This is a genomic window from Bacillus sp. UNCCL81 (genome assembly GCF_900112535.1).
GTDB lineage: Bacteria > Bacillota > Bacilli > Bacillales > Bacillaceae_G > Gottfriedia > Gottfriedia luciferensis_B.
The window spans coordinates 166,452-224,122 of sequence record NZ_FOMF01000005.1 but is presented as its reverse complement, the minus strand read 5'-3'; the positions used below and the strand labels follow the sequence as shown (position 1 = coordinate 224,122).

Annotated in this window: 44 protein-coding genes and 1 pseudogene (2 of these 45 cut by a window edge); 9 read left to right on the top strand and 36 right to left on the bottom strand. The window is 31.6% G+C overall.

The window, feature by feature from the left end; translation table 11 throughout:
* From BM319_RS13010 to BM319_RS13000, 3 genes are all read right to left on the bottom strand, one after another.
* Positions 1-223: the beginning of a spore germination protein gene (locus BM319_RS13010; protein ID WP_091023034.1), read on the bottom strand. Its footprint begins 1,373 nt before the window's first position; 223 of the gene's 1,596 nt are visible here — the first part of the coding sequence; its start codon is at positions 221-223; its stop codon lies off the left edge, out of view.
* A 664-nt stretch (positions 224-887) separates the two neighbouring features.
* On the bottom strand, positions 888-2,270 hold the full coding sequence (rlmD, locus tag BM319_RS13005) for a 23S rRNA (uracil(1939)-C(5))-methyltransferase RlmD (RefSeq protein ID WP_069035387.1): 1,383 nt from the start codon (positions 2,268-2,270) through the stop codon (positions 888-890).
* Positions 2,271-2,283: 13 nt separating this feature from the next.
* Positions 2,284-3,144 carry a DNA-3-methyladenine glycosylase family protein gene (locus BM319_RS13000; RefSeq protein ID WP_069035388.1) on the bottom strand — a complete coding sequence of 287 codons (861 nt, stop codon included), beginning with the start codon at positions 3,142-3,144 and terminating at the stop codon, positions 2,284-2,286.
* 637 nt (positions 3,145-3,781) lie between these two features.
* On the opposite strand from BM319_RS13000, the gene BM319_RS12995 reads away from it, so the two are divergent.
* On the top strand, positions 3,782-6,511 hold the full coding sequence (locus BM319_RS12995) for a bifunctional glycosyltransferase/CDP-glycerol:glycerophosphate glycerophosphotransferase (RefSeq protein WP_091023032.1): 2,730 nt from the start codon (positions 3,782-3,784) through the stop codon (positions 6,509-6,511).
* 73 nt (positions 6,512-6,584) lie between these two features.
* Here the strand turns inward: BM319_RS12995 and pdaA are convergent, their stop codons facing one another.
* From pdaA to BM319_RS24725, 3 genes are all read right to left on the bottom strand, one after another.
* The gene (gene pdaA / locus BM319_RS12990; protein WP_091023030.1) at positions 6,585-7,385 is read right to left on the bottom strand and encodes a delta-lactam-biosynthetic de-N-acetylase; all 801 of its coding nucleotides are present in this window, start codon (positions 7,383-7,385) and stop codon (positions 6,585-6,587) included.
* A gap of 610 nt (positions 7,386-7,995) precedes the next feature.
* A complete protein-coding gene (locus tag BM319_RS12980) occupies positions 7,996-9,519 on the bottom strand; it encodes a fumarate hydratase (protein WP_091023026.1) in 1,524 nt (507 codons plus the stop codon).
* A 191-nt stretch (positions 9,520-9,710) separates the two neighbouring features.
* The gene (locus BM319_RS24725; RefSeq protein WP_097973332.1) at positions 9,711-9,878 is read right to left on the bottom strand and encodes an SE1561 family protein; all 168 of its coding nucleotides are present in this window, start codon (positions 9,876-9,878) and stop codon (positions 9,711-9,713) included.
* Between the two features lie 198 nt (positions 9,879-10,076).
* Here BM319_RS24725 and yfkAB point away from each other — a divergent pair, with 198 nt between their 5' ends.
* Complete coding sequence (gene yfkAB / locus BM319_RS12975; RefSeq protein WP_091023024.1) at positions 10,077-11,204, top strand: radical SAM/CxCxxxxC motif protein YfkAB; 1,128 nt, start codon at positions 10,077-10,079, stop codon at positions 11,202-11,204.
* A gap of 116 nt (positions 11,205-11,320) precedes the next feature.
* On the opposite strand, the gene BM319_RS12970 is transcribed toward yfkAB, so the two are convergent.
* From BM319_RS12970 to cax, 3 genes are all read right to left on the bottom strand, one after another.
* Positions 11,321-12,124, bottom strand: a complete 804-nt coding sequence (locus tag BM319_RS12970; RefSeq protein ID WP_069035394.1) for a YfkD famly protein — start codon at positions 12,122-12,124, stop codon at positions 11,321-11,323.
* 90 nt (positions 12,125-12,214) lie between these two features.
* Complete coding sequence (locus BM319_RS12965; protein WP_353615545.1) at positions 12,215-12,823, bottom strand: YczE/YyaS/YitT family protein; 609 nt, start codon at positions 12,821-12,823, stop codon at positions 12,215-12,217.
* A 27-nt stretch (positions 12,824-12,850) separates the two neighbouring features.
* Positions 12,851-13,909, bottom strand: a complete 1,059-nt coding sequence (gene cax / locus BM319_RS12960; protein ID WP_091023022.1) for a calcium/proton exchanger — start codon at positions 13,907-13,909, stop codon at positions 12,851-12,853.
* A 249-nt stretch (positions 13,910-14,158) separates the two neighbouring features.
* Between cax and BM319_RS12955 the strand changes: the two genes are divergently transcribed.
* A complete protein-coding gene (locus BM319_RS12955) occupies positions 14,159-14,569 on the top strand; it encodes a pyridoxamine 5'-phosphate oxidase family protein (RefSeq protein ID WP_069035396.1) in 411 nt (136 codons plus the stop codon).
* 525 nt (positions 14,570-15,094) lie between these two features.
* Here BM319_RS12955 and BM319_RS12950 read toward each other — a convergent pair.
* The 7 genes and pseudogenes from BM319_RS12950 to BM319_RS12920 form a co-directional block, all read right to left on the bottom strand.
* Positions 15,095-15,610: a VanZ family protein gene (locus BM319_RS12950; protein WP_091023020.1), complete on the bottom strand. Its 516-nt coding sequence runs from the start codon at positions 15,608-15,610 to the stop codon at positions 15,095-15,097.
* Positions 15,611-15,721: 111 nt separating this feature from the next.
* A pseudogene (gene tagH / locus BM319_RS12945) lies at positions 15,722-16,492 on the bottom strand (teichoic acids export ABC transporter ATP-binding subunit TagH); the annotation flags it as partial.
* 12 nt (positions 16,493-16,504) lie between these two features.
* The gene (locus tag BM319_RS12940; protein WP_069035400.1) at positions 16,505-17,305 is read right to left on the bottom strand and encodes an ABC transporter permease; all 801 of its coding nucleotides are present in this window, start codon (positions 17,303-17,305) and stop codon (positions 16,505-16,507) included.
* Entirely contained in the window at positions 17,302-18,585 is a 1,284-nt protein-coding gene (locus tag BM319_RS12935; RefSeq protein ID WP_069035401.1) for a nucleotide sugar dehydrogenase, read from the bottom strand. The genes BM319_RS12940 and BM319_RS12935 overlap by 4 nt, the downstream gene beginning before the upstream one ends.
* 290 nt (positions 18,586-18,875) lie before the next feature.
* On the bottom strand, positions 18,876-19,946 hold the full coding sequence (locus BM319_RS12930; RefSeq protein ID WP_175495610.1) for a glycosyltransferase family 2 protein: 1,071 nt from the start codon (positions 19,944-19,946) through the stop codon (positions 18,876-18,878).
* 100 nt (positions 19,947-20,046) lie between these two features.
* Positions 20,047-21,372 carry a glycosyltransferase gene (locus tag BM319_RS12925; protein ID WP_091023015.1) on the bottom strand — a complete coding sequence of 442 codons (1,326 nt, stop codon included), beginning with the start codon at positions 21,370-21,372 and terminating at the stop codon, positions 20,047-20,049.
* Positions 21,365-22,579, bottom strand: coding sequence for a glycosyltransferase family 4 protein (locus BM319_RS12920; protein WP_286143756.1), 1,215 nt, complete (start codon positions 22,577-22,579; stop codon positions 21,365-21,367). The genes BM319_RS12925 and BM319_RS12920 overlap by 8 nt, the downstream gene beginning before the upstream one ends.
* Before the next feature lie 302 nt (positions 22,580-22,881).
* On the opposite strand from BM319_RS12920, the gene BM319_RS12915 reads away from it, so the two are divergent.
* The 5 genes from BM319_RS12915 to BM319_RS12895 all read left to right on the top strand — a co-directional run bounded on the left by BM319_RS12915 (position 22,882) and on the right by BM319_RS12895 (position 30,586).
* On the top strand, positions 22,882-23,598 hold the full coding sequence (locus BM319_RS12915) for an IspD/TarI family cytidylyltransferase (RefSeq protein WP_091023013.1): 717 nt from the start codon (positions 22,882-22,884) through the stop codon (positions 23,596-23,598).
* Positions 23,595-24,620 (top strand): ribitol-5-phosphate dehydrogenase, encoded by a 1,026-nt coding sequence (locus BM319_RS12910; protein WP_069035406.1) that lies wholly within the window; start codon positions 23,595-23,597, stop codon positions 24,618-24,620. The genes BM319_RS12915 and BM319_RS12910 overlap by 4 nt, the downstream gene beginning before the upstream one ends.
* A gap of 90 nt (positions 24,621-24,710) precedes the next feature.
* Positions 24,711-27,023, top strand: coding sequence for a bifunctional glycosyltransferase/CDP-glycerol:glycerophosphate glycerophosphotransferase (locus BM319_RS12905; protein ID WP_091023010.1), 2,313 nt, complete (start codon positions 24,711-24,713; stop codon positions 27,021-27,023).
* A 175-nt stretch (positions 27,024-27,198) separates the two neighbouring features.
* Entirely contained in the window at positions 27,199-29,511 is a 2,313-nt protein-coding gene (locus tag BM319_RS12900; protein WP_091023008.1) for a bifunctional glycosyltransferase/CDP-glycerol:glycerophosphate glycerophosphotransferase, read from the top strand.
* A 130-nt stretch (positions 29,512-29,641) separates the two neighbouring features.
* Entirely contained in the window at positions 29,642-30,586 is a 945-nt protein-coding gene (locus tag BM319_RS12895; protein WP_069035409.1) for a GDP-mannose 4,6-dehydratase, read from the top strand.
* An 84-nt stretch (positions 30,587-30,670) separates the two neighbouring features.
* Here the strand turns inward: BM319_RS12895 and galU are convergent, their stop codons facing one another.
* The 7 genes from galU to BM319_RS12860 form a co-directional block, all read right to left on the bottom strand.
* Positions 30,671-31,549: a UTP--glucose-1-phosphate uridylyltransferase GalU gene (gene galU, locus BM319_RS12890; RefSeq protein ID WP_069035410.1), complete on the bottom strand. Its 879-nt coding sequence runs from the start codon at positions 31,547-31,549 to the stop codon at positions 30,671-30,673.
* 288 nt (positions 31,550-31,837) lie between these two features.
* Complete coding sequence (locus BM319_RS12885; protein WP_069035411.1) at positions 31,838-33,037, bottom strand: DHHW family protein; 1,200 nt, start codon at positions 33,035-33,037, stop codon at positions 31,838-31,840.
* Between the two features lie 17 nt (positions 33,038-33,054).
* Positions 33,055-34,482 (bottom strand): MBOAT family O-acyltransferase, encoded by a 1,428-nt coding sequence (locus tag BM319_RS12880; protein ID WP_069035412.1) that lies wholly within the window; start codon positions 34,480-34,482, stop codon positions 33,055-33,057.
* A gap of 329 nt (positions 34,483-34,811) precedes the next feature.
* Positions 34,812-35,915, bottom strand: coding sequence for a non-hydrolyzing UDP-N-acetylglucosamine 2-epimerase (gene wecB / locus BM319_RS12875; protein WP_502686147.1), 1,104 nt, complete (start codon positions 35,913-35,915; stop codon positions 34,812-34,814).
* A 312-nt stretch (positions 35,916-36,227) separates the two neighbouring features.
* A complete protein-coding gene (locus tag BM319_RS12870) occupies positions 36,228-37,211 on the bottom strand; it encodes a glycosyltransferase (RefSeq protein WP_091023004.1) in 984 nt (327 codons plus the stop codon).
* Positions 37,212-37,223: 12 nt separating this feature from the next.
* Positions 37,224-39,338 carry a CgeB family protein gene (locus tag BM319_RS12865; protein ID WP_091023002.1) on the bottom strand — a complete coding sequence of 705 codons (2,115 nt, stop codon included), beginning with the start codon at positions 39,336-39,338 and terminating at the stop codon, positions 37,224-37,226.
* A 10-nt stretch (positions 39,339-39,348) separates the two neighbouring features.
* Positions 39,349-39,765: a hypothetical protein gene (locus BM319_RS12860; protein WP_069035416.1), complete on the bottom strand. Its 417-nt coding sequence runs from the start codon at positions 39,763-39,765 to the stop codon at positions 39,349-39,351.
* Positions 39,766-40,202: 437 nt separating this feature from the next.
* On the opposite strand from BM319_RS12860, the gene BM319_RS12855 reads away from it, so the two are divergent.
* Positions 40,203-41,690: a DUF6270 domain-containing protein gene (locus tag BM319_RS12855; protein WP_091023000.1), complete on the top strand. Its 1,488-nt coding sequence runs from the start codon at positions 40,203-40,205 to the stop codon at positions 41,688-41,690.
* Positions 41,691-41,726: 36 nt separating this feature from the next.
* Here the strand turns inward: BM319_RS12855 and BM319_RS12850 are convergent, their stop codons facing one another.
* The 13 genes from BM319_RS12850 to BM319_RS12790 all read right to left on the bottom strand — a co-directional run.
* Positions 41,727-43,907 carry a CDP-glycerol glycerophosphotransferase family protein gene (locus tag BM319_RS12850; RefSeq protein WP_091022997.1) on the bottom strand — a complete coding sequence of 727 codons (2,181 nt, stop codon included), beginning with the start codon at positions 43,905-43,907 and terminating at the stop codon, positions 41,727-41,729.
* Between the two features lies 1 nt (position 43,908).
* Positions 43,909-45,045: a glycosyltransferase family 2 protein gene (locus tag BM319_RS12845; RefSeq protein WP_091022995.1), complete on the bottom strand. Its 1,137-nt coding sequence runs from the start codon at positions 45,043-45,045 to the stop codon at positions 43,909-43,911.
* A gap of 492 nt (positions 45,046-45,537) precedes the next feature.
* Positions 45,538-46,548: a dTDP-glucose 4,6-dehydratase gene (gene rfbB, locus BM319_RS12840; protein WP_091022992.1), complete on the bottom strand. Its 1,011-nt coding sequence runs from the start codon at positions 46,546-46,548 to the stop codon at positions 45,538-45,540.
* A gap of 3 nt (positions 46,549-46,551) precedes the next feature.
* The gene (gene rfbD, locus BM319_RS12835; protein WP_091022990.1) at positions 46,552-47,412 is read right to left on the bottom strand and encodes a dTDP-4-dehydrorhamnose reductase; all 861 of its coding nucleotides are present in this window, start codon (positions 47,410-47,412) and stop codon (positions 46,552-46,554) included.
* A gap of 5 nt (positions 47,413-47,417) precedes the next feature.
* Positions 47,418-47,978, bottom strand: coding sequence for a dTDP-4-dehydrorhamnose 3,5-epimerase (gene rfbC, locus BM319_RS12830; RefSeq protein ID WP_091022988.1), 561 nt, complete (start codon positions 47,976-47,978; stop codon positions 47,418-47,420).
* An 18-nt stretch (positions 47,979-47,996) separates the two neighbouring features.
* The gene (rfbA, locus tag BM319_RS12825) at positions 47,997-48,875 is read right to left on the bottom strand and encodes a glucose-1-phosphate thymidylyltransferase RfbA (protein WP_091022986.1); all 879 of its coding nucleotides are present in this window, start codon (positions 48,873-48,875) and stop codon (positions 47,997-47,999) included.
* A gap of 217 nt (positions 48,876-49,092) precedes the next feature.
* Positions 49,093-50,013 (bottom strand): polyisoprenyl-teichoic acid--peptidoglycan teichoic acid transferase TagU, encoded by a 921-nt coding sequence (gene tagU / locus BM319_RS12820; RefSeq protein ID WP_091023231.1) that lies wholly within the window; start codon positions 50,011-50,013, stop codon positions 49,093-49,095.
* Positions 50,014-50,262: 249 nt separating this feature from the next.
* Positions 50,263-51,693, bottom strand: a complete 1,431-nt coding sequence (locus tag BM319_RS12815) for a lipopolysaccharide biosynthesis protein (protein WP_091022984.1) — start codon at positions 51,691-51,693, stop codon at positions 50,263-50,265.
* A gap of 459 nt (positions 51,694-52,152) precedes the next feature.
* Positions 52,153-53,883 (bottom strand): phospho-sugar mutase, encoded by a 1,731-nt coding sequence (locus tag BM319_RS12810; RefSeq protein ID WP_091022982.1) that lies wholly within the window; start codon positions 53,881-53,883, stop codon positions 52,153-52,155.
* Between the two features lie 63 nt (positions 53,884-53,946).
* Complete coding sequence (gene manA, locus BM319_RS12805; protein ID WP_091022979.1) at positions 53,947-54,912, bottom strand: mannose-6-phosphate isomerase, class I; 966 nt, start codon at positions 54,910-54,912, stop codon at positions 53,947-53,949.
* A gap of 53 nt (positions 54,913-54,965) precedes the next feature.
* Entirely contained in the window at positions 54,966-56,042 is a 1,077-nt protein-coding gene (locus BM319_RS12800; RefSeq protein WP_091022977.1) for a glycosyltransferase, read from the bottom strand.
* Between the two features lie 11 nt (positions 56,043-56,053).
* Positions 56,054-57,016, bottom strand: a complete 963-nt coding sequence (galE, locus tag BM319_RS12795; RefSeq protein ID WP_091022974.1) for a UDP-glucose 4-epimerase GalE — start codon at positions 57,014-57,016, stop codon at positions 56,054-56,056.
* Between the two features lie 78 nt (positions 57,017-57,094).
* Positions 57,095-57,671 carry the 3' portion of a sugar phosphate nucleotidyltransferase gene (locus BM319_RS12790; protein ID WP_091022972.1) on the bottom strand. 797 nt of this gene lie beyond the right edge of the window, so 577 of the gene's 1,374 nt are visible here — the last part of the coding sequence; its start codon lies off the right edge, out of view; its stop codon occupies positions 57,095-57,097.

The window sequence follows — 57,671 nt, the reverse complement described above, 5'->3', positions numbered from 1 at the left end:
ATCCATCTATATAAATTAGAAGCATTTTGGTTTGCCCATTTACGAGGATTGGACGAAAAACAATATCGGAACAATTCTCAAAAACTTGTTTCAAAAGCTCTTCATTCACGTATATATTCTGTTCGAGTTCACAATCTTGACCATTTTGGAGCAGTATGTCGGAGGACTCAAGTTCTTGAATATCCTTTTTTAAACGCTTTATATTACGATTTTTTTTCATCATACCACCTCAAGACATATGTTTTATAAAGGATGTCTTCTTATTTTGCTATTTTGAATATGTTAGTTGATTACAACTCCAGGTGGCTCTTTAAAGGTAAAATTATTTATTTAAAAAATTTCAACAAGAAAATACACCCTAGACATCCTTCTTATTGTCCCCACCTACACAAGAAAATTATTCAAGTATTTCTGTAAGTTAGTTACCTACAAATTGGGAACCTAACCTTGCTGTTTCTTTAATTTAAGTAACTTTGAAATAGTGTTTGGTCAACTTTTTATAATGTCCTAAACAACAAATAAACCACCTTTCCTTAGGTGGCTAAAACATATCTTTCGATTAGTATTCTTCTCTTCATAACTAAACAAAACATCATTACTCTCACTCTGCTACCCAAAATGAACAGCATTACCTTTTCAACATACTTTATTTAGGGCCTGCTGCCTTTTTTTTGTTCAGAAATAATAAACTCTTGCTATTTATCCACCCTCTCACCTTTTTAGCAAAACATCATAATTTTCAGAGTAAAGGATTGTTAAAAAATAGGGAAAAGGATTGAGGTGACTACGTACGCCCCTTTTTCCTTTTCCCAACTCTTTCCTTTTATCAGATGTTTATTCTGATTTTAGCAAAGAATTATTTAATCTATCAAAAATTTTTTTGTTGGTTATAACTTTAAAGTGAGTTGTGCCACGCACTCAACGTGCGCAGTATGCGGAAACATATCAACAGGCTGTAAATACTTCACATCATAATTCTTACTCAATACCTTTAAATCCCTAGCTAAAGTAGAAGGATTACAAGAAACATATACTAATTTCTTCGGTTTAATTTTTAATACAGTATTCAAAAATTCCTCATCACAACCAGTTCTCGGTGGATCGGTTATAATAACATCAGGTTTCCAGCCTTCGTTTAACCATTTCGGTAATACTTGTTCAGCTTTACCTGCTTCGTAATGAGTATTTGTAAATCCATGGCTTAGGGCATTTGTTTTCGCATCGATGATTGCTTCTTTCGTTACGTCCATGCCTCGAACTTCTTTTGCGTCTTTTGCTAGCCATAGTCCGATTGTCCCTACTCCACAATAAGCATCTACGACTTTTTCTGTTCCAGTAAGTGCCGCTGCTTTTTTGACTTCATCATATAGCTTAACTGTTTGTTCAGGATTTAATTGGAAAAACGCTCTTGCTGAAAGTTCGAATGATAAATCTCCAAGCTTTTCTTCAATTACTTCTTCACCTGATAAATAGACAGTTTCACGGCCAAAGATTACTGAAGTCATTTGATTATTAATGTTTTGCATTAAGCTTGTTACTTCAGGAATTCGCTTTTTAATTTCACTGATTAGTTCATTTTTCTGAGGAAAATCTTTCGTTCCAGTTACTAGTACTAATTGGATTTGACCTGTACGTAAACCAACTCGCGCAACGATTGTTCGGATTACCCCTTTATTTTTTCGTTCATTATAAACAGGGATATTTAAACGAGTTAAAATTTTCTTCACTTTACCTGTGATTTTATTTAAATCCTCATGTTGGATTGGGCAATGGCCAATATCAACAACATTATGAGAGTTTTGTGTATATAATCCAGCGATGATTTTATTTTTTTCAAGCCCAGCTTGTAGCTGACTTTTGTTACGATAGTTCCATGGATTTTCCATACCGATCGTTTCTTTAATTGGTGTTTTTTCTAGTAAATCTTTTGCATACTTTTCCATTGCTTGGATGACAATGTCGCGTTTATATCGAAGTTGTCCTTCATAAGAAGCATGCTGAATTTGACAGCCACCACATTTTTCGTAGATTTTACAAGTCGGCTCTACACGATCAGGTGATGCTTTTCGAATACGTTGAATTTTCCCTTCAGCAAAGCCGTTGCGAACATTTGTTACCTCTGCAACTACTTCCTCTCCAGGTAATGCACCTTTAATAAATACTACTTGTCTTTTGAAGTAACCAACACCTTCACCATTAATCCCAATACGTTTAATTGTTATAGGAAAGGATTGGCCTACTTCTAATTTATTTTCTAACTGATTGCTCATATATACAACTCCATTATTCTATGCTCTTCCAAAGATAAAGGGCAGCGTAGCTTCCAAACGGAGAAACTTGCTCTTTTACATAATCCATTATTTCTTTCGAAGGCTTTTCATCTAAATTTAAAAGCTTTTGAAGTGCGATTTGAATGCCAACATCACCAACTGGGAAAATATCTTTTCGACCTAGACCAAATAATAAGAAGTTTTCAACTGTCCAAGGACCGACTCCCTTAAGCTTGATTAACTCCTTTGAAATGTCCTCCGAAGATAATGTCCGATAATCTTGATGACTTAAAACTCCTTCACTCCAAGCTTTAGCAATTCCAATCATATATTCAGCTTTTCTCGTACTAAGCTGCAAATCTCTTAACTCATCTATAGTTAAATTAGCAATTATTTCAGGAGATGGAAAAAACCATGAATTACCAATTCTTTCACCATACATTCGAACAAATCGTTTTGTTACTTGGATTGCAAATGTACGCTGTATTTGTTGATGAATAATACATGTAATTAAACAGGCAAAAGGATCATTTGAAACGGTAATTGGTGTATGTCCAAAAAGGTCAATAAGAGGAGAAATTGTAGTTTGTCTTAAATGATGATGTAGTTCTTCAAATTCTGTTTGCCATTGCAAAATAGTAGCAACTTCTTCGAGAATTTTCTCTTTATTTTCATGTTCACTAATGACTTCAAACTGCACTGGAACATCATTTATTTTCTTAACCTTTACAACTACTTGATCCCCATCAATATACAGTGGAATGCTTAATCGCTTTTCAGCAGAATGCACTGTAAATGTTGGCTCATGCTCTAATCTCTTTAAAACTTCTTCCCATTGATATGGTGTTTCTAAAGCAACCTCTTCCTTCCACATTCACCCGTTCCTCCTTAATTACTCTGAAGTGTATTATAGCATAACAAGTACCGCTTAATAAAATTTGTGACAAATGCAAAAAAACTAGAGAATGATCTCTAGTTAAGGTCTGAAACAAAAATTTTAAAATTTGATTTTCAGACTGATTGCAAGCGCATGTCAAAGGTCCGAAAAACGCAAAAAAAGCTTGGGGACTAGTCAAGCTTTCTTTGACACATTAAATTTTAAGGGAATGGGGAAACTTTCAAGTCCAATCAGGTTTCAAAACTTATCAAATATCGCAACAGCTGTGTTGATATTTGCCATACTTAAATGATAACGATTATCATTATCAAAGTCAAGGTGTTGAATAAAAATAATTTTAATCTTTTTCTATCATTAATTTATATACTCTCTTCTCCCTTAAAATCTCTATAAATAATTAGAGATAGCAGTATAAAGACCAATAACTAAAAACTTGATGATCAGACTGATTGCGGGCGATTGGCGGGCAGTCTGATATCTCCATAAATAATTGGAGATAATACAAGTACGATACCTACTTACCATTCGTAAATTATGTTCAAGAAGACGCATTGGGTTATAATTTATGATAAACTATTTAATTGAAAGTAGAGACTAGTGAGGTAAGACTATAATGGAAAAAGCCAAAGTTAGTGTAGTCGTTGTTGCACATAATCATGAAGATGTCTTAAAAGATTGCCTAAACAGTTTACAAGGTCAATCATTAACTGATATTGAAACGATTATTATAGACAACGGTTCATCTGATAATAGTAAAAAAATAATAGAAGAATACTCGAATTCACATAAAAATATTCGCTTTATATCATTAGAGCTAATGTCAAAAAACAAAGCACGAAACATAGGTTTACATGAAGCTACTGGAGAATTTGTGGCGTTTATCGATGCGGATGATATTGTAAATCCATCAACCTATGAACATTTATATAACAGTGCAATAAAGGATCATACTGATATTGCTTTAGGAAATATACAATTATTCAATGGTACAAGAAAATGGGAGCACCATGAATTAAAATCAATCATAAAAAAAGATTTACCAACATTACGTGAGTTTCATAAACATCCAGAACTTCTGTTAAATCCTTCTATTAAAAATATGATGATTAAAAGAAGTTTAATAATCGACAATCAATTGCAATTCAATGAGCTTTTAACAGAACAACAAGATTTATTATTTACTCAACAATGTTTTATTTGTTCAAATAAAGTTTACGTAACAACAGATATCGTCATAAAAGTGAGAGATTTAACAAACAGTGATGTTATTAAACAAACTAGTACTTTAGAATTTTTTGATAATCTTCTCGTTACTCAAACTGAATTAATAAACTATTATAATCTGAAAGATATCACATCTCATTACTCGCATGTTGAGAAAAAATTATGGGATTATTATTTAACGTCTTTACTGACAAAGGCATATTATTTCCCTTCTGAAAAATACAATGATCTTCTAAGGATTTCATCTGATTTTGCTAAAAACTTATCTGAAAATCTAATGGAAAATAATACTTCTAAAATTAGTAAAGTATTTTATACTATTTTTCTTAATCAAAATCCAGAAGAATTTCATTTATTGATGAATCTATTATCAGATCGTTCCTTACAAAAAGGAGCAGTGATGATAGAGGGAAAATATTATCATTATTTTGCAAAGTATTTTCCGAAATATAAAGAATACCTAGAAATTAAGGAATTTAATTTGCATCAAAAAATCGAAATCCTTTCGTTACGAGGTGACCGCTTACAAGTTGGTGGCTTCGCATTTATCGAGGAAATTGATAATTTAGCTTCTGTTAAGGAATTGCAGTTTAAAAACAAATCAAATGGGCAACTAATATCAGTTACACTCGAAACGCTTGAGCGTTCTGATTTATCTTATCTTTTCTCAAAAAATAGTATTAATTATAGCGATGGGGGCTATAAAACAACTACATTTGAGCTAAGTAAAATATTACCTGATGGCGATTATGAAGTGTTTATTTCAGTAAAAGTTGGAGATATTTCATTAAAAAAACCACTTCATATTTTCTATTTTTCAACAAAGGCAAATTCAAAACCAGCAACAACTAAAACACATAGTATCGTACCCTATTTTCCAAAGAAAAATTTACACATTCGAATCAAAAAAACAGGCCTACTTGGAAAATTAAAAACAAAGATCCAAAAATCATTCCGTGATATCGTTTATGAATTTGGGTTACTTGTACTAAGAAGAGAATGGAAGTCATTCCTTATTTTTTACCTTTACCGTTTAACCCAAAGATACTATCGAAATAAACATATTTGGTTAATTGGAGAACGAAAAGATACGGCACAAGATAATTCATACCATTTATTCAAGTACATTCAAAAAAATAAAATAAGAGATAACTGTTATTACTTGATTGATAAAAAGGCCAAGGATTATGAATATATAAAAGAATACGGAAACATTGTACAATATGGAAGTTTAAAGCATACACTCTACTTATTAACTTGTGATAAAACAATTAATGCCTATTCAGAGCGTGCTAACATGTACACACACGAGTACTTACAAGTTTTAAAATGTCATCCTGAGTGGCAGCAAAATCAAAAAATCCTTATTCAACATGGCGTTATTGGAGTTAGTCGTGTAAATCATGTACTGAATAAAAATCGAATGGGCTATTCATTGTTTATCGTTTCATCTGATTTTGAAAAAGATCATATTGTTAACGAATTCGGTTATGCTGAAAACGAAGTGGCCGTGACTGGATTAGCTAGATGGGATGCGCTTGAAAATACAGGAAATGGCAAAACCATTTTAATCATGCCTACATGGAGAAACTGGAATAAAAGTACTCAGCAATTAATGAACTCTGAATACTTTAACCGTTATTTTTCTTTACTTAGTAATCCTGAGTTACATCAAATCTTAGAAAAAAATGACTTAAATATCATTTTCTATCCGCACTACCAGACTCAAATTTATATGAAGGATGTTCCTGATTTCCATAAAAGAATAAAAACGATCCGTCAAGGTGAAGAGACTGTCCAATCTCTATTAAAAAGATCAGATTTATTAATCACTGATTACTCAACAGTTTCATTTGATTTTTCATATATGGAAAAACCAGTTATTTTCTATCAGTTTGACTATAAGCGATTTTATTATGAGCATTACAACCAAGGACCAATTACACAAGACTTACTTTTTGGAGAAGTTGTAACGGAAGAAGAGCAAGTTCTAAACGGAATAAAAAAATTCGCTAATAAAGATAAACAATTCTTAGAAAATACAGTCGAGAACCCATTTGTTATCAAAACACCTAAGCAACATGCTAAACTAAATTACGAAGCAATCGCAAACCGATAAAGAAATTCGTCCTTTAAAGTGTAAAAAAGCTAATGATTTAAGCAGTTAATAAAACTACTTAATCATTAGCTTTTTATTTTTTAGGTAGATAAAAGCTCGGATCAAATCCGCTTCTCTCCATCATTAAGTCATCTAAACTTTTAAATTGATACCCTCGTTTATGTAGGCCAGTAATAATCGCATCCATCGCTTCTGCATTATCCTTCGATACTGTATGCATTAATATAACTGCCCCAGGATGAATCATTTTCATCACATTATCATAAGCATATTTCCAACCTCTTTGTTGATCAACCTTCCAATCAACATATGCCAATGACCAGAAAATATTTTCATATCCTTGTTTATTAACTAGTTGCAAAGTACGTTCGCTAAAAACACCTCTTGCAGGTCTGAAATATTTCATTTCTGTTTTCCCAGTCAATTCCTGGTATGCCATTTTAACTTGTTCCAATTCCTCAACAATCTTTTGATCACCTATCGTTGTCATATCAGGATGACTCCATGAATGGTTTCCGACTATATGCCCCTCATTAACCATTCGTTTCACTAATTCAGGATTTTCCTTAATGTAATGCCCGGTTATAAAAAAAGTCCCGTGAACACCATGCTTCTTTAAAACATCCAAAAACTTTGGTGTAAAGCCATTTTCATACCCATTGTCAAAAGTTAAATAAACATCTTTTTTTGTAGTATCCCCTAAATAAACTGACCCCGTATTTGATAATAATTTATTAAGTTGCTCACCTGCATCAGGTGGAGTCTCATTTTTCGCAGGAACAATCCCCCAGCCATGTGGCGCATTACTATAAGCAAATGTTGTACTAGGAAATACTAAGAAGAAAGTAAGAATATATACAATAATTTTTTTCAATTCATTCACCTCACTTTAAAAATAGTATCTGTAAATAAATTAGAAATATGAAAAGAATTGGTGTAATTTTGATATAAAACTAAATTTTTCTAAAAGGATTTTTGATGAAAAAAAGATGCGGATTCGCTTCTCGATTTGATTTGAATTTTTTTGACCTTAGGACCATTAATTTACCCTAAAATGAAACTTTTTCTTCATGATTTAACTACTTATTTGCGCACTTGGCGGGGTTTATTTGCAGTTTTCATTTATTTAATTGCAGATATGAATTTTTTATTTGCTGTTTTCGTATTTTTAATTGCAGATATGTCTTTTTAATTGCAGTTTTCCTATTTTTATTTGCAGCTCTTCTTTTATTTGCAGGGTTGGAACGTTTATTTGCACTAAACACATGTTTATTTGCGGGTCTGATTCTTTAATTGCAGAATTGGGACACTTATTTGCAGCTGTGTTCTTATTTTCAGAATCAGGACACTTATTTGCACTAACCACATGTTTATTTGCAGATTTCATTGCTTTATTTGCAGATCTGTTCTCATAGCTGCATTTCCCTTCTCAAACAAAAAAAAAGCAATGCCAAAAAAATGACATTGCCCTTAAAACCCAATAATTAAAATACCTTCTCAGCCATAGTAGCCAATTTCTCAAGTGAACTCTTATCTACATCTTTATGCAATGAATTACCATGAGAATCCATTGTTACTACTGCTTTGAAGTCTTCAACTTGTAAGTGCCACATAGCTTCAGGAATACCAAACTCTAGGTAGTTTACGTCTTTTACTTCTTTAATACATTGTGAGTAGTATTGTGCTGCTCCACCGATTGCATTTAAATAAACACCGCCGTGTTCTTCTAGAGCTTTTAATGTTTTTGCACCCATTCCGCCTTTTCCAATTACAGCGCGAATGCCGAATTTTTTCATGATATCGCCTTGGTATGGCTCCTCACGTATACTTGTTGTTGGACCAGCTGCTTTAATGTGATATTTGCCTTCTTCATCTTTTAATACTACAGGTCCACAGTGGTAAATAATTTGTCCATTTAAATCAACTGGACAATCGTGGTCTTTTAAATGATGGTGGATTGCGTCGCGTCCTGTGTACATCATGCCACTAATTGAAACTACATCTCCAACTTTTAAATCACGAATTTGTTCTTCTGTAATTGGAGCTACTAATTTCACTTCGCGAGGTGCTTCAGTTGTTTCATCAGTTTCATTTGTAAAGCTAATTTCTTCGCCTTCCTTATATAACCATTCTGAAATATCACCAGTTTCAGGATTGATTTTCATTCCTAAACGGCGGAATGCCCAGCAGTTATACGCTACTGAAACGAAGAAGCTCGCAGGTAGACGGTTCATTACACCGATTTTACAGCCAAGTAGAGTTGTTTCTCCACCAAAGCCCATTGTTCCTACGCCAAGCTTGTTAGCATTTTCCATAATATAATCTTCCATTGCTTTAAGCTCTGGAATTGAATTTTCATCATCAGATAAACGGAATAATTGATCCTTTGCAAGTTCATAACCGCTAGTACGGTCTCCACCAATACCAACACCGATGAAACCTGCGCTGCAGCCTTGTCCTTGTGCCTGGTATACGCTGTGTAAAATACATTTACGGATACCATCTAAATCACGACCTGCTTTTCCAAGTCCTTCAAGTTCGCATGGTAGACTGTATTGGATGTTTTTATTTTCACATCCGCCACCTTTTAAAATTAGGCGAATATCGATATAGTCACCCTCGTGTTGCTCAAATTTAACAACAGGAGTACCTGGGCCTAAGTTATTTCCGCTGTTTTTACCAAATAAAGAATCTACAGAGTTAGAACGAAGCTTACCATCTTTTGTAGCTTGTTCAATTGCTGCATAAATTGCTTCTTTTATCACAAGTTGGTTTACCCCAACTGGCGTTTTCACTTTAAAAGTTGGCATACCAGTATCTTGGCAAATAGGTGAAACATCGCCTTCAGCCATCATGATATTGTTTGTAATCGTTTCCAATGCGATGGCACTTCTTGTACCTGCTGTTTCACTTGCTTTAGCTTTTCTGATTGCTTTACGTACGTCTTTTGGTAGATTTGTTGAAGTTTCTACAATTAATTGATAAATACTTTCCTGTATGTGTTGCATTCTTGCTCCCCCTTAAAACCCTTTATAAAAATACTGAATGTTCCCCTCTTCATTATAATACAATTTTTAATAAACGGAATAAAAAAAGCCCTTCAGAATTAGTTTCTGATTTGGGCAAATATTTAGCTACTTCTATTGTTAACAATTAAACAATGTGCACTTTCCAATAAAAAAAGCCCATTACAATGGACTCAATCTAGGCGATTAACTTCACGACATTTACTTTCTAAGTCATCTAGAACTGATAATAATTGATCTAGCTCTTCTAAGCTTACTTCTTCAGCTTCTAATGATTCGATTGTTTCCATTACTGAATTAAAACGTTCTTTAATATAGGATAATTGTTCTGTGTTTGACATGAAATGATCGTCCTTTCTAATACAATTGCTAATTATATTATACCCTTATTCTCCTATATATCGTAAACTTTCGACATTTTTTTAAATTTTAGGAAGTTATTCCTATACAAGGTTTCACTTTCTTTCTTATAATAGTTGAGGAAAATTAAATTAGTCTAATACTTATGGGTACAGTTGTGTGCCTAAAGGAGTAATCAAATGAAAAAATTATTACAACAAATAACACCTACATATGATCCTTGGGAAGCATATTTAGATGTTGAAGAGTATGGTAAGAACATGCTGACAAATGTAGAGTTTACGACTACAACGATTTGTAATATGCGCTGTGAGCATTGTGCTGTCGGATATACTTTGCAACCTAAGGATCCAAATCCACTACCGATTGATCTAGTTTTAAATCGTTTAGAAGAGATTGAAAAGCTTCGTTGTATTAGTATCACTGGTGGAGAACCGATGCTTTCAAATAAAATGTTGAACGGTTATGTTGTGCCTTTATTGAAATATGCACATGAACGTGGCGTACGTACTCAAATTAATTCAAATCTAACATTAGATTTTGAAAGATACGAAAAAATAATTCCTTATTTAGACGTGTTACATATCTCTCATAACTGGGGAACCGTTGATGAATTTGTAGAAGCAGGTTTTGCGATGATGGAACGTAAACCGACATATGCACAGCGCGCGAAATTATTCGAAAACATGATTGAAAATAGCCGACGCCTTGCTGATGCTGGTGTTATGGTATCCGCTGAAACAATGTTAAACAAACGTACTCTTCCATACTTAGAAAAAATCCATCGACAAATTATAGAAGAAATGAAATGTCAGAGGCACGAAGTTCACCCGATGTATGCCAGTGATTTCGCTAGTACATTAGAAGTCCTAACTAAATCAGAGCTTCGCGAAGCAATTTCAACTTTACTTGATGTACGTGATGAAAATATTTGGATGTTATTTGGTACTCTACCATTTTATCCATGTAGCGATGATCAAAACGATTTAGACATCATTCAGAGATTATATAATAGTAAAAATGTAACATTACGAAATGACCCTGATGGTCGTTCTCGCTTAAATGTAAATGTATTTGATGGTAGCATCATCGTTACTGACTTTGGTGATGTCCCTCATCTAGGAAATATTCAAACCCATACATTACAAGAAGCATATGATACTTGGACATTATCAAAAACTGCAAATGAACTTAGCTGTCATTGTCCAGCAGTTAAATGCTTAGGACCTAATATTCTTGTAAAAAACAGCTATTATCCTGAAACTGATTTTTCGAATAGAAGTACTAAGATTTTAAAGGGAAATTAAATACTTAATAAAGAGCATGTCATATTTATGGCATGTTTTTTTTGTATATACAACGCTTAGTATTTGCCCAAAACAAAAACCACAAGGAAAATGATTTACCCTTGTGGATTTCTCTATTATCTAGGGTGTGGCGAAGCGAAATAACCAAATGAAACATAATCCTGAACAGGGATCCATGCACCTACACCTTGTGATACTACATTTTTAACTTGTAGAGTTCTTTTATTACCTTTTAAGATGAGGTACACTTCTCCAAATGTAACTTTTCCTTTTTCGTTAACTGCAGGAGCATAAGCATATAGATAGCCGAGTTGCTTTGGTGGTACATTATATACTCTTTCGTTTTTAGTTCCAGCTCCGACTACTGTTTGGAATGCTAGTGGGAGAGTTGTTTTTTCTGATGCATCATGCATCATTAAATTAATCACGTCATCCGCATTTCTTACTTTAGCAGTTAAACCACCTTTAACGATCTGTTGCGAATTTTGGTAGTATTTTATTCGTCTGTACGCTTTTTCTCCTCTATTATCTAGAAAGTTTGTATTTATTTTTTTATATTGCCAATTAATTGTTGTCTCATTTGATTCGTAATTTAAAGGCCAAACTCCTAAGAAAATTTTCGCATTATAGCCTACTGCAAACGGTGCTTTGCTGACATAGGATTCATTAAACATACGAATTAGATTTGGATTCTCAATTTTTACATTTGATGAATTTAATAACTGCTTTGCTAATCCCCCTGGTTGAAGTTCTGGCAGGTCCTGAGTTGGATTAGGGTAAGTATTCTCTTTTGTCACATTTGCAGCCGAACGTGGGACTTTAATATCTGTATTAGCTGCAAAAGTTGTTTGTCCATTATTTAAAGAAATAATTAAAATAGCTATATTAACAAGAACGAATGGCTTAAACCATTTAGACATATTCATGCCCCTTTCACAAATAAGGAAATTATTACTCTTAGCATGAACATTTTATGTAAATATATGTATTCCTTAAAATGAAAAATTTTGCTATGAACTCAGCTTAATATATAGTTTCTCAATTGGCCCTCTTAGCTTCTGCAAAATAGGTCCAATACTGAATGTAATTAAGACGGTTCCGATTCCAATTGGACCTTTTAGAAGAAAGGCCAATACTAACGCAAACACTTCACCAATCGTTTTTGCGACGCCTAAACTTACTCCGAACCGCTTATTTAAAGAGATCATTAAATCATCTATTGGACTTAACGGAAACTTAGCTTGCAAATAAATCGCAATGCCTATAGTCATACTTAAAATAGCTAGTACTAATTGAATATATCTAGTGACCATATTTGAATCAAATAAATGCTCCGACTCAACAGTTAACCAAAAATCAAGAAATCGTCCAATTAAAATAAACGTAATCGCAGCGAGCCAATCCGGTCTTTTCTTTTGTAAAAAAGCATTAACAAACAACAGTATTGACGAGTTAATGATAATCCAATTTCCAACAGATAAGCCAAAGGTTTTCGACTCACCAACAGCTAATGCATCCCAAGCACTAGCTCCTAGTCCAGCTTTAATCGCTAAACTAATTCCTAAAGTTAAAAATAGTAATCCAATTAAATAAAATAGAATCCTTATTATTATTTTCAAGTATTACCACCTTCAATTTTTTTGTTTTTATAATAAGTAGAAACCGATCCCCATAATTAAATATGCAGCTAATAAGGTTAACCCTTCAAACCAGTTTGTATCTCCGTCATTCATAATCGCAATTGTTAAAAATACAGAAGTGATCATCGAAATTAATTCCGGCATGGAAAATATTAATGGCATTCTTTCTCCAATAAACAATGAACAAATCACTAAAACTGGCGCTACGAACATGGCAATTTGTAATGATGAACCAACAGCAATTTCGACGGAAACCCCTACTTTATTTTTATATGCCATCACAATTGCAGACGCATGTTCAGCAGCGTTACCAACGATTGCTACAACGATAATACCGATAAATAATTCAGTCCATCCGAACTTATCTCCCACAGTCGTAAACGTATGAACTAGCTTCTCTGAAACATATCCAACCGCTACAGTCGCTAACGCTAAAATAATCATGGCTTTCCCTGTTTTCCACTCAGCTTCTTCATGCTCTTCTACGATCTCTTGATTTTTAGCTACGTAAACCCCTCGATGTGTAACTAATTTAAAGTAAAGTGCAGCTAAGTATAAAACCATTAAAACAATCGAAACACCTACACTAAGTGTCATCTTATCATTTGCAGTCATTTTAACTGAAAAAATTTCGGGAATGACAAAGGCTAGTACCACCGCAAAAATCAACAATCCTGAATTATGTCTCGCATCGTAAACATTAAAGCTTTGACGTTTATATTTTAATCCACCAATAAAAAAGGATAGTCCACCTACAAGTAGTAAGTTTCCTATTACAGAACCTGTTAGTGATGCTAACACTACTTCCGATAAGCCATTTTGCAATGCAAAAATCGCGATAATTAACTCTACCGCATTCCCGAATGTTGCATTTAAAAGTCCCCCAATTCTCGGGCCAGCTGCAATCGCTAAACTTTCAGTAGCTCTTCCCATAATGCCAGCTAATGCAATAATCGTTAAACAGTAAATGATAAATAATAAAATCTCGCTCCAATGCATCAAGCTCCCAATTACCGATAATGGTACACCGATAAATGTAACAATAAAAAATAAACGATGAGCCATAATAACCTCCTAATTAAATATCCTTATAAATATCATATGCAAAAGACTTAAAAAAATAGGTTTAAATGTAAAACAATTAACAAACACTTAAAGTGTTGATGGCAAAATCATCGTTCCATTGGATAAAAGTTTGCTTATATTGCTCAAAGGATTATGACCTTGAGAACTAGAATAACTTATGTTGGAGATTCAGTTGGTAGAAAAGTTTTCTACCTTCTCTTCTTCTGAACTAGGAGGGAGTTAATAAAAATGATTCAACAAAATATTATGAAAGTGCTTAAAGCGAAACAATTAGGTCTATTTACAACCATTCGTGAAGACTTTCCACATAGCTGTTATATGGTATTTTTCTTTAAAGGCCTAACACCTTATATCGCTACAAATAAGAATTCTCAAAAAGTAGAAGATATAAAAAAGAATCCAAACGTACATATACTACTTGGTCATGATGGTGACCGATTAGATGATAACTTTGTTGAGATGTTTGCAAGAGCTGAAGTAATTGAAAATGCAGGTCCTGAAGAGAAAGTTTGGACTGAGGAATTGTCTAGATGGCTTGAAGGTCCCGAGGATCCTAACTATGTATTGATTCAAATGACTCCAGTTAAAATTGGTTATGTTGAGAAAGCAGGTACAGAACCTACTTTTATAAAGCTTTGAAATATGAAATCTTATCTAATTGAATTTAGGTAAGATTTTTTTTTGGTGAAAAAATAATCAAATTTTCGTAAAAGGAGTATAGTGATGTTGATTTCCACTGCGGGATGCTCGCTTTCCATGGGGCGAGATTCTTTAGCCTCCTCGGCAAGCCTGCGGGGTCTCAGCCTTCCCGCATATCCCATAGGAGTCGAGCATCCCTCCGTTCCAATCAACTTAATCTTTAAAATAAGTCTTCATTAAAAAGCTTCTTTATATCTTTTACTTAGAGTAATAAAAGTTCATTAACCAGGTTTACTTCAATTAAGTCGAAAATTAACTTATAAACTAATCATTTGAACTTACTTCTAAAAATTAGTTCTTAATGTTTAAAATTCCTAAGTTATAAAATGTTTTTATCATTAATAATGTTCACTTAATTTACGCTTTCACTATTAACCCTTAATATTCCATCACTTTGAAAATGGTTTTTCTTTAAAACATCTTTCTTGTTACTATTTATTATTTCAAACAAAAAAATCCATTCGATTAAACTCGAATGGATTTTTGAACTTTTGCTTTAAGCTTCTTACTTATTAATAAAAATAAAGATGCTCCTATTAGTGCTCCGATCGAATCGATTACTACGTCTTGAACTAGCGGAGTTCGGTTTGCAGTGAAGGATTGGTGAAATTCATCAGAAGCTGCATATAGGATTGAAAAAATTACGCCTATTATAAAGGCTCTGTTTACATAAAGCTTTGCTAATCTTGTAGCAAAAAAGGCAAGTAAAAGATAGATTGAAAAATGGCATAGTTTACGAATAAAGAACTCTGTAAATCCTGCCACTCCAAGCTCTTTTATACTTACTATATGTCCAGCATAGTTAAAGTGGACAAAGGTGAAATGCTTCATTAGATCATATAAAAATGTAAAATGACTTATTTCTGGTCTTATATCTTGTTTTTCATACGGGGTTGCTGATGAATAAAAGATAATGCCAGCTATAAGGATAACAGGTATCCAATAACCAATAAAAATTCTAAACTTACTTTTGGATTCCATAATATTCCTTTCCAACACGACTTTTGTATAGATAAAACTCTATTAAAATAGACACTATTATGAAAAAAAATCTATTTCATAAAGTGTCTATTTACATTATTGATTTACATGCATGTTCTTTTCACGGTCTGCTGCACGTTCTGCAGGTGTTAATTTATTATAATCAGTTAGGAAATTTTGGTAGTTATCGCATACTTCATTAATTTCACCATACTCAACTAATTTTCCATAATGAATCCATAAGCCTTTTGTACAGAAGCTTCTAACCTGACCTAATGAGTGACTAATAAAGAAGATTGTTTTACCTTGTTCTTTAAAATCATTCATTTTATCTAAACAACGTTTTGTAAAGGTAGGATCACCAACAGATAATGCTTCGTCGATTACCATGATGTCTGGATCGATATTTACAGAGATCGCAAACCCTAGTCTTGATCTCATACCACTTGAATATGATTTTACTGGTTGATTAATAAATTTTCCAATTTCGGCAAATTCAATAATATCAGGAGTGATTTTTTCAATTTGCTTAATCGTAAGACCCATCATCAAACCTTTTAATCGAATATTTTCTAAACCAGTTAATCGGTTATCTAATCCAGCTTGAATGGCAATTAGTGAAGCAACTCCATTTACTTCAACTTCGCCATCATTTGGCATTGTAACACCAGCAATTAAATTAGACATTGTACTTTTACCTGAACCATTTAAACCAATAATCCCTACAATTTCACCTTGTTCAATTTCGAATGAAATGTTTTTTAACGCATGAAAATATTCTCCGCCTCTACCACCAAAGAATAAATCCTTTAACTTGTCAGTCGGTTTATTATAAATTTTAAATTTCTTTGTAACATTTTTAAAGACAACTTTTTTTGTCATTCAGTTCACCTTCTATAGGAAATCAACAAACTGCTTCCTGAATTTAACATGAAAAATAGAGCCGATAATGAAAAAGGCTAGCAATACACACCAAAAATAAATAGTTATTTTAGAAAAAATCAAATTAGAATGTCCATATAATAAAGCGCCACGATATCCTTCTATAATATAGTAGAGAGGATTTAGCTTCATTAATTTAGTTAAAATATTTGCACCCTTAGGCTCCCATAAAATAGGTGATAAATATAATAGCATTCTAGTTAATGATTGAATTAATAAATGAACATCCCTAACCATCGTTGATAAAGTAGATGTAAGTAATGCAAGTGCGATATTAAACAGTAAGCCCACAATCATAAAATAAATTAGTGCAAAAATATTTATATGTTCGATTCCTCGATTTACAATTACACCAATTAATAAGATGAGCATCATAAATACATGTGTATTAAACCTAGATAAAACTACATATGATGGGATAATACTTAATGGAAAGTTCATTTTAGATACTGTTCCGATTCGGTTAAAAATCGAACTTGATCCTTGCATAATTGCTGCACTAATAAAGAACCACGGTATTAAACCACAAAGCATCCAAATAATAAACGGGATACCATTTACTGGAGCTCCATTTCTTATTCCCGTTCCGAAAGTTACCCAGTAAACAGCTATTTGAAAAAGCGGGTTTAAAAATACCCAAATTACGCCAAGTTGGCTATCTGCATATTCTTTACGTGTCTCATAGGATGAAAGACGAAAAATTAATGATAAGTTTTTAGCATGTTCTTGTAAAACTGTTTTTATACTACTCATAAATCAACCACATTCTTTTTAATTTCTTTATATAAATTTCCGTAATTAACAAATTTCATATCAGAATCATTTGAAGTTGGTACACAATTACGTGTATCAAATAGTACTGCTTGCTTCATTTGTTTAGCAAGTTTATTATAGTCCATTGTTTTAAATTCATTGTGATCTGTTAATACAAGAATTAAGCTTGCATCTTCCACAGCTTCCTCAGCAGATAAAACATCAATTTTCTCAGAAGTTACATGAGGATCGTGAATTGTGACATTTAGTCCCTCTTCGTTCAATAACTCAATAATTTCCATTGCAGGACTTTCTCTCATATCATCTACATTACCTTTGTATGTCACACCAAATGCTGCAATCTTAGGATTTTCTATACCTGAAACTAGTTCTTTTACTGAATCAACAACATATTTAGGCATCGATACATTTGTATCACGAGATAATTTGATCATACCAGCTAATTCAGGAGTTTTAGCTACAATAAAGTATGGGTCAACAGCAAGACAGTGACCTCCAACACCTGGTCCTGGTGAATGAATGTTTACACGTGGATGTTTGTTTGCCATTTGAATAACATCTAATACGTTGATTTCTAATGAGTTACAAATCTTTGTTAGTTCATTTGCCAACGCAATATTTACATCACGGAATGTATTTTCCATTAGTTTAGACATCTCAGCAGTTTTTGCATCTGTTTGAATAATTTCGCCTTCAACAAATGTACGATACACTTTTGCTCCAGCTTCACTACATGCAGCTGTAATCCCGCCTACAATACGATTATTATGAATTAATTCGTGTAAAATTTGGCCTGGTAATACACGTTCTGGACAATGAACAAGATAAATATCTTCACCTACAGTAAATCCAGCTTGTTCTACTAGTGGTTTTACAAAGTCATCCATACTTCTAGGTGCGATTGTTGATTCAACGATTAATACATTCCCTTTTTTTAAGAAAGGAATTACTTTATGAACTGCGTCTAATACATATGATAAATCACAAGATTTATTCTCATCATCATTATTAGGTGTTGGTACTGCAACAATAAATGCGTCAGCCTCTTCTGGTGTTAAAGATGCTCTGAAAAATCCTTTTTCTACAACTTCTTTAACCATTTCGCCTAATCCAGGCTCTTCTATATGAATTTCTCCAGAATTTAATTTATCTACAACGCTTTTTTGTACGTCTACACCTACAACACTTGCGCCATATTTCGCAAACATCGCAGAAGTTGGTAATCCTATATACCCTAGTCCAATTGTGCAAATTTTCATTTTACTATAACCTCTTTCAGAAATTTTACTAATTTCTACTCTTTTGCTTTACTAATAGTTTACTGATATTTAGATTATAGTAAACGTCTTATTAGTAAACTTTTTGGATAATTGGATAAAACTTAAATCACTATAACTTACCTTTTCTATTAAAGAAACGAATAAATTAGAAAAAGCACCAATCATCATTTTAAATTAGTAGAAATTATATTTCAATAAATATCTATTTATTGTATTAATTAATCTTACAATTAATTTTCATGATTCGACTCTATTTTACATTAAATTAACTAAGATTTAACAAACTTGTATCTTAAAGAAAATAGTGAAAGAAGGTAAACTACTTTTCTTAACTTACTATTCGTCATTTTAGGGTTTGATTTTAAGGATAAATAAATTTTTAAACCTCTTTTATCATTTAATCGTAAAGTCTCAGCAACAAACTTTGGAACAACACTAAGCTCATCTTTAATCGATTCATTTCGAATTGTTTTCATAAATTCATTCCCAACATATGCAAGATTCAACTTCTCATCATCTGGTAGTTTATTTGCCTTTAGATTAATTGAGTTAATAAAAAATTTAAGTTGTCTTCTTTCGATATGTATTAATTCTTTTGTAAAACCATTGTCTTCATAATAAGCTCGTAGCTCTTTTTGTAGCACAACTAATTGTTTAAAAAATTGTATTGTTCCAGATTTGATTAAACTATTTTCTGGATCTTCAATTCGATAACCAATTACATCTACATCGCATACGACTGTGCAGTTTGATTTCAACAATGATTTCTCCGTAAAAAATAAATCTTCGCCGACTCGAAGTTCATCATGAAATCGAATACCCTCGCGTTCTAGTAGTTCTTTTTTAAATAATTTATTACTTGCAGATGGTGTAAGATGTAATTCTGGGTTCTTTAGAATCTGTCTATTTTCAGGTAAACCTTCTTTGAAAATTTCTTTCATATAATTTAAACGCCAAGTTTTTTCGCCGTTAAAACATAAAATATTACCTACTGCCGTATCAGCGTTATATTTTTTTGCTAAAGAATATAATTGGCCATATGCATCAGGGTAAGCAATGTCATCTCCATCTAAAAATGCAATATATTCGCCACTTGCATGAGATAAACCTGTATTTCTTGCAGCACTTGGTCCCTTATTTTCTTGTTTTATAAACTTAGCATTTTGATATTTATTTGTGAATTCTTCTGCTAAAACACTACTTTTATCAGTCGATCCATCATCGACAACGATCAGTTCAATATTTTCTAATGACTGATCAATGACAGATTGTAAACTTTCCTCAATAAATTTCTCTTTGTTATAGTTAATGACTACAACACTTAACTTATAATTGATCATTTTAGCTACCTCTCTATGCATAGAAAGGTAAAAAGAAATATGGCGTAATCCCTAGTTCTTTTTACCTTCTCTACTAAAATATTCACATAATCAAACTCTTTTAGCTTACCATTGTTGCCTTTTCACCGTATAAAACTTTTTCGTAAATTCCGATGAAAACTTTCTTCTCATTATTCCAATTGTATTTATGTCTTGCTTTTAAACAATTTTTGCTCATTTCGTCACGAACTTCAGGGTTGTCTAATAAATAGTTCACACCTTCAGCGATTGAATCGATATCGTGGGAGTCTACACATACACCAGTATATTCACCTTCAACTACCTTTTGAATTTCTGGGAAGCTACAAGCAACAACTGGTACACCGCTCATCATGTACTCAAATAATTTATTCGAAGACGCTGAATAATGATTGAAATTGATATTATTTAATACTTGAAATCCTAAATAAGCATTTCTTGTATAATTTAGTAATTCATCTACTGGCACTTTATCAATAAATTTCACTCGATTTTGTAGTTGTAACTCTTCTACTAAATTTAAGAGTGTAGGCTTTATCTTTCCATCACCAATAAAAACAACGATCCCTCTTTTATATAAAGGTGCAGCTTTTACAATTAATTCTAATCCACGCCCTTTTTGTATACCACCTTGATAAAGAAGTATTGGTTCATCTTCACTAATTCCTAGTTTTTCATGAAGATTAATCGCTTTACTTTCTTCCGGCTTAGACACAAATGGGTAATTATGAATGACCTCAGGATAGTCAATATCGTATAAATCTTGAGTATATTTTGCCCTAGTATTATTTTCGTGAATCATCACATCAATATATTTAATTAAAAACTTCTCAATCTTTCCGAAAATCGGATTCTCATAACCAGATCTACTAGATTGAACTTCATGTGAATCATAAACTAATTTACTTTTTTTGAATACTTTTGCACAAATGATACCTTGAGGTAAAGTATTTAAATCATTCGCATGATAAATATCGTAATCCCTTTTAAGCCCATGATAGATCATTTGTAAAATATTATAGCCTCTAGTTAATAGTACTTTCATATAACGATTACCAAAAAGAACGATCACAGCAGCAATAATAATCGTTGCAACTGCATTTAAAAATAAACCAAGTAAAATCAATAAAATAGCAACTAGTTTCATTAATAAACTACTTTTTACTAAATTAAAGATCTTTGCACAATAATGAACAAGATGATAGATTCCAAATGGTAAACGATTGTTTACTCGGATTACATTAAATCCTTCTTCCATACGTTCTCTTTTTGGTAATTCTTTTGAATCATCATGTAAAGCAATTAAATCAACATCATATCCGACTTCTGCTAAAGCAGAGCATTCACGCAGTACGCGTGCATCATTCGTAAAATGATTAAATACAAACGCACAAACCTTTTTATTCATGGATATCCTCCATCACTTTTAATAACACATTAATATTCGTTTTCCAACGTAGATTTTTGTATGCATATTGATAGCCATTTTCTCCATAATTTTTTCGGAGGTTAGGATCATTTGCAAGTTTATATATATTTTCAACCAATTCTTCAGGCGTATCTTCTTTTAAGATCATTCCACAGTTTGCTTCATGAATAATTTCACTTGCATACCCTGCTACATCTCCAATGATTGGTTTCTTAACACACATATAATCAATTATTTTTCCTGGTAAGACGGTTTTAAACACCTCTTGGTTTACTAAGCTTACATAAGCAATATCAGCACTTGCTACAAGTTTTAAAGTTTCGTTTCGGGATTTTGCAGTATGTAATGTTACATTCGATAATCCATTCGATTCAATATAATTTTTCACTTCATTTGTATTTTTTCCATAACCAATAATTGAAAAATTAATTGAAGTATTTTCCTTTAATAATGCAGCTGTTTTCATAAACTTATGCAAATCCTGTGCTAAGCCTAAATTCCCAGTATAAATAACGGTTATATTTTCTTTTTCTAATTGGTCCTCTTTATATGCTAATTCACTTTCAGTTAATGAATTAGGTAGAAATGTAATTTTATCCTTATTTACATTTTTATTTGTCATATATTCAATAAAACTTCGGCTATTAACGATTATTTTCGTTGCTTTTTTATATAATATTTCTTCTACTTTATATGCAGTTTTTAAGATTAATGGATTAGAGAAAACTTGTACGCCGGTTAGAGACTCTGGCCATAAATCTCTTATATCTAATATTAGTGGAGCTTTTAACTTCCATTTAGCAATTAAACCTGCCACACCTACAAATATTGGCGGAGATGTCACAAAAATATAATCAAATTCAGCCTTTTGTTTAAAAATAGTACCGATAAATCGAACCATAACTTCCAGATATAAATATAATCTCTTTAAAATACTTCCAGAGTGTTTTTTTATAGAAGGATCAATTCGAATGATATCCTTTTCGTCGATTAGTGGTTCATTCCAAAATTGTTTATCTTCATATAGTTCACGACTAGGATATCTAGGCTCTAATGTTAGTACTTTTACATCAAACCCCTTTTCCTTCAACTCTATATAAATATTTTTCATACGGTTTGCTGCACTACCTATTTCTGGATAAAAGTGTTGTGAAATAAGTAAAATCTTCTTTTTATGTAAACCCAAGAATGTCTTACCTCCTGAATAGAATTAATCATCAATTCTAACTTGACAAAATATACGATATTTTACCATAAACCTTCCTTTTTTACCATTTTTCTAATAGTCAATCAGTTTATTTGAAGCTACTTGTACTATAACATCGAATAATATAGTATAATGTCGACTAATTATTTTTTATTTGATATTATAATACTTATGTAAATTCAACAATTGACGTAATGTAATTTTTTTGTATACTTTGGGTATTTTATTAAAATATCCTTACTTGACATATTAATTCCAAAATAAAAAAGCAGGTGAAATGAATGATTTATGCAGAAATATTAGCGGGTGGAAAAGGTACTCGCATGGGAAATGTTAGTATGCCAAAACAATTTCTTGCACTGAATAACCGTCCAATTATTATCCATACAATAGAAAAATTCATCTTAAATGACGACTTTAAAAAGATTTTAGTTGTAACGCCAAAAGAATGGATTCAACATACAAAAGATATTATCAAAAAATATATCGGTACGAATGACCGTATAGCTGTTGTTGAGGGTGGTAGCGACCGTAATGAATCAATTATGAGTGGTATTCGCTATTTACAACAAAACTTTGAAATAACTGATGAAGATATTATCGTAACGCATGATGCTGTTAGACCGTTCTTAACTCATCGAATTATAGAAGAAAATATTGATGCTGCTTTAAAATATGGAGCTGTTGATACTGTTATTGAGGCTGTTGATACAATCATTCAATCTTCTAATCACGATACGATTACAGATATCCCAGTAAGAAATACAATGTATCAAGGACAAACTCCTCAGAGTTTTAATATTAATCTACTTACAAATCACTATTCTGAATTAGATTCAGAACAAAAAGCAATCTTAACTGATGCTTGTAAAATTTGTCTTCTTAAAGGTGTAGACGTAAAGCTAGTTAAAGGTGAAGTTTTTAATATGAAAATTACGACTCCGTATGACTTAAAAGTAGCAAATGCACTTTTAAAGGATCAGGTGACGGCAAAATGATTAATCAAATCTATCGTTTAGTTTCAACAAAACAAATTGAGATCACTTATAAAGAACAATCTCTAGAAGGTGACTATATCGTTGTACGTCCAACACATTTATCAATCTGTGCTGCTGATCAACGATACTATACTGGTACTCGTGGCAAAGAAGCGATGGCAAAAAAATTACCAATGGCACTGATCCATGAAGGTGTCGGAAAAGTTGTTTATGATCCAAAAGGTGATTTCAAAACAGGCTCTCATGTCGTGATGATTCCAAATACACCTACTCAGGTTGATGATGTCATTGCTGAAAATTATTTAAAAACGAGTAAGTTTCGTTCAAGTGGCTATGATGGTTTCATGCAAGACTATGTATTCCTTGAAAGAGACCGTGTAGTAGGATTATCTGAAGACATTAACTTGCAGGTTGCAGCGTTTTCTGAATTGATCAGTGTAAGTATGCATGCAGTTGTCCGATTTGAAGAACGTGCACATCAACGTCGTGATGTTTTAGGCGTTTGGGGTGATGGAAACTTAGGATTTATAACTGCTCTAATCCTAAAAAAGCGTTATCCAGAAAGTAAAGTATATGTATTTGGTAAAAACCATTCAAAGTTAAGCTACTTCTCATTTGCAGATGAAACGTATCAAATTGATGAAGTTCCTGAAGATGTAACAGTCGACCATGCTTTTGAATGTGTAGGTGGTATTGGTAGTCAATACGCTGTAGAACAAATTATTAACCACATTCAACCAGAAGGCTCGATTCCATTACTTGGCGTATCTGAATATCCTGTTGAAATCAATACGCGAATGATCCTTGAAAGAGGAATTACTTTAATAGGTAGCAGTCGAAGCGGACGCTCTGACTTCGTTGAAACTGTTAATTTCCTTCATGAGAATCCTGAAGTAGTCGAATACTTAGAGACTCTAATTGGAGATGTAAATGAAATTCGTAGTATTGATGATATTCATAATGCATTCGAACGTGATTTAACAACTAACTGGGGAAAATCAGTTATGGAATGGAAAATATAATATAAAATTAGAGGGGATACTGCTCTCCTCTTTTTTATGTTAATCATATAACTCATACACTATTTTAATAATGAGGAGAAATTACCTAAAATGAATTTTGAAGTAGTAAGACCATCTAAAATAGATCAACCTAAGGTTAGTATCATTATTCCTGTATATAATGTAGAAAATTATATTAAAGAGACAATTGAATCACTTGCCAAACAAACATTAAGTCCGATTGAAATTATATTAGTTGATGATGGTTCAACTGATCAGACGCCAAACATCATTAATGACCTTTTAAACTTATATCCAAATATACTGTATGCAATTCAGAAAAACGCTGGTCCTGGTGTTGCAAGAAATAATGGATTGACTTTGGCTAAAGGTGAATACATTAGTTTTGTTGATTCAGATGATTTATTACCTGAGGATGCATTAGAAACTATGTATCTAGCAGCAAAAACTGAGGATGCTGAAGTAGTTACAGGAGCTTCTCTAAGCTTTAATAGTACTCGTTCTTGGTATATTGCTAGTCATGTCAACAATGGTGTTTATACTCCTGGTACGAAATCACTTGTTGCAAATAAAGGACTATTATATTCATTAGGTCCTTGTAACAAAATGTTTAAAGCTACTCTAATTAAAGATATGTCATTCCCAACTGATATTAGAGTAACAGAAGACCATCCATTTATTATTGAAGCTTATTTAAAAGCAAATAAAATTTTTACAGTTGATAAAGTAATCTATCATTACCGTAATCGTGAAGAAGAGTCAAATCTTTCTCTTTCACAAGTAGTACGTGTTGATTCAGTTAAGGTTTTACGTGATATCTTAAAAAGTTTGAGCTATTCTAATCAATTATGGAATAATTTAATACCGAACGAGCTAGAGCGATTAGATGTAATGGGTGTTTATTACCATCGTATCGTTACAGCTGATTTATGGCCTGCTATTATGAGCGCGGTTCGTTCAAAAAATGCTTCAATCCAAGAAGAAGCATTTCAATTAATTTATGATTGGCTAAAGACCATTGACTTTAAGTTATATAATAAAGTACCTGCTTTAACTAGAATCACTTCATACGAATTGGTTCCTCATTATAGCTTATTATCGCAAAAGGCAAAGGAACTGCATTTAAACTGGTTAAAAGAATGGGTAAAACTTAGTAACCCAGGTACTATGCATACATTGAAAAACTCTAATAGAAAATTTGATACACAGTTGTGTTTAAAAGCATTACAAAAAAATTCGATCAAGCCAATTCAGAGTCATATTAGCAAACGAGATCGCAGAAAACGTATTAATAAAATTAAGAGCCGTTTTAAGAGTGCATTTGCACGTCGAGTAGTTTTTAAGTTTGCTAGTTTACTACCTGCAGATAATACAATCGTTTTTGCATCAAATAAATCGAAAGGTCTGGATGATTCATATCCTTTCATTTACGAGCAAATTAGAACGAAGCGCCCACAATATAAAGTAGTTGATGACTTCTTTAAGAAACGTGAGTTCGCTGATTTATGTAAAACATACTACCAATTTGGCCGTGCTAAATATATTATTCTAAACGATTATCACCGCCAAATTTATAAAATGAATTTTAGAAAAGAAACAGAAGTAATTCAAATGTGGCATGCTTGTGGTGCATTTAAAAAGTTTGGACATAGTGCAGTAGGTTTTGCAGATAGTAATCCAAAACAGTTTGAAACAAATGCTCACAAACCTTATACAAAAGTTGTTGTTTCAACGAATGAAGTTGTACCTCATTACGCTGAAGCATTTGATATTGATCAAAAAAATGTTTTACCTTTAGGACTACCTAGAACTGACCTTTTCTTTGACGATGAAACAAAGGAGTATGTTCGTAGAAAATTCCTTAATAGGTTTTCAAAGTTAAAAGATAAAAAAATTATTACTTATGCTCCAACATTCCGTGGAAACCCAAGAGATCGAAAAACGTTCCATTTGGAACTTGATTTAGCTGCAATGCAAGAAAAATTAGGGGAAGATTACGTACTTGTACTAAAATTGCATCCAGCAGTTACGAATAATGTAAAAATCCCTGAATCTGCTCGTGATTTTGTATTGAATTTAGGTAATGAAAATATTAATGAAGTATTATTAATGACAGATATTTTAATAAGCGACTATTCTTCTTTATTATTTGAGTATACATTACTTGAAAGACCTGTTATTTTCTTTGCATATGATTATGAGAACTACATGAAAGAAAGAAGTTTCTTCTATGATTATCATGATTTTGTACCAGGTCCAATTACTTCAACTACAAATGAGATTATCGATTTAATTCAAAAAGATCAGTTTGATTTAAATAAAGTGAAAGAATTCAACCAACGTTTCAATGAAATAGCTGACGGACGAGCTTCAGAAAGATTCGTAGAAACGCTAATTAAATAATTTGTTTAAGGCAAGTAAGTATTTAAATCCGTGGATTTATCTGTTTACTTGCCTTTTCTTTTGCTTAACCTATGCATAAATCCTTTAAGAAGGAATAATTTCCAATATTTTTGACAAAATTACTTTTAACTAATAAATAAACTTTTATTTAATCGTTTGAAATGAGGAAAAATTGATGAGTTTTGAATTAATAATCAACCCTGATTTAAAGGACGTTAAAGTTAGTTTAATCATCCCTGTATACAATGTAGAGGAATATATTGAAGTAACCTGTTCATCCTTAGTGAATCAATCACTAAAAAATATAGAAATTATATTTATAGACGATGGTTCAAGTGATCAAAGTGTTGAATTAATAAAACAATATGCAAAAGATTACCCTAATATTGTATTAGGTATTCAAGACAATAGCGGACCTGGTGTAGCTAGAAATAATGGAAAGAAGATTGCTAGAGGTGAGTATATCGGCTTTGTCGATTCTGATGATTTATTACCTCACGATGCGATCGAAGCAATGTACCAAGCAGCCCTTGATGAAAATGCAGATGTTGTTACAGGGCAATCGTTAAGCTTTAATAGTACTCATAAATGGTTTATTGGTAGTCATGTTAGTAATGGAGTAAATATACCTGGAGAAAAGTCATTAATCTCAACCCCAGGACTACTCTATTCTCTTGGACCATGTAATAAACTTTTCAAAGCTACCCACGTCAAAAATATCAATTTTCCTAAAAATATTAAAGTAACTGAGGACCACCCTTTTATTATAGAAGCATACTTAAAGGCCAATCGAATTTTCACCGTTGATAAAGTTATTTATTACTATCGTTCTAGAGAAGCTGAAGACAATATTTCTTTATCTCAAATTGTCAGAGTTAATTCTGTTAAGGTCTTAAATGATATCCTAAAGAGTCTTTCAATTTCCGATCCTCTTTGGGATCAATACATTGTAAACAAATTTGAACGCAATCAATTAAAAGCGCATTACTACCAAAGAATTGTAATGGCAGACATCTGGCCTGCAGTTAACAGTGCTATTCGAAGTATGGAATCAGAGACACAAGTCGAGAGTTTAAAACTATTTTTGGAATTTGTAAATAAAATTGATATTCATCTTTATAACAAAATCCCAGCGATACCTCGGATTCTTTCCTACGAAATCGTTAATCGATATCATTTTATGAGTCCAGAAGCAAAACGAATTCATTTAGACTTACTAAAAGTTTGGGAAGAAAGATTAAATCCAGAAATGGCTCATCAATTAATAACTTCTAAATTTAAACTAGAGGTTAATTCTTGTTTGGAGGCCGTCAGAAAAAATAGTTTATCTCCTATTAATAGCCTTGTTAGAATGAAAGCAAATAAAAAAAGGAAAAACAAATTCTCAAGTCGGTTAAAAAGTGCCTTCGCTAGACGGGTTGTCCTAAATTTTGCAAAAATGCTCCCAATGAAAGATGAGATTATATTTGCTTCAAATAAATCAACTGGACTTCAAGACTCTTATTATTTTATATACGAAGAACTGATTAAAACTAAACCAGAGTACAAAATTATTGGCCATTTTATTCGAAAGCGTAATTTCTCTGAACTATGTAAAATGTATTATGATTTTGGACGTGCTAAATATGTAATACTGAATGATTATCACAGACCTCTTTATAATGTAAATTTACGAAAAGATACGAAAGTCATTCAAGTATGGCATGCATGTGGAGCCTTCAAAAAATTTGGACTTAGCGCAGTAGGCTATAAAGATAGTAATAGTAAGGAATTTGAAATAAAAGCACATACTTCCTATTCCAATGTGATCGTTTCTTGCGATGAAATTATTCCCTTTTATGCAGAGGCATTTAACGTTCCTGAATCGAGGGTTTTAGCTTTAGGCTTACCAAGAACTGACTTTTTTTATAATGAAGAGATGTTAGAGTCAGTAAAAAATAGATATTTTAATAAGTATCCAATGTTGAAAGGTAAAAAAATTATTACTTATGCTCCTACATTTAGAGGTAGCCCTAAAGAGCGAAAGAATTTTAATTTACAATTAGATCTAATCCAAATGGCCAATAAACTCCAAGATGAGTATGTACTAGTCCTTAAACTACATCCAGCCGTAAAAAAAGGGATTGTCATTCCACAAGAAGCAAGAGATTTTGTCATTGACCTAGGCAATCATGATATGAACGAAGTACTTTATCTTACAGATATACTAATCAGTGATTACTCATCCCTTGTATTTGAGTATGCAATTTTGGAACGACCAATGATCTTTTATGCATATGACCTTGAAGAATACTTAGATGAAAGAAGCTTTTTCTATGATTACGATGAGTTTGTTCCAGGACCGATTGTCAGAACAACGGATGAAATCATTAACATTATAAAAGAAGATAACTATGATCTTCAAAAAGTAACTGAATTTAATCATCGATTTAACAAATATCAAGACGGTCAATCAGCTAAACGATTAATTCAAACTTTAATTAAATAATGAAAGCTCTTCAAGTACTAGTTATTTTACATGGTCTAGTTTGTATTACTATGGTAAAATTAATATCATAATTTTAGTTAATATATAAGGAAATCTATGATTGCTAGTCCATTATTTAAGGAGAAGTTTTATGAAAAAGATCTTAATTACAGGCGGTGCTGGTTTTATTGGTTCGAATCTTGTAAAAATGTATATAGACAAAGGTTACCAAGTTGTAGTTGTAGATGATCTTTCAAGTGGAAACATAGCTACTCTTCCACCAAATGTTACTTTTTACGAAGAAAGTATTTGTAATTCTAAATTTATTGATATTGTACTAAAAGAAAAACCAGATATAATCAATCATCACGCTGCACAAATCGATGTTCAATTTTCAATCCAACATCCTTTAGAAGACGCAAAAATTAATATTTTAGGTACACTCAATTTATTAGAGGCTGTACGCAAACTAAAAGAAGAAAAAGAAGTAGCACTTGTCTATGCTTCTTCAGCAGCTGTTTATGGTAATCCGGTTTATTTAGGAGTGGATGAGAACCATCAAAAACACCCTATTTCTTATTATGGCATTTCAAAATTAACACCTGAATATTACATAAATGTATACCATCAATTATATGAAATCCCTTTTACTATTCTTAGATATGCCAATGTTTATGGTATTGGCCAAGATCCAAAAGGTGAAGGTGGAGTTATTAGTATTCTGATGGATAAAATCATATCAAATTCTACTTTTACGGTTTTCGGAGACGGCGAGCAAACTAGAGATTATATCTACGTAGAAGATATTGCTTCAGCAAACTTTAATGCAGGAGAACAACCAGCAAATGATGTATGTAATGTTGGTACAAACATAAAAACATCTTTAAATACATTATTAGAGGTTACTGAACAAATTCTTAACCGAAAAATTGAAGTTCAATACCAAGATGAACGTAGTGGCGATATTCGTGATAGCTATTTAACAAATGAAAAAATACACTCATTATTAAATTGGCAGCCAGCCTACACTTTGTATGAAGGTCTTGAAAAAACATTGAACTATTACATTCAACAAGCTAACAAGGATGTTGAATGATTAAGGAATTAAAACCATATCGAAAAAAACGACTAAACTTTGTTTTACTGTAACAAAAGGTTTAGTCGTTTTTATTTGTAATGATTAAAGCTGAACTTCTACTGAAAGAATCTTTTTTAAATAGTTAATCAAATCTTCTCTTATTTCTTCTTTCTTTAATGCAAATTCAATGTTTGTTTTTATAAACCCTAGTTTTTCACCTACATCATATCTTGTTCCTTCAAAATCATAAGCGAATACACGTTGAATTCGATTTAATTTTTGAATTGCATCAGTTAATTGAATTTCTCCGCCAGCACCAATATTTTGTTCTTCTAAGAACATAAAAATTTCTGGTGTCAGTACATATCTACCCAAAATGGCTAAATTCGAATCAATTGTTCCAGGAGCTGGTTTTTCAACAAAATTCTTTACTTCGTATCTCCTACCATTTTGTAATAATGGGTCAACTATACCGTATCGATGAGTCTCTTCACTAGCTACAGATTGAACACCAATGACCGATGAATAGGTTGTATTGTATTGATCAATTAATTGTTTTAAAGCTGGAATTTCTCCATCAACGATATCATCACCAAGTAAAACCGCAAATGGTTCATCTCCAATAAAATTACGTGCACACCAAACTGCGTGACCTAATCCTCTTGGTTCTTTTTGACGTATATAATGAATCTCAATATTTGAAGGAATTTTTACTTCTTCTAAAAGAGAGTACTTTTCTTTCTCATATAAAGTTTGTTCTAACTCAAATGCTCGATCAAAATGGTCTTCAATCGCGCGCTTTCCTTTACCAGTTACAATGATAATATCTTCTATACCCGATTCAATTGCTTCTTCAACGATGTATTGAATAGTTGGCTTATCTACGATCGGTAACATTTCTTTCGGCATTGCTTTTGTTGCAGGTAAAAATCGTGTACCAAGGCCCGCAGCTGGAATAATCGCTTTTCTTACTTTCTTCATATTAATCACTCCTAGAGTTTAATCATTAGACCCCTTTATTGAATGGCTAAACCATTATATTAGAAATGAAAGACTATAAATCTATTTTACTTTAAAAACGAATAAATGCCTATTAATCTTGTGATTAATGAATAAAGTACAGTATAGAATATGTTTGCAAATTTTTTACTTCTATTTTTCTATTTAATTGTTTTTGAGTTTTCTTCCCAATTAGAAAAAAGGGATGCATAAAGAATTTTCTCTTATGACATCCCTTTTCAATTGTCCCACCCGGAAGATACATTGTATTTATTGATTTTCTCCTTGACCAGGATTATCAAAATTTGTTAATGTCGGTGTTACATAAATAGAATTAACATTATTCATAATGACTACATCATCTATTTTATACTTTTTAATATAATCAATGATAGGCATTTTATTATAATATCTCAAGTCAAGAACCCTTGTTTCTTTATAATGGTTAACAAAAAATTGTATACTTGCATTTGCATAAGAATCTTTAATAATCAATAATTTTCGATTCTTTACTTTATCGTTATAAATCGCTGTTTCAGGATGATCCCCACCCATGTAAGTAACATATCGATTTGTATAGAGACTAACATTTTTCAATGGTTCTTCTGCATATAAACCTCTATTACATATAGCATTGTAACAGACATTTAAATCCTGTTTTTCCTTACTTTTTACGACAGTTATTGTATCTGTTTTCGTTACATTTGCTCTCGTCGTTTTACGAGCATCCGAACCGTAAAAAGGTAAGCCTTCTTCTTTCCAAATGAAATCATCCGCGTTCATTGCTTTTCCAACTTCATTTGAATTCATATAAATTGTATTAATGATTGTTTGATATGAATAAAATGCAGCCTTTGCCTTCCAATGATGATCAGTAAAAGGATATAAATTGGGTTCATTTTTATGTTTATTCATTGTAATTCTGAGATCTAAAGGGTGTGCAATCGGATCAATATAACTAAAAAGATAATCTGACGCCTCATTCCCATAACTAGGAAAGTATGAAGGGAATTGGTCTTCAAATGTCACTGATTTATTTGGTGCTAGACTAAAATAAGTGTTCACTCCAAGTTTTGATGCTTGTAGTGCAAATTTATTAATTCTATTTGCAATGACTTTTGCACTTTCTTTTGTTTGTTTAGGCACAGTAGATAATAATAAACCATTATTGGCAACATATACATCTTGTACAACATTCTGACCTAATAAATCTTTATTGATTGTTGCATTCGCTTCAATTAATTTCAATCTACCAGGAAATTGATCATTAAAATAAAGCTCAAATTCTTTTGAATATTCTCCTGAAGCTAACTTTTTTAAACTCATTTTTGGCATTTGTGCAAGTTCTCTATTTTCAATCGTAGAATACTTCAAATCACCTTTAACCCAAACATAAATAGCCCCAGCAAAAATGATAAATAGGAAACTTATAACTAAGAAATTATTAACCTGAAATCGATTACTTTGCATTTTAAACCTCCAACTTACTAGAAACGGAAATAGATAAATGGATTGAATGTGTTAGAAACAACACAAATAATTGAAATACCAAGAACTAATAAATAATAACCTGTTAACCCAATATTACGACCGAAAATTCTTACAGCAAAACTGGATTCTGACTGAATCATGATTTTATCTGCGAAGATTTTCAATAAAGGAGTTGCCCCAATTATAGCTAGTCCTATTAGAACACCATATTCAACAAAATAATATGCTGCATTTGAATCCCAAACAACTGTATGATTTAAACCGAACATTGTTTTAATATAATCAAACGCATAACTAAATGTTTCTGAACGAAAAAATACCCATCCAATTACGACTAGGAATGTAGCGTAAATATGCTGAATTGCATTAGGCAACTTTCGTAAAATATCACCGAGGAAAGCTTTTTCTAGCATGATTAGTATACCGTAATAAATACCCCATGCGATAAATGTCCAACTTGCTCCATGCCAAAAACCTGTAGCAAACCACACAATAAAAAGATTAATATACGTTCGTAAAGGAGAAATACGATTTCCACCTAACGGGATATATAGATAGTCCCTGAACCATGTTCCTAATGAAATGTGCCATCTTCTCCAAAACTCAGTTACTGATTTTGAAATATACGGGTAGTTGAAATTTTCTAGAAAATCAAATCCGAACATTTTTCCTAAACCAATCGCCATATCTGAATAACCGGAAAAATCAAAGTAAATTTGTAAAGAATAAGCAATAATGCCAATCCAAGCTAAACCAATGGACATGTCATGTGGATTTTGTGCAAAAATTTGATCTGCGACCCAACCGCAATTATTAGCCAAAAACATTTTCTTACCTAATCCAATAATAAATCGCTTCGTTCCATAAGCAAATTTCTCTAAAGTTTCTTTTCGATCTGTAATTTGATGTGAAACAGTTTGATAACGAACAATCGGACCTGCAATTAATTGTGGAAATAATGTTTTATAGGTAGCCATATTCAATGGATTTCTTTGTAGAGCACCATCTTTTCTATAAACATCGACTACATAACTAATTCCTTGGAAAGTAAAAAAAGAAATTCCCAACGGTAAAGGTATTAGAGGAATCGTAATATTTGTGTTAAACAATAAATTTATATTATCAACAAAGAAGTTGGAGTATTTGAAGAAACATAATAATCCCAAATTGGCCACAAGCATCGCTGCCATAATCCACTTTATTTTCGTTTTCTTATTTCGATTTGCATCAACAATTAACGCAAATACATAATTGATAATAATTGAAAGGAACATAACCAATACAAACCTTGGCTCTCCCCATGCATAAAAAACTAAACTAGATACTAACAACCATGCGTTTCGAAAAATACGTGGTAGTACAAAATATACTAGTAAAACGATAGGTAGAAATACAAACAAAAATACAGTTGAACTGAAAAGCATAATCTAGTCCTTTCTATTGTTGAATTTATCACTAACAAACATAAATTTTATCAACAGACACAATTATCATATAGTTAACTTTAGAGATTTAATTTAAATTTATTCAAAATGTAACAAAATAAATAACTTTTTAAATATAGTAATACTCATTCAAACTAAAAACCTAATACACAGAAAAAATCCCTTTTAATCGTATCTATCTTTATTTAGGAAAAGTACTTAATTAAAAGGGGTTATTTTTAATCACGATCTTTTTCCACTTAAAATAGTTAAAAATAAAAAAGACTATCTTTGAAAATTTTTCAAAGATAGTCTTTCCTTACATATGATTACTTTGTTTTATTTTTAAAATGTTGAATAATCACTTCAACAATTCTTCTAGAAGCTTCGCCATCTCCATACGGATTAGATGCCTTTGACATTTTTGCATGTGCCTCATCATCTGACAACAGTTCATCAGCTAACGAGAAAATCACTTCTTCGTCAGTTCCAGCAAGCTTTAAAGTACCAGCATCAATTCCCTCAGGGCGTTCGGTCGTATCACGTAAAACAAGAACTGGTACGCCTAATGAAGGTGCCTCTTCTTGTACACCACCAGAATCAGTTAGGATTAAATGCGATCTTGCCGCAAAGTTGTGGAAATCAATCACATCTAGTGGTTCGATTAAATGGATTCGATTGTCATTTCCTAAAACTTCATTAGCAATTTCACGAACAACAGGATTCATGTGTACAGGGTACACAACTTGAATATCGTTATGTTTTTCGACTAAGCGCTTAATCGCTTTAAACATATTTCTCATTGGTTCTCCTAAATTTTCACGACGATGAGCAGTCATTAAGACTAATCTGTCATTACCAATTTGATCAAGAACAGGATGAGCATACTCTTCTTTTACTGTTGTTTTAAGTGCATCAATCGCAGTATTACCAGTAATAAAAATTGTTTCTTCCTTTTTATTTTCAGCTAACAAATTTTGTGCTGATTTTGTCGTAGGAGAAAAATGTAAATCCGTCATGACACCAGTTAATTGACGGTTCATTTCTTCTGGGTAAGGCGAATACTTATCCCAAGTACGTAAACCAGCTTCAACATGACCAATTGCAATTTGATTATAAAAAGCTGCAAGACTAGCAATAAAAGTAGTTGTCGTATCACCATGAACTAATACAATATCCGGCTTTACTTCTTGCATAATCTTATTTAAACCTTCCAAACCTCGCGTTGTTACATCGATTAAAGTTTGGCGATCCTTCATTATATTTAAATCATAATCAGGTGTGATTTCAAAAATTTCGAGAACTTGATCTAACATTTGACGATGCTGAGCTGTAACCGTCACAATGGATTCTATTTGATCAGGATGCTTAGCTAGCTCAAGCACTAGTGGCGCCATCTTAATCGCTTCTGGTCTTGTTCCAAAAATTGTCATTACTTTAACAGTCAAAATTCTTTCCCCTTTCAAAACAAATCGGCTTATTGAAATATGTATCTATCTATTGTATCTTAACTGAGGAAATAAAGACATTTTTTACCATGAAAAATAACGTTTATTCCTCTATCTACAGGACTAATTTTAAAAGTTAATCGTCTTAATCCCTAAAATGTTCTTTAACTAGTAATGATTTAATTCTATACACTTAGTTTCCCACATTTTGAAATCATTCATACTCGCTGTAATAATAATAGAAGAAAAAAGCACAGTTCCTTCTACTTAAGAATTCACTGTGCTCTTTCGAAATACTTAATGAACTAATTTTACTTGTAACTCATCAATTAGACTCAAAATCTCTGAACACATTTTATCCATACAGTAATTTTCCTTCACAAATTCAACTAGTTCTTTCCTAGAACTTTTTCTACTATCCGCGATGTACTGCGCTGCTTGATCGAGTGATTCAAAAATATACTCATCAGGGAATATCGTTCGAGCTCCTTCACGATTTAATACAATTGGCACAGCACAAGAAGCCATCCCTTCAACGGGTGCTAAGTGAAAACTTTCATAATCGCTAACTGATAAGACATAACCAATCGACTCAAGCCATTCCGCTGAATCTCCCCACTCTTCAAACTGAACTTGATTACGATAGTGGGATTTCTCAATTTTTCTAAATAAACTTGTATAATAATCCTGCTCTTGTTGATTATTCCAGACCCACGGAAACTCTTTCGGATGCTTTCCTTTTATCGAAAGAGTATATCGGTTGTCTTTTTCGTATAACTTTTCAAATATCTCAAGCGCTCGATCTAATCGTTTTAACTTCGGTACATAACCAAGTAATCCAATTCGAAAATCCGCATCATATTGCTTAGGTAAATGGAATCGATCTACATCAACACCATTTTGAATGACAATCATCTTTTCTCTAGGAATTTTTGCAACTCGATGGAATTCCTCAAATATATAAGAAGAAATCGCAATAATCTTATCAATTTTCGTGAAATCAAATTTTTCCGGGAAAGGCGTATTCATTTCAAAACGATGCATTCTAACAATCAATAGTTGATGATCTTTTTTATGCTCCTGATACCAAAGTACATTTCCAAGTCCCCACTCGCAAAAAAGAACATCCGCCCAATTAACGATTTCCAAACTTTTGCCAACTTGATGAATTGTATGGCCTTCCCATAAATCTATTTTTATTTCAATGTCACTTCTAGCTTCAAACCTCTTAATCGCTTCGTTAATAAATTTCAAATCATGCCCTATAACCGCCAGTTTCATAAAAACAGCTCCTTATACTAAAATACTCTCAATTTTGTCTCGGCTAATGGCTTGTTCATAGGCATCTCGATAAAAATTAAACTCATCAATTTCAAAAAATTGAACGCCAGCTTTTGAGAAATGGCCAATTGTTGATTTGTTGTCTAAAAGACTGATAAATTCACTTGGACGAATAAATCTTGTCGCCTTTTTACAAATCAATGCTTCATCAATATGGCAATCATTTACATAGTTATAGCTATTTCCATTGCCTTTTGCAATAATCGTATCATTCGTATATTTGGTAGCTAACATCATGTCTCTTAAATAATTTTCTCCATAATAATGATCTAGATTAATTGGAGCAATATAATTCGAATCAACAAGATCATTCAAACTAAAATAATGATGGCAGTAGTCAATAAGGTAAGTTTTTATATCTCCGTGATTGTTTTGATTAAAAATGTCTAAATAGCCATCAAATAAATCGAGTAAGATTACTAGCTTTTTTTGTTTAATTCCTTGTCTATTGTAAATCGCGATTAACTTTTCATAATCAGCTTTACTTCTAACGATCCCTACTAACGTAGCACTTTCTGCATATTTCTCATATGGCAGATTGATAATATTTAATAAATCTTCCACTCGATTCGTATAAGTGTGTTCTTCTAATACTTTTCGCAATGTGAGTAAACGATTTTTCTTATAGAAGGTCTCATCTGCATAATAGTTTGAAAGTCGTTGCTTCATCAGTTTTTCATCATCTGTAGCCGTTACAATGTCTCCAAACATTCTATGAATCCCCTCTGAATGAGAGCTAATGATTGGGGTATTGCTTGCTAACAACTCAAATACTCTCCGGGCAAACATTGTCGGAGATTTCGTAATACTATTTACGTTTAGTGCTACTTTATATCCTTTATAGGCAATATCGATTTCATTTTGTTTTAAGTTTCCAACAATAAATGGCTTATACTCATCTGGAAATTGATTAGGACTTGATGGATTATGATAGTTTCGGTCATAAATATCTAGTCCATATTCCTTCGAAGAATTTACTAGCTTCTCCATAGCACTCGTACGCTCGGGAAACTTTTTACCGTAATATGCTCCAGCGAAAACTACTTTCTCTTTACGTGGAATATATTCAATTGGATTGTGAATTTTTGGTTGAGCTGCAAAAGGTAAGCAATAAACATTTTCGCAGCCTTCTGCTACATAGTTCTGTACTGATTCAAAATCAGTCGTGAACACATAGTCAAAATGCTTAGCAGTATCGATAAAAGCTTGGTAATGGAACGGATCTTCTTTATTCCAAAAAACGGTGGGGATATAGTGTTCTTTACACCAATAAACTAGTTTTAATAGCTTAGTGTGATTTCTGTGATTTTTCGTACCGATCTTATCCTTCCAAGCTCCTTCGTTTCCAAGCCATGCAGACTCACAAAAGAAGAAATCGATTCGATGCTTTTTGAACTCATCTAACCAATTCTCAGGAGTAACTTTTACAAGTTGAAATTCATAATCGAAGCATCGTGTTGTAAATTCGTCCGCAATAAACCCAACTCGAAAGTCCTTAATTTCTTTCTTTTGTTTAATTAAATGAATATTTTCGCTTTCATTCTTTTTATATGAACCCATTAATTTAGCATGGAATAAATGAAGCGTTGCAGCACCTGTCATGTAAATCGAAAAAGAAACCGATTGAATCCCTTTTTGACTAAATTCAGATAGATCAATTACCTCGTCTATCTGAAAACTTAATGTACTTGAGTTGTTTTCGTAATCTACTAGTCGTAACTCACAAACAACCTCACTTTTACCGCTGACAAAGCCTGTGATCGCAAATCTAGTAAATAATTTACTTCTACCTTCATTAAAAAGTAAATTCCTTAATTTTGTTTCATCTATATAATCAATGACAGCAGTCTGCCTAACTAGTTTATTATTAAATAGAACTTCCTTTTCCTTCTGAAATTTTTGAACTCCCTTACTAACTATAAAATCATCCGCTGAAAAAGAAAGTAACTCATGGTTTCTAAAATAGAAGGGTTCATCCACATTCATTAATTTTTGCAGCATCATTTTTGTATCATACTTTTCATTACGTAATCGAGTAATTTGTTTTTCTATTGATTCTTTTAGCATGAATGTCCCCTCATTTTCTTTTTAAATACTTCAACAACTTCCAATACTTCCTTGCCAATTTTCCAAACTTTGAGTTCCTAAACGTTTCATAATTTAATTGCAGCTTTTGATATTCCTCCTGCAATTTTTCGTATTCATACGAACCAAATGACTGTTTTACTTCGTTTACAAGAACATAATCATCGAGCCCCATCATAAACTCCTCATGCTCTACAATTAAATCCAACTGCCGAAATAATTGCTCTTCCATTCTTTTTTCCAATTCCATTACCTTATCAGAGAGGAACTGATTTTGTTTCATTAACAATTCATTTTGTCGTTCAAGATTCGCATCGAAATCCTCATTCGAAACCTCTATTAAATTTGGTTTAAAATTTACAGTTGTTGAATCTACATGACTACTATTCAATAATTCACTATTCTTCATTTCAAACCTCCAGAACAATAAGATAAACACCGTAAGTAAGACGTGTTTATTAAAAAAAGAAAATTTTATTAATTAAAGATTAACGATTTTTTGTGAATTTACATGAGTATCCATGTTAAAAGTATGTAAAAAGTATAATGATAAGATTTTCTAAATTAGTAGTGCATCAGAATGTTTTAAAATATAAAAAATCCCCAACTGTATTGTTCTTTTTCCAATGGTAAGAGAATGCAATCACCGAAGTGTAGCTTCTTGTAATATATGATTCTTAGAAAATAATCTTAAATTCTAGTTAACATTCATTTAGGTAATTATTAAAAAAACTATTGTCTTGTTTAATAATAATAATCATAATGTTAATGTTAATATCTGTTAGCGTTTCGTAAATTTTTTTACGAATTCAAAAAATATTTTAATTAAATGGGATGGGCGGCTTTATGCTAAAAAAAATTGAATACTTAAAAGATGGAATTAGACTTTACATAGAAGATACAAACGGGGTTTTAAATGAATCCTCCTCATTAGTCTTAAAACAGAGGCCAAATAAACATATGAAAGTAAGTAGTGAAATATTGCAAAGCTTAAACAAAAAGATTGATAATCAATATATAGTAGATATTAACTTTTCTGATATAAAAAATATCAAATTATATCCAATCGAGATTTTTGATTTATATTTAGCTAAAGATGCTGAATTATTACCATTAGAAATTAATCGTAATCTTGAAATGCCAACTAAATATATGAGCTCAAAACTTCTAAACATTTATTATGTAAAGACATATATAACAAGTGATAATCGTATTGCTCTTTACTTAACACAAGATAAATTACATTTTAATCTAGTTAAAGCAGATTGTTATGAAGATTTTGTCCAACTTTCTATTACTAATCAAAAACAATTCAATCAAATCAAAACCGAACTAGCGATTAATACTCATTCATATAGTACACATATTGGAAATAACAATGAAATTTTGTGTTCAACCTTTAATGTATTTGATTTATTAAATAGCTATCCTGAATCTACCGACTTAGAACTTTTTGTACAAATTACATTAAACAAAAATATTATAGTTTTAATTAACTTATTAACTGAGAATGAAGCTAATCATCAAACTAAACATTTTTCTCTTTTATTAAATAAGAACATTATTTCTATAAAAAGCAATGAAAAGAAATTAAAAATCGCTGCATTCGGATCTTGTGTTACACGAGATAATTTTAATAGTAAATTTAACTTAAATTATAGAAATCATTTTGAAGTACTTCGCTATCAAAATCAATCGTCAATCATTAGTTTAATGAGTAATCCGATTCCATATAATAGAGAGAAAATTGACAACTTAAATGAATATGAGCAAAATGATGTTTTCGATGACTTAGAAAAGAACTTTTTAAATGATTTAATCAGTAAGCAGCCTGAAGCTCTCATTCTTGATTTCTTTGGGGATGTATATTTTGGTTGTTTAAAGACGAATAGTTCATATATTACTAATAATCGTTGGAAAATCACTAAAACATCATTTTATAGAGAATTAAACGAAGTCAATACATTTAATTTGAATACTAACCTTAGCGAATATTTTACACTTTGGAAGCAAACAATTGATCAATTTTTACAAATTATTAATAGAGAACTTCCGAATTGTAAAATAATACTTCACAAAGCTAGATTTACTGGTATGTACTATGATAAGGACCATAGCATTAAGAAAATTATTTCTAACACTGATATCGATTTATTAAATGCCTTTTGGGACCAATTGGATGACTACGTGGTTTCAAATTACGAGGTTTCAACAATAAATGTAAAACAAAACTATATTTCTATTGCAGATCATGCTTGGGGTATTTTCCACTTGCATTTTGAACCAAATTATTATAAGAATTTTATTGCTCAATTAATAAAATTAACGAAATAAAAAAAGAGGGTGATATTCAATCACCCTCTTTTTGATTTATTTAATGTTCTTCTTAGTTTTGAAATTGTGATAAGACGTTTCAATTGCTTCAAATATTCTCTTTGAATTATTTGTGTCTTTATATTTAAATATTTTTCTCGAATTTTGTTGATATACTTGATCTGCTGTAAAATCCCTATTTGAGATTTTAATGATTTCATCAAGCAACTTTTCTTCATTATTAACTATAATTCCTAGATCACTATATTTAATTTGTTCAGTAGGTGCATGATGATTTTTATGTGGATCAAATTGATAAAATACTACTGGTTTATTCATATAAAAGAAATCACTTGAAACTGATGAGTAATCAGTCAATAATAACTTCGATTCTTTTAGTAGATCTGAAACTTTGGCATCTTTTTTTAATAAGAATTCAATATTTGGATGTTCTACAATAAAGTTTTCCAAGAACCGTTGCATCTGATGATGAATATAGAATTTAACCTGAATATTTTCCTTACTAATAAAATCTTGAAACTTTTTATTTGATATTAACTTTTTATACGTCTTAAAGTATTCCGAATTAGAGAATTGTTTTTTATTTATTTTAAATAAATGACGTCTCCAAGTTGGCATAATTAATATTTGTCTTTTCGTAATCGCATCATGTAAATTATCAAATCTAGCTAAACCGGTTACTTCAACTTCATCGCTTGGATAGTTTAGAGTTTCCATAATAATTTCTTTTTCAAATTCTGAACTAGCTATAATTAAATTTTGTTGATACTTTTTCTTGGATAAATACGGAGAAATATTATGAATAATAACGCCATGCTGGATACATACTTGAAACTTGTTCTTTAATTGCTCTCTAAATCTTGAGGTGAAATATTTTGAAGGATTTGGAAAACCACTTTCACTAAATGTCCAAGCACTAACATATACATCCGCTAATAGTGTGTAAATTTTATGTTTAAAGGAAGAGTGATGAATAATATTTCCTAATTTAGCTACTTTATCATAATGCGGAGAATTTTTTTCAATTATATAATAGATTTTCCTATTTGGATATTGCTCTCTACAATACTTAAAAAAGAAATATCCATTATCTTCAGCTTGATCGGCTCTTTCACAAACTAACCAAACCACTTTATTTAAATATAGAAGTTTATAGAAAGATACAATTAGAAGTAATAAATATTTAAATATTAATCCTTTTACTTTGCGCATTGCAGGTTTTACTATACGTAATGGTTTCGTCATTTTCCATGTTAAGTCTTCACTGGGATCGCCTGGATGCTTCTCTAAATAGTTACTATATTTATTAGCCGTATGATATTGGTATCTCTTACTCCGGAACAACTTCATATAACTAATGGCTTCAGTATATTTGTTCATGTTTAAGATTGCAAAAAATCCTTTATAGCCTTCTAGTTTTATATTCTTTAAGGTTTCAGGTAAATTTACTTCTTTTATTATTAATTGTAATAGTTCTAATAATTGAATTTGAATCTCTTCATCTATTTCATCGACAAATATCTTTTTATCAACTAAAAATATTAGTTGCTTAATTAATATACTATATGCAAATTTTTGAAGATCTTTATCGGATTCTTCTCTTATTTTTACAAACAAATAGTTAATTTCTTGAAATTGATTATGAATATACTCGTCATTAATCTCAGTATTTTTAATTGCTAATACATCATTCGTTCCAATATTTTTATTTGTAAAATATTGCCTTAATTGAAAATACTTTAATTCAAAATAATTAAACTCTTGAATTTTATTTTTTACAAAATAGTCCTTTAAGGTAATAGTTCTCATTAAATTCATACTCATTAGATCTGAATAAGTAAAATCATTCATATTTACTGGCTTCACTTCTAATTTTTTTGTATTTTCAGTAGGAAAAATGCAATCATATTTACCAGAATCAGCTATTCTTAAAAGTACTTCTAATAACTGCTTATTTATTTTAGTTTTTCGATCATAAATGAAGACATATTTGCCATTTAGGTCATTTGGCTTCAATTTTGTATTTATTACACTTAGGTCATTAAACTGATGAGTTAATGTTTTCTCAGTCTCTTCATTCAGTACTTCATTTTCAGTATTAAAAAGGATTAATTCAATTTGATTTTGTTTAATACTTTGAACCTTAACTGAATTAATACAATCAAGAGTTTGATTGATTTCCTCTTTTACGAATGGAATTATGATGCTAATTTGCAACTTACGACACCCTCTTCACAAGTCTGATAACTTTTCTTAATGGACTGGTCACTTTCCAAAAATTACTATTTCTTATTTTTGATGACTTTTTATAATCTTTCTCTAGTTCTTTGCTTATTTTAAACCACCATCTTCTAGAAATTAATAAAAGATTATAATCTAAAGCTTCCACGATATGACCAGAGCTAATTAAACTAATAATTGGTTCCTCTACTTCCATATATTCCTTAGTTATATCTGAATCATATCCTACCGCTACATCTTTTATTAAATTTAATAGATAATGTTGTTGATCTTTTGTTAACTTCTTAAAATCCGCATCTCCAATTTTCCAAAAAATAGATCTAAACACATTTATTTGAAAATATTTAAATTCTTTTTGTGTAAGTAAAGGTTTAATAATTAAAGCCGATTTTACATCGTTTTCTACAGTACTAATAATATCTCTTTGTGTTAGAGATAAATTTTTCTCATCATTTCTTGCTCGATATAAATAAATTACTTCAGGAATATAACTGAACTTTTTGGCTTTAGAGAATAATTGAATGTCATAATATTTGTCTTCACCATTTTTCATACCTTCAATAAAATTTATTTTATTTTTTAATAAAAACTCAGTTTTAACTAACTTTAAAATAATTGCTGTTTTAACTTGATAGAAAAATGGAACATTATCAATATTTACATCTATATATTTCTTTTGTAATTGGTATTGCTTAAATGTAACGTGTTCATGCCTACGTTTAGTTTCATCATCAAAACTTTGCATCTTACCCATTACAAAATCAGACTCACTATTTTCAATTACGTTAATTAATCTTTCATATGCATCCGCAGGTACAATGTCATCCGGGTCTAAAAAGATTGTATACTTACCTGTGGCATTTTCTATTCCAACATTCCTTGGTTTACCTGGAGCACCAGAATTCTCTGTGAAATGAATTACTTTAAATTTTTCATATTTCGCAGCATATTCATCAATAATGATAGGGGTACGATCTGTAGAGCTATCGTTCACCATAATTACTTCTAAATTTTCATAACCAATCGTTTGGTTTAATAATGAATTTAAGCATTCATGAATATAATTTTCGACATTATAAATAGGTAAAATTACCGAGATTAACGGTTGATTCATCCCTTATCCTCCTTGAATTAAAATTTAATTTCTCATTAAAATAAGCAGTTTTTTTTAATCAGTTTTTAATGATATAACTAGTAATCTACGACATTATATTTTTCTGAAAAAACATAACATTAAGAATTATATTTGAGCATAAAAAAATTGTAAATTTCGCATAAAAAAAAACTTACAATTTTGTAATAGAATTGTCATTTATTGATATAAAATGTATTATAACATAAAAAAATGTTACTTATAAACGGTAAATAAAATTATAGTTAGAAAATGATTAAAAGAATCTTATTTAGGGATATTTACCAAAACATTAGAAAAAAATTGGAATTAACTAAGCTATTAGTTCTAGTTAAAATTACTCATAAACCACATATATAAAGAAGCCTAAATTACTATACTCTGAAATAAAAAAAGACGTTTTCAAATGAAAAGAAAACGTCTAAATTACTCTTATTATTTATAATGAAATTTCCTCATCAAGTTCATTTCTATTTATTTACCATATTGTTTTTCAAAATACTGTTTATACTCACCTGAAACAATCATTTCCCACCATTCCTTATTATCTACATACCATTGAACAGTTTGAACAATACCGGTATCAAAATTATAAGTTGGTTTCCAGCCTAGTCTTTCTAGTTTACTTGGATCAATCGCATATCTTTTGTCATGACCTAAGCGATCTTGTACAAATTGGATTAATTCTTCAGATTTTCCAAGAGTAGATATGATTGTTTTAACAACCTCTAAATTTGTCCGTTCATTATGGCCACCTACATTGTAAACTTCTCCATTTTCTCCTTTATGCATTACTAGATCAATAGCTGAGCAATGATCAAGAACATGTAACCAGTCACGAATATTTTCACCAGTACCATAAACAGGAACTTTTTGGTCATTTAGAACTCGTGAAATTGTTAATGGAATTAACTTCTCTGGAAAGTGATAGGGTCCGTAATTATTTGAACAACGTGTGATATTCATAGGAAAGCCATATGTTTCATGATAGGCACGAACTAGTAAATCAGATGATGCTTTACTTGCAGAGTAAGGGCTATTCGGTTGTAGAGGTGTATCTTCTGTAAAAAAGGTTGTAGGGTCAAAATCTAGATCACCGTACACTTCATCTGTAGATACATGTACAAATTTTTTAACGTTTATCGCTTTTGAAGCATCTAGTAAAACTTGAGTTCCTAAAACATTTGTTGTCACGAATATACCTGGGTCTGTAATTGAGCGATCAACATGACTTTCTGCTGCGAAGTGGATGACATAGTCGAACTTTTCTTTTTTAAATAATGTCATGATTTCTTCACGGTTTGAAATATCAATTTTGATAAAATGATATTTTTCATTTTGTTCGATGTTTTTATGCTTTGTTAAGTCACCTGCATAGGTTAATGCATCTAGATTATATATTGAATAGGATGGGTATTTATTGATCATGTATTGAACAAAGTTTCCACCGATAAATCCGGCACCGCCAGTAACAGCTACTTTCATGTTTTACTGTACCTCGTCTCTTTTATTTAATTGAACTAAATATCTAGCTAATGCGTCTTGCCATGAAGGTAAGGATTGAAAGCCATTCTCTACTAGCTTTTGTTTTGATAATCTCGAATTTTTCGGTCTAGCTGCTCGAGTAGGGTAATCTTCGGATGCAATCGATTTTACGAAAGTTTTACTATTGGTTTGTTTAAAGATTTCTTTTGCAAAACCAGCCCAACTAGTATAGCCATCATTAGTTGCGTGATAGATTCCATATTTATCAGTTTTAATTAAATCTACTATTAATCTAGCTAAATCAACTGTATAGGTTGGAGAACCGATTTGATCTCCGACTATATTTAATTCATCTCTAGTTTCTGATAACCTTATCATTGTTTTAATAAAATTATTCCCATTAACCCCAAATACCCACGAAATGCGGATGATAAAATAGTTTTCGATTAATGATTGAACAACTTTTTCGCCTTCGTACTTTGTTAATCCATAATAACCGATTGGATCCGGTTGGTCATCTTCATTAAAAGGACGTTCACCTTTCCCATTAAATACATAGTCCGTACTAATATAAATGAACTTTGAATGATGATTTTTCGCAGCTTCAACTAAATATCTCGTTCCTTCAACATTTACATTCCAGCAATTCTCTTTATCATCTTCAGCTTTGTCTACCGCTGTATAGGCAGCACAGTGGATAATAACATCTGGTTCATATGAATCTATAATAGAAGAAACAGCTTCCTTTTCAGTAATATTCAGTTCTTTTCGACTGACTCCTTTTACAACTAATCCATGTTGTTCACATGCCCAAACGACATCATAGCCTAATTGCCCACCGTAACCAGTTACTAAAACCTTCATATATATTACTCCTTATAGAAAAAATTATTTTCAGCATCCTTTAATAATGGTGCGATTTTGTCTTTTGCGGATAATAATGGAGAAATATTATTTGGCCATTTCACCTGAATTACAGGGTCATTCCAAACAATGCCACGATCACATTCAGGTGAATATAGCTCATCAACTTTATATTGGACTTCCACATCATCTGTTAAAGTCATAAAACCGTGAGCAAACCCTTTTGGAATCAATAATTGTTTTTTATTTTCGGCACTTAACTCAATACCGAACCATTTTCCATATGTTGGACTCCCTTTCCGAATATCGACAGCCACATCAAATATGGAACCCCTTGTACAACGAACTAATTTCGTTTGTGCTTTTGGAGACAACTGATAATGTAACCCACGCAATGTTCCCTTCAATGCAGAAAATGATTGATTATCTTGAACAAAATTTAAATCCAATCCATAATCCTTCATTTTAGAATCATTATATGTTTCCATAAACCAACCACGGTGATCACCAAAAACAGTCGGTTCAATAACTACAATTCCTTTTATAAAAGTTTCTGTAATTTTCATTGATAATGACTCCTTAAGCTAATATTTAATCTCTCCATTTGCAACTTTTCGTAAATAGTTACCATAACTTGTTTTACTAAGCGATTCGCTTAAATGTAATAATTGTTCTTTGTTAATCCACCCATTAATATAAGCGACCTCTTCTGGAGCAGATATTTTAATTCCTTGATGCTCTTCTATTGTTTTGACAAAATTTGTTGCCGATACTAAACTTTCATGTGTTCCAGTATCTAACCACGTATAACCGCGACCAAGTAACTCCACTTCTAAATCACTCAAATTTAAATAAGCTTCATTTACAGAAGTAATCTCCAACTCACCACGATTGGATGGTTTTACGTTTTTAGCAATTTCAATGACACGATTATCATAAAAATACAATCCAGTTACTGCATAATTTGATTTCGGAGCCACTGGCTTTTCTTCAATACTCAAAACCTTCCCAGACTCATCAAATTCTACAACTCCAAATCGCTCAGGATCCTGTACATGATAACCGAACACTGTTGCACCTTTTTCCTTCATCGCCGCTTTCTTTAAAATACTTCGCAACCCGCTGCCATAATAAATATTGTCACCTAATATCATCGCAACAGAATCGTTTCCTATAAACTCTTCACCAATAATAAACGCTTGAGCCAACCCATCCGGACTAGGTTGTACTTTATATTTCAACGAAACTCCAAACTGAGAACCATCACCTAATAACGCCTCAAAACGTGGCAAATCCTCTGGAGTCGATATAATTAAAATCTCTCTAATACCTGCCAGCATTAAAGTAGATAACGGATAATAAATCATTGGTTTATCATACACAGGCAATAGCTGCTTACTAGTCACCATCGTTAATGGATAAAGTCGAGTACCACTACCACCTGCAAGTATAATCCCTTTTATCGCAAAGACCTCCTAAACATTTAGGAATATATATATTATTATGATGGTAGTTAAAGGGTTGTGTAGGTTAAATTCTTAGGGGATTTGAATGAAATGGTGAATTCAGTTGAAATCTTCGTAGAGGGAAAGTAGGTTCCTAGGGGTAAAAAAGACATAAAAAAAGAACCACCGTTAAAAAGTCATCTTTTAACGGTGGTTCTAGAATAAGTAATAAAAATTATTTTGTTTCCACTGGTAGTTCTAAATGCTGACGAAGATCCTTTGATATATTATCTTGCTCTTCTTTCGCTACAAGCACATACCAGATTCCATCAATCTTCTTACTGTCACCTTTAACTTGGATTTCAGTAATATTCTTTGCAGCTACACGATAATCTTTTTGAATTGAAATCATGTCGTTTAAACTGATATTCGTCACTACATTTTTTTGAATAGCTTGTAATACAGATTGATAGTTTGTTAAAGAAGAAATCGTTGCTCCTTTTTTTACTACTGCTTCAATAACTTGTCTTTGTCGAAGTTGACGTCCAAAGTCACCTCGTGTGTCTAATTTACGCATGCGAGAAAACACTAAAGCATCGTCACCATTTAGATGGATATTCCCTTTTGTGAAATGGATACCTTGATCAGTAAAGTCTAAGTCATTATTCACATCAACTCCACCAACTGCTTCAACGATGTCTTTAAAGCCTTCCATATTTACTTCAAGATAATAATCAATAGGAATGTTCAAGAAATTTTCAACTGTATCAACGGACATTTGGATTCCACCAAATGCATATGCATGGTTAATTTTATCTACTTTGCCTTTTCCGACTATCTCTGTTCTTGTATCTCGTGGAATGCTGACCATTTTTGTTGTATTTGTATTCGGATTAACCGTCAATACAATAATAGAATCAGAACGACCTTTATCACCAGGGCGATGATCCACACCTAATAGTAAAATGGAGAAAGGTTCTTTCTTTTCAACACTTACTTCTTCTTTTCGTTTATCTGTTTTCTTTATGTCTTTATAGATTGCGTCTGTTGTTTTATTTACATTGTGATAGATTGAATATGCATAACCGCCTATTCCTAAACCGATGACAACTAGTACACTTAATACAAAAAATAGTACTTTTTTTGGTGTGGACATTTTTTTAGTTGAGTGTTTTTCTGTTCTGGACAAGAATTTTCTCCTTTAATTATGAACTTAAATTTTTAAGATATTAGGATTACTAATTTCTATCCTACAAGATCAAACAATTTTTTACATTTTTTGTTAATTAATTTTCACTTAAGGCTAAATAAAAAACTTAAACGACCACTGATTGGGTTCAACTACAAATACTTCAAGACTTGCAATCTCATTTGGTGGGGCTCATACAAGTACTTAATGAAACAGTCAGTTATTAAGTATTATTTTCTTTAATTCTTTTAACTCACCTGTAACGACTAACCCTAAAATAAAAACTAATAGATAGATAAATAATTTTATAACAAAACTTAAATATATATTATTGATGTGGAAGTAGGAAAATATAAAAAATACTGCAATCATTACTAGAGAAATAAGAAACGGCTTATATAACACTTTATAAAATTCCCTCATTTTTGATTCAAATAATACTCTCATTAGTAAGTAATTCGCTTGTATAAAGTTTACTAAAAATGAAATAACAAGTACAAGTGCTACATACTCTATTCTTCCTGAAATAATACCAGCAATAATACTTGAAACATTTAATATAGAAGAGAATATACCCGCTTTTAACAGCAAATCTGTTCGATTAGCAGATTGGAAAATTGCTCCTGTACTACTTAATATGATTTGTATCCAAATAGAAACTCCTAATACTTTAAACGTTCCTACGCTACCTGCCCATTGATTTCCAAACATAATATAGATAATTTCATTGGCTGAGAAAAATAGGAATACAGTTAAAGGCATACCTATTGTTCCAAGTATTTTACTTATTTTTAAATAAACATTTTTAATTACACTTCTATCATTCTGATAATCTGACATAATTGGCTGAATTACTGGTCCAATAACGCTTGTCAGCAACTGATTTGGGTAAAGTGATAGCTGGTAAGCTTTATCATAATAAGCTAAAGCATTTGGTGATATAATTTTACCAATTAATATATTATCTAAGTTTCTTGAAAAATAATTTATAAAACTAAACATAAATTGATTACGTGAAAACTCATAGATTGATTTTAGTGGCGTAAGAGAAATTTTAAGTGGTACCTTTACCTCTACTTTATTATAAAATACGAAAAATACTATGACATTTTTTATGATGTAACTAAATAATAATGAGTAATAACTAAAATGATTTATTGCCATAATAATCGCTGCAACACCTGAAATAGCATTTGCAATGACAATCGTCATATTTACTTCAAAAAAATCTTTATTCTTTAGCATAAGAGATTGTGGAATAACAATAATTCCTGTTGTAAAAATACTGATAGCAAGTACCGAACATACCTTTGTATAAACAGGATTATGGTAAAATATACTAATTGGTTTAGCTAGGATCAGAAATAAAATACCTAAACACAAAGATAATAATAAGGAGAAACTAAAAATAGAATTTATATCTTTTTTCTCTAGTGATTTATTTTGAATTACTGCCGGACCAATTCCCACATCCGTTAGCATTGTAAAAAATATTAGAAATACATTTACTACAGCAACCACGCCATATTCAAGTGGTGTTAAAATTCGGGATAATACTGCTGTCACACCTAGCTGAATTAAGACATTCGAATATTTTCCTATGGCACTAAATAAAATTCCTTTTTTAAACTCTGACTGAATTTTCATAAACTTATTCCTTTTTTAATTACAAACCTACTTTTAAAAAGACTAACAAAATTATAAACACTGTTAATAAAGAGATTTTTTAAACATTGTTTATCCAATATATATTTGACATCTAAGTATTTTAGATTTGTACTAATTTAATTTTCTTTTATTACAACTCTAATTGCTGACAATCTTTCAAAGTATTATTAAGTTCTTCATCCGTAACAAATACAGGTATATAACAATTTCCGTCAAGCTTCCTTCTTTCCCCTTTAACTTAAGTTTTAGTAATATTTCTCCAAATCTAACGATACTCTATTTGGATTGAAATTATATCTCAAGCGTTATATTATTTTTACATATTTTGAATCGCTTTTTAAAATAATTTGATAGATAGTTAGATAAGATGAGAATGTAGCGCCTATTTTAATAAACTATTCCAAGTATCACCTTTAGATTCACCCGTGCATCAGCTTCTTATTTGTCAAAACGACTTAATACATCTTTTTTAATTGCTTCTAATTTTTCATCGCTATCTTCTAAAGTATATCCTTTAACTCCGAAATAGAATTTAATTTTTGGCTCAGTACCTGATGGTCGTAATGCGCACCATGTTTCATCAGTTAGGATGTATTTTAGTACATTTGATTTAGGTAGATTGATTTCAACAGTCGTACCATCCTCAAAATTTGTTTTAGCACTTTCCTTATAATCTTCTATTATTGCAATTCCAATACTAGCAAACTCTTTCGGTGGATTCATACGGAACTCATTCATCATTTGTTGAATTTGCTCAGCCCCGTCTTTCCCCTTCAACGTCATAGAAACTAAGTCTTCTTTAAAGAAACCATACTTTTCAAAGATTACTAGTAAACCATCATATAATGTTTTACCCTGGGACTTATAGTATGCAGCTACTTCACAAGCTAAAATTACAGATTGAACTGCATCTTTATCTCTTACAAAATCACGAATTAAATAGCCATAGCTTTCTTCATAGCCAAATTGGAACTTGTATTCACCAGTTTGTTCATACTCTTTAATTTTCTCGCCAATAAACTTAAAGCCAGTAAGTGTATCAATCGTATCAATGCCATAGTTTTGTGCAATTACTCGTCCAATTTCAGAAGTAACAATTGTTTTTAAAACTACACCATTCTCAGGTAAAGTACCAAGTGATTTCTTTTGTGATAATAAATACTCAAGCATTAACGCACCCGTTTGGTTACCTGTTAGAATCGTAAACTCACCTTCAGAATTACGCACAGCAACACCTAAACGGTCTGCATCAGGGTCAGTTGTAATTAATACGTCTGCATTTACTTGCTCACCGTACAGAATACTTAGTTCGAATGCCGCGTGTTCTTCTGGATTCGGAGATTTTATAGTTGTAAAGTTTGGGTCTGGAAGTTCCTGCTCTTTGACTACAGTTACATTCGTATAACCTAATATACTTAACCCGTTACGAACAGGAATGTTAGATGTTCCGTGTAATGGTGAGAAAACAATATTTAAATCCTTCGCATGCTTTTCTACAATTTCAGCATTCACAACAACTGTTTTTAACTTTTCTAAATAAGCTGAGTCTACTTTGTCGCCTATTATTTCTAGTAAACCATTAGCTAGTAAATCTTCTTTTGAAGCTACTTCTACTGATAATTCATCTTCAACTTGATCTACGAAGCTAGTTAATGCATCAGCTTCTGCTGGAGGAAGTTGACCACCATCAGGACCGTATACTTTGTATCCGTTGTATTCCGGTGGGTTATGACTTGCTGTTAGTACGATCCCACTAAATGCACCTAAATACCGAACAGCGAATGATAAAACTGGTGTTGGTCGTAAGCTTTCGAAAACATACGTCTTTATACCATGTGCACCAAGAGTTGTTGCTGCTTCTATTGCAAATTCAGGTGATTTGTGACGAGAATCGTATGCAATTACTACACCTTGGCGTTTTGCTTCTTCACCTTGATTTTCGATGAAACGAGCTAGCCCTTCTGATGCTTTTCGTACAGTGTAGATGTTTAGGCGGTTTGTTCCGGCTCCTAGTTCTCCTCTCATTCCACCTGTTCCGAATTCTAGGTTTTTGTAGAAGCTGTCTTCTATTAGTTTTTCGTTTGATTTAATTTGTTCTAGTAATGATTTTATTTCATTGTCTAATGATGGATGTTTGTACCATCTTTCAAATTGATTTATATGATTCATTTATCGTAACCTCTTTTTTAAATTATAGAGAATCAAAAAATTAAGCGTATGAATTATGCCTCTTTAAACATGAGAAGTAATTAAATCCATTTCACCATTAATAGAGAATTCTTTTACGTAGCATGGGATCAAGAAGTGCATTCCCTTTTTTAGTGAATGAGTTTCATCATTAATAGTAATATTTCCTTCACCTTCAACAACACTAGCTAAAAGGAAAGGATTATTATTTAGTAGATTTGTAGTTGCAGTAACTTTCCATCTTTCCACGGAGAAGAATTCGTTGTCTATAAATTCTGTAATTACAGTCCCTTCTTGTTGATATTCATTTCTTATTGGATCGGCATCAGCATGAGGAAAAGTAATGACGTCCATTGATTTTTCTATATGTAGTTCTCTTAAATTACCGCTATCGTCACGTCGATCATAATCATATAAACGGTAGGTTGTGTCTGAGTTTTGTTGTGTTTCTAGAATTAATGTACCTTTACATATTGCGTGTACCGTTCCGCTTGGTATATAGAAAAAATCTCCTGGCCTTATCTTAATTCGACGAAGAATTTCATCCCATTTGTTCTCCTCAATTGCGGAAAGAAATTCAACTTTTGACTGAGCATTATGCCCAATTATCAATTCAGCGTCTTCTTCACATTCAAGAACATACCAGCACTCAGTTTTTCCTAACTCACCGTTTTCATTGATTTGAGCATATGTATCGTTAGGATGAACTTGTACTGATAAATCATCCTTAGCATCTAGAATTTTTGTTAATAGTGGAAATTTTTCCCCTTCTAAATTTCCAAATAAGTGCCTTTGCTGACTCCATAGTTCGCTTAAAGTTAAACCTTTATGCTCACCATTAGCTACAATACTAGGGCCATTTTCATGAGCCGAAATAGCCCAACATTCTCCGATTTTGTTATTAGGAATTTCATAACCAAAGATTTCATTTAGTTGAATTCCACCCCAAATACGTTCTTGAAAGACCGGACTAAAAAAGAAAAGATCCTGTTTTTCTACTAATGCGTTCATTTACATAAACCTTCCCCTTAATTATTCTAATAACAAAAGGCCATCTAGAAATTCTAGATGGCTTTTTGTTTAAACTTTAAGTTTAATATTTCACAAATTTTATTTACAATTAATTCTACTTCATTTTCACATTTAACTTCATTTCTAATTGTTAAATCATTAATTGAATATAATTTTTCTAAAGTAATCGTTTCAGCTAAATTATATTGCTTTAAATATGAAATAGTATTACGATCTTCATTTAATGATTGCCTGTCAATGACATACAATGTCTTACCTTGATTTACAGCCTCACTAACTGTACCCCAGCCTGCTTTCGTTATTATGATGTCACTTGCTGCGATATAGTTTTGTGACTCTGTATATTCGAAAGGTATCTTAAATATATCGTTGCCTTCAGCTTGAACATTGGCTGAAACAATATAGACATTTTCAGCATTTGACCATATAGGTAAATTCATTAATGGCATATCTATTTTCATACCTATACCAACAAAAATTATCTTTTTGTTGCCAGATGGATTTACAATTTGTCTTATTCTATTTACTTCATTTAGATCAACTGTCCTACTGAAAAATGAAAAATTGAATTCTCCAACTCTACCCCATTTCTCTTGATTAGTTGCAAGAGAAAAATAGTAATCAAGTTGTTCATATGACTTTCTTAACTTTTCTAATTCCTGTTCTTTTAGCAAGTCTTTGTATGCAGAATACCATGTGAAATTGGAAATACCTATTGTAGGAACATCGATAATAGATCCTACCTCTATTCCAATTGGAGATATGTCAGATAGAATACCTACAATACTTTTATCTTTAAAATATTCTAGTTCATTTTCAACTATTTCTTCCCAATTATGATAGTAATCAGAAAGTCTATTTTTAAGTGCAATTGGGTCTGGCTCTATTGAATCTTTTTTAAGCACATATCCGATATCCGTCTTAACTTCATGATAAACAACACGTTCACCATATTCAACTAAAGATTCTTTTAAAAATTCTATAGCGAACGAATTACAAATAATTACCCTAACATCTGATGTTCTATTTAAAAAATTACGGATAACAGCAATACTTCTGGAAGCATGACCATATCCGTAATCTGAAATATAATATACGATTGTTTTCATACTAAATTACCCTATACTATATAATATTTCCAAGCATCTTTTATGATTTCTTCTAGGTCATTATAACGGGGGGTCCATCCTAGAATATTTTGAGCCTTTTTACTTGAAGCAACCGAATTAATCGGATCACCTTGTCTTCTTTCAACTATCTTATATGGAATTGACACATTTGTAACTTTCTTTGCAGTTTCAAATGTTTTTAAAACGGAAAAACCTTTTTCACTTCCTAAATTAAAAATCCCACTTTGAATATTGTTTTCAAACATTTTTTCTGCGGCTAATATATGAGCCAAAACTAAATCTTCAACGTGTACAAAATCCCGTATACAGGTTCCATCACCAGTTGGATAATCGTTACCAAATATTAATAATTCATCAATTAATCCTTTTGCTGCACATAATATACGAGGTATTAAAACCGTTTGATTAACCGGTGAAAAACCAACTTTATTACCTCCAGCTACGTTAAAATATCTAAAAATTACATATTCTAATCCATATGCACTATGACACCATTGTATCATTTTTTCACTTACTAGCTTGGTCTCACCATATGGATTAATTGGAGTTGTAATATCTTCTTCAGAAATTGATTTTTTATCTAAAAGTCCATAAACTGCTGCAGTAGATGAAAATACTATTTTATTGACACTTGCTAATTTCATTGCTTTCAATAGTGAATTTGTACCAGTAACATTATTATCATAATAGTCTAAGGGCTTTTCAATACTCTCAGGTACTACTAATTTTGCTGCAAAATGTAAAACAACATCAATATTTTCTCTATCAAAGAGCTCATTTAATATTTTGAAATTTCTAATGTCGCCCTTATAAAACGGAACACCCTCAATTAAAGCCTCTTCAGAACCTGTTGAAAGATTGTCTAGTACTACCACATCATGTTGTCTTTTTAATAATGCTTTAACTGCATACCTTCCAATATACCCAGCTCCACCTGTAACTAATACTTTCATTTGTATCCTCCAGTATCCAAGAGTTTAAATAAATTTATAATAATAAGATAAATTTTATAAATAAAAAACCAATTTAATTTATTTTTTTACTTTACTGTAGCACTCGCGCTCAATATCTAACCATTCTAAATATTTGCGCTCAATATCGCCTTCCACAACAGGAAAGCCAGTTTGAACTTCAATAAATTCTAAATTAGTAATGGCTTTTAATGAGTGGAAGTACCCAAACGGAATAGTTAAGACATCACCTTCACGAACCACACTTATTTGTCCATCAATTACAAATATTCCTTCACCTTTTACAATCGTCCAGACTTTTTCGCAGTGTTGGTGACAATGATAGCTTAAATTCTTTCCTGGTTGCATACTAATTCTTTTAGTTACGTTATGTGTCCCATCATCATATACCATATGGTCAAGTACACGATAAGAGCCCCAACGACGCTCTTCAAACATAGGACGCCGGTCTAAATTTTCAACAACTTCTTTTATCTTCTGACTTGCCATTTTTTCAGAAACTAAAATCCCGTCTGGACTCACTGAAACTATAGCATCTTGAATACCCATTATTGTTACAGGAATATGTAATTCATTAATGACATGAGTATTTCCACAATTGCCCCATTTAAAAACTTGTCCTATTGTATCAGAACCC

Coding starts and splice junctions, on each gene's coding strand:
- BM319_RS12925 (WP_091023015.1), bottom strand. CDS start 21,372: ATGAATAAAAAGGTTTGTGCGTTTGTATTTAATCATTTTACGAATGAT.
- BM319_RS12980 (WP_091023026.1), bottom strand. CDS start 9,519: ATGCAACACATACAGGAAAGTATTTATCAATTAATTGTAGAAACTTCA.
- BM319_RS12935 (WP_069035401.1), bottom strand. CDS start 18,585: ATGAAAATTTGCACAATTGGACTAGGGTATATAGGATTACCAACTTCT.
- BM319_RS12815 (WP_091022984.1), bottom strand. CDS start 51,693: ATGAAAATTCAGTCAGAGTTTAAAAAAGGAATTTTATTTAGTGCCATA.
- wecB (WP_502686147.1), bottom strand. CDS start 35,915: ATGACAATTTTTGGAACAAGACCAGAAGCGATTAAGATGGCGCCACTA.
- BM319_RS12905 (WP_091023010.1), top strand. CDS start 24,711: ATGAATTTTGAAGTAGTAAGACCATCTAAAATAGATCAACCTAAGGTT.
- tagU (WP_091023231.1), bottom strand. CDS start 50,013: ATGTCCACACCAAAAAAAGTACTATTTTTTGTATTAAGTGTACTAGTT.
- BM319_RS12860 (WP_069035416.1), bottom strand. CDS start 39,765: ATGAAGAATAGTGAATTATTGAATAGTAGTCATGTAGATTCAACAACT.
- BM319_RS12940 (WP_069035400.1), bottom strand. CDS start 17,305: ATGAGTAGTATAAAAACAGTTTTACAAGAACATGCTAAAAACTTATCA.
- BM319_RS12810 (WP_091022982.1), bottom strand. CDS start 53,883: ATGAATCATATAAATCAATTTGAAAGATGGTACAAACATCCATCATTA.
- rfbB (WP_091022992.1), bottom strand. CDS start 46,548: ATGAAAGTAGCTGTTACTGGCGGTGCCGGATTTATCGGTGGAAACTTT.
- BM319_RS12895 (WP_069035409.1), top strand. CDS start 29,642: ATGAAAAAGATCTTAATTACAGGCGGTGCTGGTTTTATTGGTTCGAAT.
- BM319_RS12855 (WP_091023000.1), top strand. CDS start 40,203: ATGCTAAAAAAAATTGAATACTTAAAAGATGGAATTAGACTTTACATA.
- manA (WP_091022979.1), bottom strand. CDS start 54,912: ATGAACGCATTAGTAGAAAAACAGGATCTTTTCTTTTTTAGTCCGGTC.
- BM319_RS12955 (WP_069035396.1), top strand. CDS start 14,159: ATGATTCAACAAAATATTATGAAAGTGCTTAAAGCGAAACAATTAGGT.
- BM319_RS12800 (WP_091022977.1), bottom strand. CDS start 56,042: ATGAAAACAATCGTATATTATATTTCAGATTACGGATATGGTCATGCT.
- rlmD (WP_069035387.1), bottom strand. CDS start 2,270: ATGAGCAATCAGTTAGAAAATAAATTAGAAGTAGGCCAATCCTTTCCT.
- BM319_RS12885 (WP_069035411.1), bottom strand. CDS start 33,037: ATGCAAAGTAATCGATTTCAGGTTAATAATTTCTTAGTTATAAGTTTC.
- BM319_RS12950 (WP_091023020.1), bottom strand. CDS start 15,610: ATGGAATCCAAAAGTAAGTTTAGAATTTTTATTGGTTATTGGATACCT.
- rfbD (WP_091022990.1), bottom strand. CDS start 47,412: ATGAAGGTTTTAGTAACTGGTTACGGTGGGCAATTAGGCTATGATGTC.
- BM319_RS12915 (WP_091023013.1), top strand. CDS start 22,882: ATGATTTATGCAGAAATATTAGCGGGTGGAAAAGGTACTCGCATGGGA.
- cax (WP_091023022.1), bottom strand. CDS start 13,909: ATGGCTCATCGTTTATTTTTTATTGTTACATTTATCGGTGTACCATTA.
- BM319_RS12970 (WP_069035394.1), bottom strand. CDS start 12,124: ATGTCTAAATGGTTTAAGCCATTCGTTCTTGTTAATATAGCTATTTTA.
- BM319_RS12930 (WP_175495610.1), bottom strand. CDS start 19,946: ATGATCAATTATAAGTTAAGTGTTGTAGTCATTAACTATAACAAAGAG.
- BM319_RS24725 (WP_097973332.1), bottom strand. CDS start 9,878: ATGTCAAACACAGAACAATTATCCTATATTAAAGAACGTTTTAATTCA.
- BM319_RS13000 (WP_069035388.1), bottom strand. CDS start 3,144: ATGTGGAAGGAAGAGGTTGCTTTAGAAACACCATATCAATGGGAAGAA.
- BM319_RS12865 (WP_091023002.1), bottom strand. CDS start 39,338: ATGCTAAAAGAATCAATAGAAAAACAAATTACTCGATTACGTAATGAA.
- rfbC (WP_091022988.1), bottom strand. CDS start 47,978: ATGAAAATTACAGAAACTTTTATAAAAGGAATTGTAGTTATTGAACCG.
- BM319_RS12845 (WP_091022995.1), bottom strand. CDS start 45,045: ATGAATCAACCGTTAATCTCGGTAATTTTACCTATTTATAATGTCGAA.
- BM319_RS12900 (WP_091023008.1), top strand. CDS start 27,199: ATGAGTTTTGAATTAATAATCAACCCTGATTTAAAGGACGTTAAAGTT.
- BM319_RS12880 (WP_069035412.1), bottom strand. CDS start 34,482: ATGCTTTTCAGTTCAACTGTATTTTTGTTTGTATTTCTACCTATCGTT.
- BM319_RS12995 (WP_091023032.1), top strand. CDS start 3,782: ATGGAAAAAGCCAAAGTTAGTGTAGTCGTTGTTGCACATAATCATGAA.
- galU (WP_069035410.1), bottom strand. CDS start 31,549: ATGAAGAAAGTAAGAAAAGCGATTATTCCAGCTGCGGGCCTTGGTACA.
- BM319_RS12870 (WP_091023004.1), bottom strand. CDS start 37,211: ATGAAACTGGCGGTTATAGGGCATGATTTGAAATTTATTAACGAAGCG.
- yfkAB (WP_091023024.1), top strand. CDS start 10,077: ATGAAAAAATTATTACAACAAATAACACCTACATATGATCCTTGGGAA.
- galE (WP_091022974.1), bottom strand. CDS start 57,016: ATGAAAGTATTAGTTACAGGTGGAGCTGGGTATATTGGAAGGTATGCA.
- BM319_RS12910 (WP_069035406.1), top strand. CDS start 23,595: ATGATTAATCAAATCTATCGTTTAGTTTCAACAAAACAAATTGAGATC.